Source organism: [Limnothrix rosea] IAM M-220, from assembly GCF_001904615.1.
GTDB lineage: Bacteria > Cyanobacteriota > Cyanobacteriia > Cyanobacteriales > MRBY01 > MRBY01.
In genome coordinates this window covers 1-57,671 of the sequence record NZ_MRBY01000019.1, presented here as the reverse complement: position 1 = coordinate 57,671, position 57,671 = coordinate 1, and the positions used below count along the sequence as shown (strand labels likewise).

Genomic DNA, 57,671 nt, shown 5'->3' with positions numbered 1-57,671 from the left:
ACGCAGCAAGATATTCTTCGACTTGCCGTAATTTGTAGTCGAGCTGATTATTGACCTGACGCAAACGCATCACATCTTCATCCCGCAGCACACTGCGTAAATTATTGATTTGGGTGGCTTCGTCCTCGGCGACAATATTGAAGTTGCGTTCTAGTCTGGGACTTTGCGGCGTAGGATTTGGGCTGGGCGGATTGTAGGCGGGTTGCGGAACGTTATAGGTTGATGGGGGTTGTGATGATGCTGTTGAAGGCGGAGCAATCGGCTGTTTAACTGTTGATTGCGGTGGAACCGAAGCATTTTGACCGTAGGTTGGTTGCGGGATAATTGGTGGTGTGGCGGGAGGATCTGGAACAGGTGAAGCGGTTGTTTCAATGGAATCCTCAAGCGTGACGTTGCTACCTAAAATTGAACTAATTTGTTCCGAAAAAAAATCTAGGTCTGCTTCAGGGGAGATGGATGGGCTTGGTATGGATGGTTCTGGCGAGCTTGTTTGTTTGGGTCTTGCGGTTGGAGCCGGAGTCGCAGGGCTTGGGGGTTGAGGCGGTTGTGGGGGAGCGGATGTGTAATTCGCCGGAGGTTGTTTTTGTGGTGTCGGGGCAGGAGCCGATGGGGTCTGTGTTTCTGAATGAAAGTGGCTTACCTGAATGGCTTGCAGGACTTCGTTAATCTTTTGATCAAGGGTATTTTGCACTTCATTGCCTTGGGTGCGCATCTCCTCTCGTATCCAGTTAATTTGATTTTCGAGGTCGCTGATTTTCTCGTCGTAATTATTGGCTTGCTCTCCCATCAGGGCACTTCTCAGGATATCCATATTGTCGAGGCGATCGCCATTATCCTGCTGCTGATTTTGGTCAGGCATAAATGTTTAACCCCGCAAATTCCCAAGTTATACACCAGTTATCTTAATTTAGCCCATTCTTGTCAAACCCCTTTATTTCAAAGGAGGTGGTGAGAGAGAGAGGGAGAATGGAAGAAGAGAAGGAGAGAAGGGGAGAAGGGGAGAAGAGAAGGGGAGAAGGGGAGAAGGGGAGAAGAGAAGGGGAGAAGGGGAGAAGGGGAGAAGGGGAGAATGGGAGAAGAGAAGGGGAGAAGGGGAGAATGGGAGAAGGGGAGAAGGGGAGAATGGGAGAAGCAAAATTACAGATGACAAACTTTCGATTTACTCCCTATCACCGCGTCCCTCTGTCTCCGCGTCTTTTCCTGAGGGGACATTGTTAGAATTTGCGGCAATCCAGTTTAGATAAGGTTCATAACCATGGGTGAGGGCGATGCCATAGATTTCGGGGAGTTCGTAGGAATGGTTTGCCACAATGGCGGCTTCGATTGCCTGATAATTGGACGCGATGGTTTTGCAGACAATCTGAAATTCTGAGGAGTTTTGGACTTCTCCTTGCCAGCGATAAATACTGTCGATGGGTTTGATTTGGGCGCAGGCGATTAATTTCTCAGCGACTAGCGCCTCGGCAATACGTTGGGCTTCTGCTAATGTCTCGGTTGTTGTCACTACGGCGATCGCCTGATTTTCAACCATTACTGCACCTCCTAAGAATGGAAATCTTTGTCCCAAAAGCCTAAATATAAACGTCCGCTATCATTGCGTTGGATTTGCCCACGATAATTTTTAGTGCGAAACGAACGTAAATCGCTATTGCCTGAATGGACATCGGCGATCGCCTCTAGGATTTCTGGCGGCACTTGCTCTGGAATTAAGGCGGTGGCTGTCGTCTGAATGAGGCTCACATCTGTACCAACAGGAAAAGTCACCTCAGTTTGGCGCACCTCAAAGGTTTGGTCATCGACGACATACCCAAGGGACACATTTTGCGGCCCATAGTTTTGATAGAGAATGGCAATGCTATTGGGCCAAAAACCAGTGCGTCGCTCCGTTGGCGTTGTGCCCACAGCAGCACGGACATCATCTTCACTTGCGCCCACTTGGATGAGAGGAAAGGCGGGTTGTTGGGGTTGCGGTTCAGGTTCAGGCTCAGGCTCAGGCTCAGGCTCAGGTTCAGGTTGGGGTTCCGGTTCGGGTTCGGGTTCCGGTTGTGGCTCTGGTTGTGGCTCTACCGGATTGTCGGTGATGGGTTGTTCTATTTCTTCGCTGTCTGTGGGAAACTCCTGTACCTGCGATCGCCCTAAAATTGCGAAGGCAAACCATAACCCTAAGCTAAGGCCAAATAAACTAAAAAATAACAGTGCACAACCGACTTTCCAGCCACCGGATTGTTTTTTCGAAGGTAAGGGGCTAGACGTTGGGGCGATCGATGTAGCTGTCGCTGATGTTGGGAAGGTGGGATGTTGTGTCGGTGAGCCCAGGACTTTTGTGGCTGTTGTTTGATGAATATTTGCTGTCTGCTGGGTCGGTGGATTTGACACAATTGGTAGCGGTGGAGCCGTTGCGGCTTGGCTTTGGGCGGCCTGCTTGAGGAGTTCATGCAACATCGCATTTGCCGTGGGAAAGCGATCGCGGGGATGGAATTTCAGGGTTTTGGCGATCGCCTGACCGAGGGGTATATCTAAATAAGGAAAATCTTGCTGCCAAATAAGCTCACCTGTTTGAGGATCCGTCGCAAAATGTTGCGGCGACTTGCCTGTGAGGAGATAAACCGCAGTAAAACCCAAACCATAAAGATCACTGGAATACACCGGGCGACCCGTACCCTGCTCCGGAGCCATATAGCCCGGCGTTCCGATCGCCACCGAAACCGGACTACTACCATCAGGGTAAATCGATGTCGTCAAAGCCTCTTTTACAGCACCAAAGTCAATCAGGACAGGTTTTTGGTCGCTTTCCCGGAGAATAATATTTTCCGGTTTAATGTCACGGTGAATGATGTATTTATCATGGATCGACTGCAAAACAGGCAATAAATCCACCAACAGCATTTTGACCTGCTCCGGTGATAGACAACCCCGCTGACGCACAATATCCTGAAGCGTCAACCCGTCGATCCATTCTTGAACAAGATAAAACTTTCCCTGATCTTCAAAGTAGGCATACAAACGCGGAATTTGAGTATTATGCTCTCCCAAACCTTCAAGAATTGCGGCCTCCCGTTGAAATCGCCGCTGAATTTCTTGCACCATCTGGGGGCTAGTGGCCTGTACTTTCAGAGCCTTCAGCACGCACTGTCGCCGGGATGGCAATTGGGTATCTTTTACGAGAAATGTATCCCCAAACCCTCCTTGACCAAGGGTTTCAATAATCTGGTAACGACCGTTAATCAGGGATGACTGCATAAAGACAGGACACAATAAAGCACTTCAAACATTCTACATCTCCACTTTTGTCTATTACGTAGAATCTCTAAAGGCGACATGAAGGGCGATCGCCTTTACTCGGTGTCTTACTGAAAAGGATTAATAATCTGTATTTGATTGTCAACAATTAGTTCATGTTGCATATCTTCGGAATAAAGAATTTCTGCTTTCGCTTCTAATGCACTCGCGACGATTAAGCTGTCCCAATAGGAGAAGCTATAGTTTTGCCGAAGATGACTTGCCCTAAGGAAAGTCGCAGAATCAAGTTGGGCAATTTGATAACGTCGGTACAAAGCATTAATAAATTGTCTAACTGCTTCTTCTTTAAATTTGCCTTTCTTGATTAAATTTGCTGATGTTTCATTGATGACTTGGGTACTGATGGTCAGATTCTGGGAGTTGGTAATCTCTGTGGCGATCGCCTGCTTCCTCGCAAGTTCTATGGGGTCATCTTTGGGATTTTGTAGGACTCGATAGAGAAAGATATTTGTATCGATAAAAGCTTTAGTGGTCATAGGGAAAGCAACTTATGCAGAACGAGTATGGATTTCTTCTCGGTTTAAGAATCCATCGACTTCAATGGGATTTTTGGTGAGAGTATCTAAGATGTCTTCTTTTTCTTGTTGTATTGTGATTTGCTCTAGCTGATTTTTAGCTTTAAAAGCTTCAATAATTGCCTGGAGCTGGGAAATTTGTTCTTGGGTAAGTCCGGTCAGGTCAAGTTCTAAAATCATTTTGGATTTCTCCAGATCGAATAGTTTCAGTTGAAAATTCAAGCTATTTTTTACATTTTGATGATGTGGTCTACTTATTCTTCATGTGATTGAGCTTCACACAAGTCTTTCAACTTCATTAAATGTAAGGCGATCGCCACCACTTCTTGAGCAGATTTGTATTTTCCTGTTTGGAGTTTGGCTTGAATAAAGTTTTCTTGTTCGGGAGTCAGCTTAATATTTATGATGCTTTAATGTCTCTTGCCGAAGTTTTCATTGCTTGTTCCAGCCAGTCGATTAGCAAAAACTTTAGATAGTCTAACCTTTGAAGATATTGCTTGGTTTTAGGAAACAAAGATAGGTTAGAAAAGTAGAGTTTAAAGAGTGATGGCGTCTCTAATATGGGTAGATTTTTTAGCGTTGTTAACGTCTTATGTAAGTCTTGGATAGCTCCTGAATATTTAATTTGGTTGCCATAACCTCGCAAGTCTGTCGTTAATAATTCAATTTCCTCTACTACAGAAAAACTCTCCTCATCTGCTGGGAACTCTTGATTAATGATAGGAATTTCTTCTTGGAAAGATGAATAATCTGCCACGAGTTGTTCTAATACAACCATGATTTTTCTTTGGGCTTGTTCTGGGTTAACAACGTTTATTGTGTTAGACATTGCGGTTTACTCCATAGGTGACTATTTTTTCATTGCCAAATTGATCAACACGAATAATTAGATATTCATTATTTTTTCGGTAGACTGCGGAATCATCGTCTCTAAAACCTCGTCGGGGTATTCTAGTAGCTCCTTTTTTGTTAAAGTTATGGGCTTTTCGGAGTAGTTTAAGGGGATCAATCTGTTTTCTCTCTGCATGGTCAAGAATATTGTGAGAGACACTAAGATAGGTTGCGGCTGCCCATTCGGTTAAATAAGTTCTGATTTCTTCTACTTCTGCCGGAGAATAATTTTTTGTGAGTTCTATGAAAAATGGATCTTCTGTCATTTGAAAGAATTAACGATTGGTATTCCCAAATAATTGAGTGATTTTTTCTGGTCAAGGTTCATTAAAGTCATCTGGGACAATAAATTCGCCTTCGCATAGCCCAAAGGGACGTAATTTTTTTGATGGCTCAGTATCAAGAATTTCCTGCTTTTCTGCCAATAATATCTTCAGCATTTTATGGACTAGGTGATCGGGGATTTGTTCGATTTCTTGGATGGGTTGTTCGCGTTCTGTCATGGTTATTTCTCCGGTTTGGTTTGTTTGGGTGGGTTGTCTATCGCCCACGGCCCGATAATCTTTTCGCCTTGTTTTTCTTTCTCGGCGAGTTCGAGGTTTAGGTGTAAAAGTTTTTCGAGGATGTCGTCACCTTTCTTGAATTTATAGGCTTTCAAGACAAGGGCATCCAGCTTTTTATGGAGTTTATAAAGTTGGCTGGCAGGTTCGTCAAAAAAGGCGTTGTAGAGTTTGGTGATGCCCCATTGTTTTTGCTCCATTTGTTCACTGCGGTATTCATGCAACTCAATCATGGCTTGGCGGATCTGTTCGGTTAGTTTTTTGCTCGCCGCCTGCGGAAACGGAAAGGTTTCAAAACAAGTTTTGTGAGTGTAAGCAATATCAGCTTTTAATGTTGCTTTTTGGGCGTGCATCCATTGTCGATGAACGTCTGATGTTAAAACTCCCAGCATGTAAAAATCATCAGAAGCTACAACAACTGATTTATCTCCAGCCAACCAATTCGATGGAAACGGAATAAATACAGCCCATTTTGAAACTCTTGGTACAGCAAAACATAGAGAAAGTTCCTTTAATGCTGTTCGCATGGCTTCATTCGTTCGTTTATATCGCCACCACTTTTCACGCATTACTGCTTCACGATTTTTTTCTCGTTCTGGCTTAACGTTGATTTTGATATGTTCAAAAGGAAGTTTGTATAAACTGACATCCTCTATAGGCATATTACTAAAGTCAATAATCCAGCGGGTTGGCTTACCATTAACTTCTTTAGCAAGATTACTCCCCATAGAAAAAAGTTTAAGAACGTCTTTGTTTCTTTTATCTTGTTTGTTCCACCGAATAACTTGCTCTTCTGTGACGATAAAGCCTTTTCCTACTGGAATTACTCCTTGAAAACAATGGTTAGAATTAACCTTTAATTTTTCTGCTGAAGTTACATCAATAATCGATTTTAGAGAGCTGTTGATTCTTTTTACGATTTGATTGTCTAAAAGATATGTGCTTGGTTCTTCTTTTGTCCAATTAACTAAACTGACGTGAACATTTGCTTCACCTGACCAAGGTTGTGTCGAGATTGCCTCATGTATATAACCGCCACTTTGTAAAATATATTCCAAAGAAGCGGCACGACTTTTTCCTTGGCTAATGGAATTTGTCCCGACCAAACCAGCCCGACCATTTTGATGGATGTGATCATGAGCTTTCCGAAACCAATAGGCACAAAAATCAACGGAATCTTTGACATCAGAAAATTTTGCAAAGACTCGCTCCATATATCTATCGCCAAGTGATATCCGCGCATTTTTTCCACCGAGAAAAGGAGGATTACCGATAATGGCATCAGCTTTTTCCCAGTCATTAAAGAGCGCATCCTTACAGACAATATTTTTGTCTAAAGAATCCAAGGGCAAAGCAGGCTCATTGAGTTCAAACTTATCGATCGCAATCTTCCGAGCAATCATCATCGTCACCCGCGCCAACTGCACCGCAAACGGATTTGTATCCATCCCAAAAAACTGCAGCGGCGTAACAAACCCCATTTCAATCTGGCTAGGCGGTTGCTTTCTGCGCTCCGCAATTTTCTGAATTAAAAGCTGCTCAATGCGTTTTAGTTCCTGATACGCCACATAGAGAAAATTCCCCGACCCACAAGCCGGATCAAGCACCCGATAGGACTGCAACTCCAACTGAAGCTGATTCAATGCCCCGATAGACTTCGCGCTATTAATTTTCTCCTCCCAATAATCCGAAATCGTGGGGCGCACAATCTGCCGAATATCCGTTTCCGACGTGTAATGAATCCCCCTTGCGTGGCGCTCATCCGGGTCAATGGCACTTTCAAAAATATTCCCAAAAATCGACGGACGAATATTTGCCCAGTCATCCCGCGCACAAGCATCCAGAATTTCTAGCTCCGCCTTTTCTAATGGAATCGGGTGAATCTCCGCAAACAAACCCCCATTAAAATAATCCACATCTTTGTAGCGACCCTGTGGCACAATGCCCGTCTGGTTCATCGCCCGAAACAAGCCACTAAACGCATCATAGGGATTATCCTTGCCCGCCAAACAATCCTGCACCAACCCCACAAATAGATCCCGTGGCAACAAATTACGATCTTCCGCAAACATCGCCAACACACATTGCAGCGTAAAGCGTTGAAGCTGTTCTTCCGTGAAATATTTGAATTTTTCCTTTACACCGCGATCGCGCACTAGCCGATAGAAAGTACCCATGCGTTTGGCAGTGCGTTCTGTCACCTCGACCTGATTATTCCGAAAGATCGGCGATCGCCCCCCGATCTCCATAAACGAGAATGTCCCCGCCCGCTTTGGCAGCTCTTCTAGCTTGACCCGATCAACAGGCTCATCCACCTGATTAATAAAGTCATAGATCCAGAACTCATCAAAATTACAGAGGATCGAATATTTCGGTTTCGGCGTGAGGCGCATCCAATATTTTTCAAGCTGGGAGTAATGCAACGCGAGATTTTCGCCGCGCTTTTTCATCTCGATCACAACGCCTTTGATACCCACATCCGGCTGCCACACCAGAGCCGCGAAACCCGTTTTATTTTTCTTGCTGGCTTTTTTTACCCGTTCCTCAAACTCCGCCCCGACTTCCTTGATGCCCTCATGCCCAAACGCCTGAAAAAACTTAGTGAGGAATGTTTGCGCTTCCGATTTTTCATCACCCTTGATGTACTCTTCGCAATATTCAACGAAACCTTGGAGAGATTCAGGAGTAGCAGCCATCAGGACTTTACGCTCAGAGTAATACGGACATATTCAATTTTACTCAGGATTTCTCAGATCCCCGACCTCTCTGAGAAATCAGGGATCTAAAAGATTTAAGGGAAGAGAATGGGCGATCGCCCCTTGAGCTTTCATATTCCGCCACCGATTGTTACAGGCACTACAATTGCTGATAGTCTAAAATCTTTCTCCCCTATGACGACTTTGCCCAGACCTCAAGCCGAAAAACTCAATCTCACCACAAAAATTGCCTTTGGCGCGGGAGATATTGGACCAGCCCTGACGGCGAATGTTTTAGTCTTTTTCTTGCTGTACTTTTTTACGCAGGTGGCCGGCTTACCGCCGGGGTTAGCAGGTAGCATTTTGATGATTGGCAAGATCGCCGATGCAGTGAATGATCCCATTGTCGGCATGATGAGCGATCGCACCCGCACGAAATGGGGCAGGCGAATCCCTTGGATGCTCTGGGGAACTTTACCCTTTGTGATCGTCTTTTTTGGGCAGTGGCTTGTGCCCCACTTTAGTGATGTTGACCAGATTAATGATTGGTTTTTGTTTGGCTACTACGTCCTGATGGGGGTTTTATTTAACCTCGCTTACACTGCCGTTAATTTGCCCTATGCCGCCCTCACGCCGGAATTGACCCAAGACTATAACGAACGCACGAGCCTCAACAGTTTTCGGTTTAGTTTTTCCATTGGCTCTAGTATTTTTTCGTTGATTGTGGCGCGCATTGTGTTTCAGGCCTACCCCGATAATCCCGCAAAACAATATTGGATTTTGGGATTAGTGTGCTCAATCTTTGCGTTACTCACTTTGCTGTGGTGTACGTTGCGATTACAGGAAAAGGGTCGCGCAGCCATCCTGAATAATCAACAGCGCATTACCTTTGGCTATATTCTGGCGGCGTTATCCGGGCTAACGGTCTTGGGGATCGGTGCGTTGCAATGGTTGCAAGTGGGCTTTGTGTGGACTTTTGTGGCGATCGCCCTAGCGATTTTATTAGGAGTGAGTGCCTTTACCTTTATTCAGTCCCCGACGGAAGTCCATTTACTAGTCGCCCACCCCAGCCAAGACGATGGTGAAGCCCCTGTCCCCTTTAAAGAACAACTCAAAATCGCTTTTAGCAACAAACCATTTCTCTATGTGATTGGGATTTACCTCGCGTCATGGCTGGCCATTCAATTAACGGCCTCAATCCTGCCCTACTTCGTGATTAGTTGGATGGGGTTGCCCGATGCGATGTTCCCCAATACAGCGTTGGCGGTGCAAGGAACGGCGCTAATTTTATTGTTTGTGGCAAGTTTTCTCAGCCGTAAATTTGGTAAGAAAAAAGTTTATTTTGTTGGCGTGAGCCTTTGGATTTTTGCCCAGGTTGGTTTATTTTTCCTCCAGCCCGGACAGGTGGGTTTAATGTTCTTTTTTGCGGTGATGGCCGGGTGTGGCGTGGCGGTAAGCTACTTAATTCCGTGGTCTATGGTTCCCGATGTCATCGAACTGGATGAACTCAATACAGGCAAAAGGCGGGAAGGGGTTTTCTATGGCTTTATGGTTTTACTCCAAAAAATGGGTTTAGCCATTAGTCTCTTCCTCGTGGGGCAGGCTTTATCTTGGGCGGGTTTTATCGAATCCGTTGCCGGGGAAACGCCTCCGGTTCAACCCGACTCTGCTCTCTTTGCAATTCGTGTGGCGATCGCCCCCTTGCCGACCATTGCCCTGATTATTGGTTTAGTCTTGGCGTACTTTTATCCCATCACCAAGGAATATCATGAGGAAATTCGCCTCAAACTGGCAGAACGAAAAAATCAGGAAATTACAGATTTATAGACTGTGGCGATCGCCTCAGAGTTTTGGAGACGTTTCAGGAAAAGAAATATTCTCGTAAATCTCCTCTAATGGTGCACCAAGGTCTAGTGATTCTATCTCGGCGATCGCCGCTAGAGAGTCATAAAATTGCACCGTCCAAATATCCTGAGTTTGCCGCCGGAAACACTCCACTCCATATTTTTGGGCATCAATGAGTAGATAAGTTTGCAGACTAGAAATTGTCCGATAAAACTTAAACTTGCCATTGCGATCAAAACTTTCAGTCGATGGTGAAAGTACTTCGATAATGAGCTTGGGAAAATCCGTATAGCTCGAAGTTGGCTGATCTCGTTGGTCGCAAGTCACGACGATATCAGGATAAAAAAAACGCTTACTCTCTGCCACATTCACTTTCATATCAGACATGTAAACCCGACAATCAGAATTTTTTAGTCGATTTCTGAGTAAGATTGCGCAATTAAGACTAATTAAATTGTGGTTTCCTGTCCCTCCCGACATTGCATAAATTTCGCCATCAATATACTCGTGCCGAACTTCGCTTGTCTTTTCAAATTCCAGATATTCTTCTGGGGTCATGGGTGAGTTGGAACTAAGTGCAATCATTAGAGTATTACGAAGAAATTCGCCTCAAACTAGCAGAACGAAAAAATCAGGAAATTACAGATTTGTAGAGGGCGGCGATCGCCTCACTATTTATCTGCATCATCCGCAAAATTTACTCTTTTATAGAGGTCTTGAAAACTAATTTCAAAGTCAATTGATTCAAGCTTTAAAACACAATCTTTGCCAAAATGATCGGCTAAAATCCACCGTCCATCTTCTAATTTTGTCCATTGAGTAGCTTTGTAACTTTTTTGGTCGATGAGAATATACTCTTCAAAGTCTGACAGATGTCTATATGTGTAAAAATTACTGGGCTTATCGTAACTTTTCGTCGAGGCAGAGGTGACTTCAATAATTAGGCAGGGGTTAGTCAGCAGCATTTGCTTGTCATCAACGTAGCTCGGCTCACCTCGAACGACTGTCACATCTGGGTAGGTGTAATGTTTTTCCGATGGAATCCACAGCCGCATATCACTCGAAAAAATTTCGTAAGCTTGTTCGTTAACTTCTAAAAGAAGAGCACGGCAGAGATTCAACACAATTTTGTTGTGGTTTGCTGTTGCCCCTGCCATCGGTAAAATTTCTCCATCAAAAAATTCACTTTTAAACTCAGCTTTTTCTTCGAGTTCCAAATACTCAGCTGCTGTGTATTTTTTTCGTTTAACTGGGGTTACAACCATTGTCTATGTCCCGTAAAGATTTACTCAATGCGTTGTGTCTATATTTTAATGGGCTTTTTCAATATGAGTGGTGGGTTAAAGATGAGGCGATCGCCCCGACTTTTCCAAAGAAAAACCCCTAACTTTTTAGAGAAATTAAGGGTTAAAAATTTATTGATTGAGTAATCCTTTATTCGAGGACAAAACCCTTGCGAGCGAGCTGTTCCCGGAGAGATTGAATCATTGCATATTCGAGGGTATCGGTGACATCTTCATCGACAGGTAAATTACGTAGATAGGCTTCCCGCTGCTCGGTTAGCGCACGAATTTGAGCTTGGGTTTCTTGCCGTTCTGCTTCCACGCCTTGAATATAGCTTTCCTTTTCTTCGAGCGTTAAACCCTGAAGTGAAAGAGGTAATGCTTCCTCAGGTAAGGTTGCTAAATCAACAGCCTCTTCTTCTAAAGCATCAACGAGATCCCAAGAAGCATTGCGGTAGTACGCGGAACTCTTAGAGCTGCCACGGGTGACGATCGCCGCCCCGGCATTTACGTCTTGCTGAATCTGACGGTTAAGACCCCGAACGCCATCATCGCCGTAGGGAATATAGGTCGAATTGAGCTTGTCGTTAAGTGCTCGAATATCATCATCGTAGGGAGATGGACGGACGATCACCGCACGGTCTTGGTTGATATTAAAGTTTGCACCGCTGGCGATTTCGGCTCCCTCTGCCCACAAAGCTCGTTCGCGATTTTCGGCGCTGCCACAGTAAATCGTATTGACGATAATATCTTCGGCTCTAGCGAGGGCGATCGCCTCTTGCCAGCCCACTTTCCCTTGATCGAAGGGTTCGTTCCCTGCAATAAAAATCGCCCGAAAATCGTCGCTATCGTCTTCCCAAGTGAGTTGGTTGACTGCGGATTTAATCACCCAGCCGCTGTACTCTTGACCGCCATTGGTCTGAATTTCAAAGAGCTTTTCTGAGACGTTGTCTAGCTCTGGAGTAAAGTCTGTCAGTTGGCGGTTAAAGCCTTCGTAGGAAGGGAGGGAGTCATTACCGTAGTGATACAGTGCCACCTCAAAATTGGGAACTTGCCCATCTTTACGCACATCTGTGAGGGCATTGACTACAGTCCAGATTTGGCTACGGGTCTGGTCAATTAAACCATCCATACTATTGCTGGAATCGAGCAAAATAGCGAGCTGAATGGTGGGCTTCTCCTCGGCGATCGCCACCCAGGGCATGAGGACAAAGGAGAGAGAAAGAGCAGCAGTCCGAAATAAACGAGACAAAGACATGATTTCGATCCTGATAGAATCTGGCGTAATTTCTATTGACGCAGATGACCCTGATTTTGTGTCTCAAAAATCAAAAACGGTAACAAAGTCGTAACGCTGCGTCACTCTCCATTACCGTCTCGGCGATCGCCCTTCCGGAAGAGCAATCTTTTGTCAGCCAATTGGCCTAGGGCACTTGAAGCGTCACAAATTGATTTTCGGGCACAAAGCTATGATACTCGCCATCATCGGCAAGGATTGCCACCAGGTTGAGACGCACATCGGGCTTGACCCCTAGAATATCCCACGGCACAGAGATTTCGAGACATTCCTTATAGGCCATTTTTGCGTGGGCAGCTCGCGGACACCATTGACCATAATCCAGAGCTTCCTCAAACCACGTTGAACCCGTCACAAGGTTAATGCCGATGTGGTGACGGAACAGATAATTTAAAGGTTCTTGGTCGGGCATACTGGCGATCGGCGCAGGGCTGATGGGACAGTTGATCCCGGGATAGAAACAGAGTAAATGTAGTTCTGATGGTAGTTCCTCACCCCACTTCACACCCCGACGCAAATCAAGGCGGAGATAGAAATTCAGGTGATCCCAACCATAGAAAAGCCGCTGTAGAGCGCTACTTTGGTGCATGGTTCCGCGCGCACCGCCAATCTGAATACAACCCGCTTTTTCCCAATCTTGCTCGTCGCCAATGCCATCAATGACGGGATGAATAAAGCTTTGGGGCATATGTTCTTCTTGCTGGTCATGCTTTTCAATGGGCTGCATCACTTCCGGTGGTACAGGCTCATTGAGGGCTTTGTAAATTCCGGCGACATGCTCCCGGAAAAGCTGGTCAAACATTGCATCTTGGTTGGAGGAGTGACCATAGCCAAACCACCAAAACCAGTCGGAACCTTCGGCGGCGAAGAGGGATTCCCACGCTTCAGGGTTCGTGATTTCGGTCGCTTCGGGGTGGGCTTCAAGGGTTTTACGGGCTTTGTACAGCAGATCCCAAGCACGGTTTTTCGCGGGGTCACCGATCCAAGTGGTAAAGCTGCCATCTACCCATGAGCCACTGTGGAGATCCTGACGAGGAATGGTGGTGGTTGGTGGAAATTGCTCAATAAATTCGGAGACTGTGACTAGCTCTAAATTTTTGTCGGCGCTGAGTTTTTCGTATAACGCCGTTAGGAAAGGAATGCCGTCCCGCTCATAGAATTCCCAACAGTTTTCGCCGTCTAGGGCAATGGTCACGAGATGGGGTTCTTCGAGGGTTGTGGTTTTGGGGTCTTTTTGTTTTTTGCGGAGACTACGGGCGATCGCCTCTAGGTGACCGACTAAATCACTAGCTGCATCGTCAGGCTCCATGCCGCTATAGGTAAAGCCGACGAGGTCAGAGAGACGGTGATCCCGGAACACAATGGACAAATCACCGGAAGGGGTTTCAAGACGATAGGGACGGTACATCATCTCCGGTTCGTAGACATTACCCACTTCATCGCGGTGGAAGAAATGCTTAAGGCTCCAGCCCAAAACTGCCTCGTCGGAACAAATCCACTTAAAGCCTGCGGCGGCGATCGGGTCAATCACTTCCGGACTGACCGATTGCTCCGACGGCCACAAACCGCGTACTTCCCGATCAAAGCGATCGCGGTACATTTCCTTCGCACGATTGAGGTGACGGGGAATATCCTCTGACCACATAAACCGATTTTCCGGCAGCTCCATTTCGGGCACAGCCACCTGACCCGCATCGGTATCAGCCAAGAGCGGCAAAATGGGGTGAGTGTAGGGCGTGGTAGTCACTTCGAGCTGACCGTTATCCTGCATCTCTTTATGCTTGGGGATAATGCGCTTAATGATTTCCCGTTGTTTGGAATAAATACGCTGGCGATCGCCTAAAGTAAAGCCGCGATCCTGTTCGAGCCAAGCCGCAATCTCTGGATCATCCCAGAAGAGCGGGTCAATCCAAGCCAAATTATGCCAAGCAAGGAGATCCGAAAAATCTTGGTCACTCCAATTTTCTAGACACCAAGCCCGACCCTTCTCTTGCCGCTGGGTATAGAGTTCGGAATAGCGGGGGTGGGGGTCAATGAGCGTGCGGTGGTTGCCGTCAAAAAAGTGCTCAAGAATGTACCATTTCTGGTCAGAATCAAGATCTTCCACTGGTGTTAATGCCAGTTTTAGGTAAGGATCCAGCGCCGTCCCTTCCGCATAATCCTCCAACTGCATAATCAGTGAAGGAACTAAATTCACCGTTTGGTGGAGACGGGGATATTTTTCGAGGAGCAAAATGAGATCTAAATAATCTTTTGTGCCGTGGAGCCGCACCCAAGGCAAGTGGTACTGTCCATCCGGAGCTTTGTAGAGAGGCTGATGCTGGTGCCAGATGAAAGCGATGTAGAGGGGGTGGGACATATAGGAAATTTGCCTGTAGATTCTCTGAAGGTCTACGCACGGTAAATACGTAGAAACGTACCTCTAAATCATAACGATCGCCCTTCGGGTTCCTGTGGGAACCGTAACGTTTTGCAAGGATAAAATGAATTCCTCACATTCGGAGCTTTGGCAGCGCTGGCGTAATTTGATGGCAAGCTTAGGCTGCGCTAAACACGATCAAACTGATGCAAAGCTTAACGATTGCTCAAACAGTTTTTTTTGCATAACGATTTGAAAAACAGGCCAGAAAGAATATCCAAGGGGCGATCGCCCTTTTGACTCATGGGCTAAGATTGTAGTCACCATGCGCCTTACAAAATTCTTATGAGCGTTCTTTCTGAACAAATTAAGGAATTGAGTCTTGCTGAGAAGATTCAACTCGTTCAAGATCTATGGGATGATATCGCGACATCAACAGAAGAATTACCCCTGACTCCCAGTCAAGTAGAAGAACTTGATCATCGACTCATTCAACACAAAGATAATCCAGATGATGTTTCTGCTTGGGCGGATGTGCGACAGCGGATTTTAGACAAATGAAGTTGCCAATCTTCATAACTTCTCAGACTGAGCAAGACCTAGAAAATATATACGATTGGTACGAAAAACGTAGCAAAGGATTGGGTTCAGAATTTATCCGCATAATTGATAGTAATTTGGCACAGATTCAACGCTATCCTGAAGCCTATCTTGTCGTTTTGAAAAATCTTCGCCGCAAAATAATTCGTCGCTTTCCCTACGCTCTTTTTTATCTAATCACAGAGAAGCAAGTTACTGTACTTGCTTGCCTTCACTTAAAACAAGCTCCTCAACAACAATCTCGCTTCCAATAATTTCGATAGCTTTTGATGGTCAATACTGAGTCGCAATAAAAGGCGATCGCCGCTCTATCTTTCGATTCAGGATGAGAGTGTTAAATTGAGGTGAGCGAAGTAACAGCAGGTGTTCTAGGTATGGTGCTAGCAGATTCATCTCGGACAATTCCGTTTCTCGAAAATGGCGATCGCCTCAATCAAGCTGAGTTTGAGCGGCGATATGCGGCTAGTCCAGATGTAAAAAAAGCGGAATTAATTGAAGGAGTCGTCTACGTGGCATCACCTCTCAGGTTCACCCCCCATGCAGAACCCCACAGTAATTTAGTGACTTGGCTGGGATTATACAAAGCCAATCACCCAAATTTGAGAATTGGTATTGAACCGACTGTACGACTCGATAATGACAATGAACCTCAGCCTGACATTGTGATGTTTCGGGCTGATAGTGGGCGGACTTCGGTTAGTGAGGATGGCTATCTTGTTGGCTCACCAGAGCTAGTTGTGGAAATTTCTGCAAGCACGACTTCCTATGATTTGCATGGCAAAAAGGATGCTTTTGAACGAAATGGCGTAAAGGAATATTTGGTGTGGCGAACATTTGACCAAGAGATTGACTGGTTTGTTTTAGGGGATGGTAGATATCAAAAATTATCGCCCGATACGAATGGTTTGTTACGCAGTCGAGAGTTTCAAGGATTAGTTTTAGATGTGCCAGCTTTATTAAATGGTGATACTGGCAAGGTTGTACAAGCTTTACAAAATGCTCTGTGATGAATGGGGCGATCGCCCTTTAAATATTCACGGGAATAAACCTAATTCAAATGGAGAATTAAACACAATTTCTGGAGCATGGCAGTATTCGCAACGATGTTGCGCCTGCTCAGCAATAACTGGATAAAAAGGATTTACGAAACTTCTTGACCCGCGAAAGTACTGGCGGCACGAACTATACTTGCTTCGAGTTCTATTTCAACGAGTTCGTCTAATTCTTGTTGTAACGATGGCTTTAATTGTTCATTTTGCTAGCGTTTCGCCATAAGTTCATTAATTTCGCTAGTCGTTTTTGTTGGGCTTCAGAAAAAAAGATATCCGGCTGAAAATTTTGACTGACCAGCAATGCAGGAAATTTTACCTCTTCGAGTTCTTGCATCAGCGCATCGAGAGCTTGTCCCATTGTTTCGCCAATAGAAGATTTTTTCCCAGAGGTTGCTCGATAAAAAAGTTTTACCGTTTGTATCGGACACAGATTGAATTTCGACAGTATTCATCACGCTCTTAGAACCCGACTAATCCTAATTATAGGTGCTCAAAAAGAGTGGCGATCGCCCCATCAGACAGAATCTAAATTGAGATATAAAAAAAGTTCAGTTGTTCAATACATAAATGCAGGGGGAACTGAACTAGAAATTTTAGTTTTTACCGCGATTCATAATTTAAGGCACTCGCACATTACCTCCGAAAATCCAGTTACCGCTGCTGAGTTGATACCAGCCACCTTGCTGTCCAATAAGGGCTTTTAATTCTGTACTGTTAGGAAGACAATCGGAAGCAAGATCTCCGGCCGTAGAAGGCGCTTTGCGGGCATAGGAGCAACCTGCGGGAGATTGGACAGTTGCGCCATAGATAGGAAATCCTGCTGTTGAAGCTGGGGTTCGGTTTGGGGGAGGCGTTGATACTGTAACCGCTTTCAGGCTAGTGCTATTTTTCCATGTCCAATTGCCGCTGTTGAGTTGTATCCAACCGTTTCGCTCCCCAACCACAGGCTTAAGTGTCGATCCATTAGAAACACAAGCAACCATAAATGCATTGGGATTAGGCTCTGAACGCACCGGTAAACAGTTCCCGCCCTCATGTTGTGCCGTCACACCGTATTGTGGGTAGGATATTTGGGCGATCGCCACTTTTTCCATCATGAGCGGGCTGACGGCAATGCCCCCTAACATCATCAATAAATTCGTGATGGTAGATAGTTTGCTTTGATTTTTAGACCTTCTGGACGTTGTCGCAATATTTGTTCGGGTGGAGAAAGATAACATTGAAATATCAACCAAAATTGATAGTGTTACTTCTTGATATTGAAAGAAATTTTACGGAGTAACACAATAAGTTAATGTTTCTTCGCCATGGTTATTCATTTCATCGGAATTTAAGCGGTATTTATGTCTTCAGGCGATATTTCCACATTTTTTGAGCAACTTCATTCCTTGGTTGCAATTCCCACCCAAAATCATTGGTTGTATTACGTGAGTGGAAATGTCTCAGAAAACAATTACGAAGCTTTTCAACTAGAGCGATCGCAGCCTATTACTGGGAATGAGAATGGTTATTTAGTGTTTCCAAAGGGCGAACAACTTGCATGGTTTTATCAAAAATTCACTGTTCCCCACAACATCAAAAATTATGAACTGGAAGAACTGCATTGTCGGCTAAATCTGACTTGGTGGGCTGCTGAGGCAAAGGTTTTTGTAAATGGCGAATTGGCTTGTGAGGGGGATTTGTTTGATTCTTCGACGCGGTTATCCCTTTCGTCCCATGTGAACATCGGCGAAACGTTTGAGGTGGCGATCGCCCTGATTAGTCCGGGTCATGATATCGGCGCATTAATGAAATCGGAGCTAATTTTTGAGTCCGATGATTTGGCGAAGCCGGATGCGGGATTTGTGGCGACAGAGTTGCAGATTTTGAGTCGTTATCTCGAAAAATATGAACCGGAAAAGTTACCTGAGCTTGAAGCTGCATTGCAGAGTTTACCGCTGGAGACGTTTCAAAGTCGAGCCGAATTAGATCAGGCTTTGGAAATAGTACGGGAAAAATTAATTCCCTTGGCAGCAACCATAAAAGAACGGCAATTTCATGTGATGGGTCATGCCCACCTTGATATGGCATGGCTCTGGACAACGGATGAAACTTGGGAGGTCGGACAACGTACTTTTTCTTCTGTTTTAAACCTGCAAAAAGAGTTCTCTGAATTAACCTTTGGGCATAGTACTCCTGCCCTCTATGAATGGATAGAAAATAATCGTCCAGATCTGTGGCAGAAAATAACTGAAGCTGTGGCAAAAGACAAGTGGGAATTGTTAGGAGGAATGTGGGTGGAGCCGGATGTAAATTTGGTGTCGGGAGAATCGATTATTCGACAATTTCTCTATGGGCAAGAGTATTTTCTGGAGAAATTTAGTAAGACTGCACCCATCGCTTGGCTCCCTGATACCTTTGGTTTTCCGCAGCAACTCCCGCAAATTTGTAAGCTCTGCGGCATCGAAGCTTTTGGTACGGGCAAACTCCACTGGAATGACACCAAACCCTTTCCCCACGGGCTTTTTAACTGGCGATCGCCGGATGGTACGAAGCTTTTAACCTTGATGACTCCGCCCAATGTGACGGGCATTATGGATACGAATCCGATCACGATGACGAACTATGCCTTGAAGTGGGAGGAGCAGACGGGACTGAAAGATATTTTTTGGATTCCCGGTGTGGGTGACCATGGCGGTGGCCCGACCAAAGATATGATTCAAGTGGCAGAAAAATGGCGGCGATCGCCGTTTTTTCCAGAGCTAAAATTCTCGACAGCTCAACAGTTTTTAAATCAAGTTAAAGATACCCCAAATTTACCCATTTGGGATGACGAACTTTACCTCGAATTGCACCGCGGCTACTACACCGTTCATCTTGACCAAAAACAATTTAATCGCCGTTGCGAAACCCTATTGCGACAAGTGGAACTTTGGTCGGCGATCGCCAATGCTTTGGGCGAAGATCTTGCTCATCAAGACATCATTAAAAATCTCTGGAAAAAGGTTTTATTTAATCAGTTCCACGATATTTTGCCCGGTACATCTATCCCCGAAGTTTTCACCGAAGCCAACCGCGATTGGCAATATGTGATCGATACTGGCGAACAATTATTAGCAGAAATCCTTGGGGCGATCGCCAACTATATCGACTTCTCAAATCCACCTCACCCAGAAGCCAAACCCATTCTTTTGTTTAATGATCTGAATTGGGAACGGACTGAAACTATTAGTTTGAATATTAAAGAATTTGCTGTTGTTTACGATCACACTGGCACAAAAATTCCTAGTCAAATTAATGAATCAAACACTACTCAAAACACTCTATCTTTTACCGCAACTATTCCCTCAATTGGCTATTCATTATATTGGCTAGTCTCTGATAAAAATACGCCGACACAAAGATCTGAAGATTTAGTTGGCGAACCAGACTTCACTTTAGACAATGATTATTTACGCGTCAAAATCAACCAGAAGACAGGCAATATTGAAAAACTCTTTGATAAGCAAAATCAACGACAAGTTCTATCCGGTGCTGGTAATCAATTACAAGCTTTTGAAGACAAAGGTCAATATTGGGATGCGTGGGATATTGCACCAGACTATGAAGAAAAGCCTTTACCATCTACTGAATTAATCTCAATTCAATGGCAAGAAAAAACTAAAATTCGTTCCATAATTCGAGTCAAACGCAAACTAAATCAATCAACTTTTACGCAAGATTATATTCTTGAATCCCATAGCCCAATCCTCAAAATTGAGACCGTCGCAGATTGGCAAGAAGAGCAAGTTGTTCTTAAAGCTACCTTTCCTCTTACTATTGAAAGTAACTACTGTGACTATGAAGTTCCCTGCGGGACTATCCGGCGATCGCCCTCTGAAGATGCAGCAAAATGGGAAGTCCCAGCATTACGTTGGGCTGATTTAAACGATGGCAAATATGGAGTAAGCATCATCAATAATAGTCACCATGGCTACGATGCAAAACCCAATCAAATTCGGTTAACGCTCCTTAAAAGTCCGATTTGGCCTGACCCCCAAGCAGATCGTGGTGAACATCATTTTTCCTATGCTATTTATCCCCATAAAAATACTTGGCAAGAAGCCGATACTATTCGTCACGCCAAAAATTTCAATACACCCCTAAAAATTTATAAACCTGACAATATTGCTGTTAAAACTGTTGATTTACAGTCACCACAAAAATCTTTTTTTAGCCTAGGTAATAACTCATTAGTTCTTCTAGCATTCAAGCAATCAGATGGCAAATCAAGCTGGATTTTACGTTTCTATGAATCAACAGGAAAAACAGTAGATTTTAATTTTCAAAACAGTTTTAATTGGCGAATAACTGAAGAAATAGATGCCCTAGAAAATCCATTAGAAACAGAGATTTCACTACAGATTCAACCGTGGCAAATTAAGACATTTAGATTATTGTCCTAAATATCAAGTTTGCTGTTGATGCCATGACGTAGCTTACTGACAAGGCGATCGCCGTGAATTTTGATAACTTTATCATCGGGGTCAATTTTTTGGAGTTCTGCGAAAAGTTGAAAGGCAATCTGGCGTTTGTCTTCATTTAAAGCTGTAATTGCTTCGGTAAAGAGCGGTAACGTTTCACGTTTTGTGCGGTCAGAGCGAAGCAGCACTTCATACAAAGTCGTTGGCCGCGATCGCCCCCGAACAGTGACTCGATCAATTTCGCGCACCATTAAATCTGGGCAATGCAGGTAAGTTTCCTCGGAGATTAACAGGCGTGCCCCATAAAATTTTGTCAGGGATTCGATCCGAGCAGCCAGATTTACCGAGTCGCCGATCACCGTCGTTTCCATGCGATTTTCACCGCCCACAGTGCCTAACAGTAAATCCCCCGTATGGATGCCGATGCCGATTTGTAACGCGGGATAAGACTCACTCGTATGTCGTTCTAACGCTTCTAACATGGCGATCGCCGCCCGCAGTGCATCATTGGGGTCATGGGGAAATAAAGCCATAATCCCATCGCCAATATATTTATCAATAAAACCACCATGTTTTTCGATGAGTGGCTCCATACGCCCTAAATAATCATTGAGTAGCGCAAACACTTCCTCCGGCGGTAACCCCTCAGAAATCGATGTGAAATTCCGGATATCTGCAAACAAAATCGTCATTTGCCGCTGACTCTGTTCCCCAAGGGTGACCTCTTCAATGCTATTGCGATTAAGGAGCTGCAAAAATTCCTGTGGCACAAACCGCCGCAGACTTTCATTGACATCCGAAAGTTTATGGATATAGCTTTCCCGTTCAATTTCCATCTCCCGCCGCTGCCGAATATCCTGAAAGGCGACGATCGCAAACTCCACTTCACCGTCTTTATTTTTAATCGGTGTTCCCCAACTTTCGATGGGAATCACGACCCCATCTTCCCGCCGAATTTCAATATCATCGGTGCCTGTACTATTCCCCAAAAGCGCTTGGATCAGGGACAAATTCATCGAGGTGTAATATTCATCCGTGCCTGCTTTATAAAGGTTGTAGGTTGCCGCAACATTGGTAATGGTGACATCTTTTACTACGCCTTTTTGGAGCATTTCGGTGGCGAGGCGATTGAGGTAATAGGGACGACCTCCGGGACGAACGATCACCACACCGACAGGCATCGCTTCGAGGAAATGGCGCAAACGTGTTTCGCTTTCGCTGAGCTGGAAGTAGAGCTGGGTATTCTTGACCGAAATACTGGATAGTTGCAAATGGGTTTTAATGCGGGCCAGTAACTCTGTCTTGGACACGGGTTTTGTTAAATAGTCATTAGCGCCACAGTTAAAGCCGGCCACGAGATCATTGACTTGATTTTTCGCGGTGAGCATCACCACGGGCAGCTCGTCGAGGGAATATTTTTCCCGTAACTTTTGACAGACTTCGTAGCCTGTCATTTTGGGCATCATAATATCGAGCAAAATGATATCTGGTTTAATGCCGGATTCGATTAGTTCTAGGGCTTCTATGCCATTGTTTGCTTGGGCGATCGCATAATCTTGGAGTGAGAGATGATTGACCAAAACCTGCATATTGACGGGTTCATCGTCCACGATCAAAATCGAATAGTCTTCGGCGTGGCTTGCTAGTAATGTTTCGGGTTGACTCAGATCTGGTTTACTGGAAAAACTAGGGTCTGTATCGCCCACCAAACGTCGCATCACAAAAGATTGCTGGATATCGGCGAGGGCTTGGGCTGGTGCGCTCTGGTCTGTTGGGGTGACGGATTCGGTGCTGACAGGCAAGGTAAAGGTAAAGGTCGCTCCTTGGTTTTGTTCTGAGGTGACGGCGATCGCCCCGCCATGGAGTTCTACTAATTTTTTTGTGATCGCCAAACCTAAACCTGTACCACCATATTCCCGCGCTGAAGAACCATCGGCCTGCTCAAAGGACTCAAAAATGCGCTCCTGCTGTTGGGGGGCAATCCCGATACCAGAATCACTAACTGCGATTTCGATCATGTCGCCCTGTTGTGCGGCGGTCACTTTGATATAGCCTTGGTTTGTAAATTTGATGGCGTTGCCGATGAGGTTATGGAAAATTTGCTGGAGACGGTTTTCGTCGGCATGGACGGGTGGCAAATCCCTCGGAATTTGATTATCGAAATGAATCAGTGACTGTTTGACGAGGGGACGACATAGCGTTAGCACAACTTCTACTAATTCCCGTAGGGCGATCGCCTTACATTGCAGCTCCAATTCGGTGTGTTTAAGCTTAAAAAAATCGAGGAGATCATCCACCAAACTCCCCAAGCGTCTACCACTAGACACAATCATGGCAAGGTTTTGCTGGGTTTCTAGAGGCAATGGCCCCGTCACACCGTCTAGGAGCGACTCCGCCAGACCAATAATGCCGTTGAGGGGGGTACGCAGTTCGTGGGAAGTATTCGACAAAAATTCGTCTTTTAATTTGTCGAGGCGTTGTAATTCTTCGTTCTGTTTTTCTAGGGCAGAAAAGGAGACTTCTAGCTGGTCTGCCATCGACTCTACCGAACCCGCTAATTCCCCAATCTCATCACTGCGTTCCTTTTCCGGTAAACTTTGCTGCCAGTTACCTCCGGTGATTAGCCGTACTGATTTTGTGAACTTCCGCAGCGGCAAAATTACCCAGTTCGCGGTCGCTAAACCGAGGCCAATGGTGACGGCGATCGCCCCGATCGATAGCCAGATATTTTGACGCATATTGGCATGGATTTCTGCCATATATTCCGCTTCGGGGAGCACAATAAAAATAAACCAATCTAGACCGTACTCATCCTGAAAGGGCACAATTTTTAGCCATTGGGAGCGACCCTCGTAGTCAAAATCAATGAAGTGCGATCGCCCTTGGGTTGCCCAGTCAGGATGCTTCTGTTCAAGGTGCTCGCCGACAGCCCGGACTAAAGGATCACCAAATTCTTGGAGCGTTGCCCGTTTACTCTCTGGATTCGTTGTTGTCGTTGCTTGCGTAAAGGTGGAAATACCGGTGGAAGTGCTCACCAAGCGGGCATTTTGCTCGGCAATAAAAACCGTTTTTTCCTTCCCCACCAGAAGATTATCCGCTAAAAATTCATCTAAATCATTAAGCGTAATATCAACGCTGCACACCCCTTGTAATGTTTGGGTGGCGGTGTCATATACCGGAGAGCTGGCCGTTAAATATAAATATTGATTGGTAATATCTGCATGGATCGGTGTCCATTGTCGACCCCCTGTGGCGATCGCCGCACGATACCAATCCCGCTGGGTAGCATCATAAAACTCGCTTTTCGTTTCATCGGGCTCAGAGCTGACCCGATTTCCAGATCCATCAAGGGTGTAAAAAGCCGTTTTAAAGTCCGTTTGACCATTGGCAATACCCACAAAAGGCCTTTCATTTTCAGTCTTCACCCCTAAAAATTCACCTTGCTTAGCAGAGCCACAATAGATCCAAGAAACTTCAGGGAACGCCTGCAATTGGTTCGCTAAAAAACGTGTTTGCGCCTCAACATTACCCGTAAAATCAAGATCAAAAAAACCCTGTTCAACGGCATTCACCGTCAGCTGATTAATGCGGTGGGGTAACTCTAGGTAAGTGTGGAGTTTTTCCTCGACCCGACCCGATAGTTCATTTTGTAACTGCTCTTTAATGTGGTGAATCGAGGCTTGACCCGTCCGATAGGACCAATAACTCGTCAGACCCACAACGGCGCAAATCTGCACTACAAAGGGCACGGTCATGGTGCTGCGCAGAGGAACCCTATTAAAACAACGGGCGATCGCCGTCTTGATGCCCGAAAACGGGTCAGATAATGCCATGGCGATGGGAATGCAAGGGGTAAGATGCAACCTCTAAAAACGAGGTAAACCAAAGGATTCGCCGTGGCGAAGTTGGTTCTTAGATTCTATAACATCCCTATCCATGGGATAACTCGTGGGGGGCGATGAAACCTACCGCCGCTAGACCTGATTTTTGGGTACACCAAAATACTGGTCATCAAAGAAAAGCACTTGGCCTTCTTCCTTAAGCTGATTGAGTAGGCGGCTAATGGTGACCCTCGTTGTCCCTAAGACCGAAGCGAGATTATCATGGGTGAGGCCAAAGGGAATTTTGAGGCCAGTCTCCTTCGGCTCGCCATACAACAGGGCTAAAAATTCAAAATAAAGGCGTAATTGATCAACCGTACGTTTTTGCCCCAAAATAGTGCGCAACATAATTTGCTTGTGGGACTGGGCTTGTAAATGTTCTAAAACTTGTGATTTGAGATCTTGCCAGCGTTCAAGGTCTGCCCAATAAACCCAAAAAATGGTTGTGCGATCCGTTTGGGCGATCGCCTCAAAACTGAGATGATCACTATCGAAAACATCGATCGCCTGATTTGCGCCAACAAAATCAATCACAGTATTGACAAGTTCGATGGTTGCTCCTGCGGGAGCCTGCTTAAGGGTGCTCTCTAAGCGTACATATCCCTCACTGACAAAATAAAGGAGGCCGGGACGAGTCGGAATCGTTTCCTCACGGAAAAAGGTACGCGCCCGATAATGCTCTGTTGCCCAAGTCCGTAATTCTTCGGTAATTAGAGGTTGTTCGTCTGGTGAAGAGTTAGCGGCGGAGGGGTACGTCATATCTTTTAAGCTACAAAGGTTCAGACAGTTCGCTGAATGACGTTGACAATAGTCGGGGAAATCTGAAGGGATTTTCTGAAGCCAACGCTATCCGGCGACAAATTCTGGGGAAAAGTCATATTAGGTGACCATGACTCAAAGAATGAATATTGAGTCTGACTGTAATATCCTAGGAGGGTTTTCTACGCTTGGCAACCGTTTGACTGTGCGTATTTACACGGATATTCGTAACCTTGATTTGAGATCTGGTCTAAAGTTGGCGATCGCCCAGCAATTTCCCGAATTTCCAGGCGATTCTATTCCCCTTAGCCTCGGTTTTCAGCGTCAGGGTCTCCTTTGGCGATCGGCGATTTTGTTGCAATGGAGCGCCTGTCAGGCCATGGATCTTGAAAAATTACGAGATCACGCTATCAAAAGCCTTGTACCCCATCGGAGCGCTGGCGATAATTTTCAAAAAAATACATGGCAATTTCAGGTCACCGTTACGGCGGCGGGTTGGTTGGAGTTGCAGCTCCTTCCCCATAGCCTAGAAATATGGCTTGATCGCTGTGGTGAGTCTTTGCTCCTGCCGCATAGTCAGGCGATCGCCCGCTGGAGTCAAGGGGAGCCACCGGCTTTTTCGTGGCAATACCTACAGCAACGCTGTGACGGCTTGGGTAAACTAGCCCAAGACTTTGCGGCTCAGGGTTCCCCCCAATGGCACTTTGAGGGGTACACAATTCCAGAGTGGGAGCAAACATTACTCGACGCAACCGTTCGCCTATGTTTGGCACTACTCAATGACCAACGGGGCGATCGCCATGGGCAGACCGTCGCAAAAGCATTTTGGGAATTTCACCGCCATTGCCCTTTATTTGCTTTTTATCCAGCCCAACCAGAACGGTTTTGGCATTATTGCGCTTGGATAAAACTCGTAGCGGCGATCGCCACAGCCTACCTTAGTACCGCACCGACAGAAAAATTCGTAAACTAACCCGAGTTCGAGTTCCGTAAAACCGGCAATCGTAACAGCCTGAAGGACGCACAAGAGATGGAGATAGAGATTCCTTCACCGAACCAATTTTGGTGAAAACTGGATGAAAACAAAGCCAATACCTCCGTAACGTGAGTTGTGCTTAAGCATGCTCGGAAGTACGACGCGGTGAATAGGAGAGCGAGAGATCGGGAGATGTTTCTATGCAAACAATCCTACTAGCTTTCAAAAAATGCAAATTTTCGTTGCTTCCCCGCGTCTTTCCCTCTCCGTGTCTTTCCCTCTCCGCGTCTTTACCTCTCCGTGTCTTTACCTCTCCGTGTCTCTTTTTCTCTAGAGAATTTTGGCTACATGCCCATCCATAACTGACATTCCGTAGCTCCCTTTTCCTGAAAATTTCAGAGACAGTCCTGAACCCCAACTGACATTAAATTAAAACGTTAAACATTAAAACGTTAAACATTAAAACTTTAACCAGAGCTATCCACAACAGATACAAATTTTTAAAATAAATTGAGTATAAGCACTTATTCGGCAAACACCTTACACTGACTGTGATACAGATAGTGATCTTGATGACAAAAAAGCCAAATTTCAACTAAAAGTTCATATAAGTGTGGCATTTTCTTAAAAGATGCTCTACCATTACAGGTGTGTGAGGAGCGAACCAAGAGAAAGGCTGAGACGAAACACGGAAAGTCGCCAGCCTTTTTCTTGTGTCTATTTTTCCTGTGCCTATTTAAAAAAATTCGCTGATCATCAGTATTGGATAGGTGAACGTGGACTAGAGCACCTCAATGAGTCCATCATCCTTGAGATATACCGAGTAATGCCCAAAGCCATTGCCCCAAAGCAATTCAATTTGTAAATTGTTCTGGGATAGTTCCCAAACCCTTGCTTCGACGCTGAGTCCCTGTACATCCCAAAAGAGAAATGATGCATTTTGCTTTGTGGTGCCGCCGAGGGTAATGCGTTGTCCCGGACTGAGGGCGATCGCCTCAACGGCACTAGGTTGCTCAATACTAATAATGTTGCCAGTGCGATTAATAATTTCAAAATTGACCCATTTCCCCGGTGTCACTCGGATGGGGGCGGTGGGACAGCTGCTTTGGGCGACACAGGTTTGGGCGATCGCCGCAGGTTGCATCGGCATGAGTGCAAAAAGACCCAGAAGACTGCCACCACCAATTCCTAGCAAAGATTGTTGAACTAAGCCCATCGTGAAATTACACTCCCATATCGTCAAAGTACAGCATTATGATTCCCAGTCTAGCCTTATCGTTTGCTGATGTTGCAGCCTACACAGTAAATCTTTCGATGACTGGCAGCGTATTATCGCCCATAAAATCTTGAGAGTTTTATTCATCTGTCGATAGCCAGCCAAATACTTTACTTTCCCGACACTTGACCTGGGTAACAGGATTACCGGGGAGTAGTGGAACCGGGTTGGCGATCGGCTGAAAATCACAAATTTTTTCTACCAAATAATCTTGATCTTCCCTTGCCCGCGAGCCATTCCAACGATATTGCAAAATTAATTCCTGTCCCGTCTCCGCCGTCTCAATGGCGTAGGGCTCAGCCAAACTCCAATCCTCATCTTCCTTCAGCTTGGCCGTTTTTCCCTTGACCTCATCTAACAATTGGCGAATGGTGGGAATTAAAACCTCAGGCTCCTTAAGTTCTGCCTCTACCTCTGTCCACAGGCGATTTTCGTAATGCTCTTGTATTTCTAAATCAAGCAACTCCAAAATAAAAACACCACGCGGATCAGCAGCCTTGCGATTAGGAGAGCGTACAACAAAGAGGCTTTCACTCAGATCGTCGCTGTAATAGGAAGGGTACTCTTCAATAAAATCGGACAAAACAAAGAAAAACTGAATCCAAAAACTCAGCAATAGCTGGGAACCAAGGATCAACAAAATACTAATGCGCTCATTGGTATTTGGTAATTTTTTTTTGAAACTATCATCCCAAAAATAGGGCAGAGCATAGATAATTGCAGCGATAACAGGCCAAACCATGACAGCAATTTCCCAATTTCCCAGCTCCCAGCTCCCAAAGATAAACAGACAGATCACCGCCGAGGTAATCCAAGGGGCTAGGGTTGAGCGCTCTTCTTTAACGACCCAGCTAATGCCGATAATGAAAAATATCCAACCGAACCATGCTAAAAAACTGGAGACGATACTATCTGGTTTGCCTAGGAGTCTGGCAAGGATGGACATGCCGCCAGAAATAACGCTGAGCCAAATACTGGTTTGCCATGAGTACCAGCGTTTGGGTTGATATTTTTTGAATAGTTCCTTGAGCTTTTTACCCATTAGCCTGGTGAGCTGTGCGTTTGGCTGACAAAAAAAGGATGATGAAATTCAGTGAGGGGCTCTACTATTGCGTCAGTTATGGATAAGCATGTAGCCAAAATTCTTTAGAGCAAAGGAGACATGGAGAGGGAGAGACACGGAGAGGGAAAGACATGGAGAGGGAGAGACATGGAGAGGGAGAGACATGGAGAGGGAGAGACATGGAGAGGGAGAGACACGGAGAGGGAGAGACACGGAGAGGGAAAGACACGGGGAAGCAACGAAAATTTGCATTTTTTGAAAGCTAGTAGGATTGTTTGCATAGAAACATCTCCCGATCTCTCGCTCTCCCATTCACCGCGTCNAACGAAAATTTGCATTTTTTGAAAGCTAGTAGGATTGTTTGCATAGAAACATCTTCCTAGCTCTTGCTTTCTCATTCTCCGCGTCGTACTTCCGAGCATGCTTAAGCACAACTCACGTTACTATTTTTTGTTTTTGTTAATCCATAGGGGGCGCAAAATTTTCTTTTCAAACTGACTTTAGCTTCATTTTAAAATTTAGCAATGCCATGGATGGGCTATGGGGTTTAGCGCGATCGCCCGAGGTTTTTGGGATCTAGGGCATCCCGGAGACCATCGCCGAGGAGGTTAAAGGCGAGGACGGTAATGATAATCAAAATGGCAGGAGACCAAACGAGCCATGGTTGCAAGACGAGAATGGAGGCGTTTGTGCCGAGGGAAAGGAGGTTACCCCAGCTCGGATCGGGCTGTTGGATACCTAGACCGATGAGACTGAGTACTGATTCGGCAATGATAAATCCTGGTATGGCGAGGGTGGCAGAAATCACGGCGTAGGTGGAAGTCTGGGGCAAAATATGCTGGGTAATGATGTAGAGCGATCGCCCCCCTGTGGCTTGGGCGGCTTGGACAAATTCTTGATTTTTGATGGACAATACTTGGCCGCGAATCACGCGGGCTAAGCCTGACCAACTGATAAAAGAGGTGATCATCACGATGAGTAAAAAGCGCTGGGCACTGGTGATATTCGCGGGTAAGACTGCGGCAAGGGATACGAGCAGGTAAATCCCCGGAATCGTCATTAATACTTCGACAAAGCGCATGAGGACGGAGTCCACCCAGCCGCCAAAGTATCCGGAAATCCCGCCGATCAGCATGCCGAGGGGAAAGGAAATGGTAATGCCGACTAGGCCAATAAATAGGCTAATACGGCCGCCATGGACTAGGCGACTAAAGTGATCTCGCCCTTGTTCGTCTGTGCCGAGAAGATTAAAGCGAGCGTCATTGCCTACGACACCAAAGAGGTGGCGATCGCCGGGAATACCTAGAAATCTATAGGGATCTCCTTTGACAAATAATCCTAAGGGTTGGGGATTATCGGCATCAATAATTAGCTGGCGATCGCCCGTTTCGAGATCCGTTGCCCCTTGGCTGGTGGGATAGATTACAGGTTTGCCGTTTTGCCAATGGATCGCGGTCGGGGGCATGAGTGAGCCATCAAGCTGGGAGGAATAGGGATCGTAGGGAGCAAAGAAATTAGCACCAATCACCAAAATGTAAAAGGTGATTAGAATAATTGCGCCAAGTCGGGCAAGGGGATTATTTTTAAGTTTGCGCCACCAATCCATATTTATCGCTCGTATCGCCTAGGGTGAATGGTACGAAATTTTCGTCCCATCATTCTAAGGCCATTAGATAATCCATTGCGGCATCTAGTCGAGATTCGTAAGTTTCGGCAAATTCGTAAAACCACATCCCTTCATTGGAAATGGGGTCAAGGTTTTGCAACCATTGCTCGGCTTTTTGGCGAATGCGTTTTTGCTGTGCTTGTTTTTGTTTTTCGGCGGCGGCGATCGCCTTTGCATTGTGGGTGGTATTAATGCGGGTTTGACGCTTTTTTTCGATCACATCGGCGATCGCATGGCAAATTTTTTGATTATTCTGGGATTGCTTTAGCTGTTGTGTCACACTGTCCTGCTCCAGAGCCTCCAACATTTCCGCAATGGGATCTTGCTCTGGAATAGTGGGCGTTTTTTCTTGTTGGGACTTTTCCTGAAACTGCGCGGCGATCGCCGCTAAATGGTCATCAAGATCCGGCGTAGACGGCGACGAAGATGAAGTCGGTTGACGATGTTGCTGCTCTAAAGCCTGAAGTTGTTCATCAAGGGACGACATTTTTTTACCCAAATATCTATTTAAAAATATCTACTCAATACAGCCATGAAGCACTAATATCTGCCATTATCTCAAAAATTCTAGAGATCCACGAGCCTAATGACCTAGGCCTCCCCATAGACAGTACCATCAGGCATAGTGGCACCCGTCAAGATCACGCCAGCCATATTAGTACTACTAATTTCTGCCCGAGCCAGATTTGCCCGAGTCAGGTTTGCACCCGTGAGATTGGCCCGTGCCAGATAAACATCGATCAACTCAGCTTCAACCAAATGGCTTTGAACCAATGTGCAACGACTGAGGTCTGCTTTATTTAATCGAGCATGGTTCAAAATTGCTTTACTTAAGTTGGCGCGATTGAGACGAGCTTGACTCAGGTTTGCCCAGTCTAACCGCACTTCCCGAAGATTGACATCTTCCATTAAGGCTCGCTCGAATTGGGCATTTCTAAGATTTGCACCTGTGAGGTTTGCACCAATGAGATTCGCTTCAGTTAATACTGCATTTTCAAGGTTTACACCCTGTAAATTGGCTTCTTGGAGGTCTGCCGCCCGTAAATTTACGCCCCTTAGGTTAGCATGGCTTAACTCCACCCGTGCGAGGTCTGCCCCCTTTAAATTTGCGCTTTGGAGATCTGCTTTTCGTAAAATCGCGCCCCGCAAACTGGAGTTGTAAACCCGTTTTTCCTCTCGCAAATTAGCTTCTCGTAAACAAACTCCTGAGAGATTTGCCCCCGAAAGATCAGCGCCCCTTAGGTCAGCCCCCATTAAGTTGGCATCGAGGAGGTTGGCGAGGGTGAGATTGGCATTGCTCAGGTTGGCGTTTTTGAGGATAGTGCCATGGAGATCGGCGTTGTGGAGTTCGGCAAATTTTAAATTCGCTTGGTTGAGGTTCGTGCCGCTGAGGTTGGAACCAATGAGGTTGGCATGACTGAGATTGGCGCGGCTGAGATAGGCAAAAATTAAAATGGCGCTGTGGAGATCGGCATTTTCAAGGTTAATGCCAATGAGATCCGCCCCCCAAAGGTTTGAGCCACTGAGTTTTGCACTCGGAAAATTCGTTTCGCCGGCGGCATATTTTTCGAGTAGCTCTTTTGCGTTCATGGGGTTTTGGTCGGTTGGGAAAGGAGTTTGATGGCTTGGATGAGGGCTGAGGTCGCCTGGAGATGTTCTTTGGGTTCGAATAGGGATTGGGCGATCGCCGATAGACGAATTTCAAGGGCAACGACCGAGGGCGATCCTTGTAGAGTTTTGTGGAGGAGATCATCAAAATCGCAAGTCCGCAACAGCGACCAATCTTCACCACTGAGATCGAACGGATGGTGCACAGCCGAAAACAATAAAATTTTGGCACGCAAAGGATTGGCGTACTTCATAATTTCAAGCTTTAGCTCAAAAATATTAAGAGCCTTGGCAAAGTGAGCCGATTGTGGGTTTCGCGGGTCTTTCAGGGAGGCTGCCGTAATATCACTAGTTTGTTGGGCGGCTCCAGTGGATGGCTCGTCGAGGGAGGCTGTGACCTGTAGCCGTGGATCGGTAATCTCCGACGACATATAGCTTTCCGAGATTTCACCGAAGGAGATGTCTGGTAATGGTATGGATGGCTGCGACCCTTGGGCACTAAAGGACATGGAGCCTTGGTAGGTTGAGTTTGCCGCATCCGCTGCTTCCGGGCGGGCTATGGTAATGGGCGGAAAAGTGGGTCTGGTCAGTCCTGTGGGTTCGTCGGTTCTGCGATAAATCGGGCCGGTGACTTCAAGGATAAAGTTTGAAAGGGATGCGTAAATGGTTTGGCGATTTAGGGAAGAAACAAGGCTTTGGAGGGCTGCTGCTAACTCATAGGTATGGGGGTAAAGATCTTTAATTTGGCGAATAAGTTGTAAAAATGAGGCCTGTCCCAAAATCTGAAAGTCGTTTTCCCAACGCTGGTGACATAGGGCAAAGAGGAGCTTTTTAATGCGAATTCCCTCCGGATGGCGTTCCATTTGTTTGGCTACTAGGACGACGGCTCTTTTTGGGGGTGAGGTGTCCTTGGGGGGTGAGGTGGGGGTTGCCATAATGATGCGGGTGGTGCCTTCTGGGGCATCATCTTGGGCCATGGGCTGTTCGTAGAGGGGGGCGATCGCCTTAATGATTACGGTCGCTAAACGTCCGTAGGCCATGGGTCGACTCAGGGTATTAACGGCAGCATTGAGGGCTTCTCGAAAATGGACTAATGACGGAAACTTTTGAGGGATGGCCGTAATAATCGGCATGAGATCAATACGATGAAGTCGTAGCGTGTCGCTTTCCCAAATATTTTCTACTGCATAAATCAACAACTTTTTGAGCCTGAGGGCATCTTGGTGTTGCTCAAACTCCCGAATTATTGTGGGTAGCGCTGGGTGGGAGGTCATAGGGGCGAAACGAAACAGCTTAAGTGTCGCTAAAAAACCATATTGGAACCTAGTGACAAATAAATAATTTAGCCACAGTTTGTACAGTAAACAACATTACAGAACAAAGTACTGTGATTCGGGGTGCTGTCGAGGGAGATTTGGTCTGGGATACTTGCCTGTAAAGGCTATGGTGCTTACGCTTAACGATAGCTGTCTCCTAGGGATAAATCAATGGATTTGTATCTATGATCACGCCCCTAAAAGGTGTTAAAAGGCCAGATTTAGAGGGCAATAATTTGATTGGTTTGTTGGCGATCGCCAATGAGTTCCATCACTTGGGGCATCAGGTCTGGCGAAAAGCCATTGGTGCAGTGCAAGAGGCAATAGGGCAACTGGGTTTCTTGGAGTGGTTCTTGGAGCGTGGTGTGGTCGCTAAGTACCAACAAACGAGGAAAAGCTTGGCCGCCGTAAACTGCAATGGCGGCGATCGCCAAATTAAACGAGCCAGCTTGGAACGAAGGGTTGAGCTGACCATCATATTCAAATTTGCTGAGCATCAACTGCAAAGACCGGAGACGTTCCTGCTTAAACAGACCCCGCTCTGGCACCGATTTCGCACGAAAAACAGGAATGAGACTAGCAAAGGGAATATCCACAGTGAGCCATTCCCCCGCCACCGTGTCAAAGGAAAAACTATAGCCCACACCATCCCAACTTTCTTCACAACGGGCGAGAAACTTATAGCGTTGTCCATCGCCCTTGACCCGGAGACGAAAACCCTCATACTGACTCACATCCCACGAACTACCAAAATTTTTGGTGCGTACCGACGCAAAGCCACCATTATTATCGGTCGAGACAATGCCCGTAAAATTCGCCACATCACCAGCAAATTGCAAACGGCTACGACTCACCCCGCCCATCACCACATCATCAACGGCTCCCCAAAGTTGTGCCAAGGCAGGACTAGGACGACGGAAATCAAATAATGTCCAACTCGGCGATCGCCACGACGCGACCTGCTGTGCCAAATCTAAAAACGTCCGCTTATCAGCCTCCGGCAACTCAAAACAAAGAATCGCCATATCCGCTGCCTCGACGCTTTCCCTCGTCACAGAGGCGATCGCCACCGGCTTGACCCCATAACCCCGTTGCTCCAAAAGAGATGCCACCACCATATTTTCCGGGCGATCGCCCCCAACCACTAATATTTGACCCATTTTTTCCAGCTCCCCCACCGACGATAAAAAAACATTCGACATTGACTGACCGAAAAACGATTTGACATAACCACTAAAAGGCAAAACATCAAAGTCATATAACATTTGCGCAAAACGACCAATATCCCAAGTTGCCATGACACCACTCCGCCCATCACTAGACCCATTATCGCAATTTCAGTCCCCTCCGAGATGACCGAGTCCTATTCCCACCGTAAAACCTTCCCCCTAAACCAACACAAAAAAGCAATAGCAATCACAAGGTAAATATCCCGCAATACTACTGCTTACTTTATTATCCGTTGACTTTATCTGTTGATGCACTAGACGTGGCCTTTACGAAAAAACTTAGACTCGCCAAAACCTACGGCCTAACAAATATCATCTTTGCCACTGAGTCCAAAACATTCGCTCCCCCTAAATCCCGAAAAAGAGGACTGACATTTTCCAGCGATCTCGTCATCCTTGGGAAATGACGATGAAACTAAACAGCAACAGCAGACTCCTGTTCCTTCTGAGCCATGACACGCATCAGATCAACCATACGATTCGCATAGCCCCACTCATTGTCATACCAAGCGAGAATCTTAAAGAACCGATCATTAAGAGCAATACCAGCACCAGCATCGAAAATACTAGAGTGAGCATCACTCGTGAAATCAGTAGAAACCACTGCATCCTCTGTATAGTCAAGAATGCCCTTTAGCTCACCAAATGCTGCCGAACGCATAGCCGCGCAAATTTCAGTATAGGAAGTCGGCTTCACGGTACGGAACGTGAGATCCACCACAGAAACATCCGGCGTAGGAACGCGTAATGCCATGCCAGTTAGTTTGCCAGCTAGTTGAGGGAGCACGAGAGTAACAGCCTTCGCCGCCCCAGTAGACGCAGGAATAATATTTTGCCCCGCGCTACGTCCAGCACGATTATCTTTTTTGCTAGCACCATCAATAGTCGGTTGAGTGGCGGTAGTAGCATGGACAGTGGTCATTAGACCCTCTGCAAGACCAAAATGCTCATCAATTACTTTGGCAATGGGAGCGAGGCAATTGGTAGTACAGCTAGCATTGGAGACAATGCGGTCAAACTCAGGGTTGTACTGTTCGTGGTTAACGCCCATAACAAGGGTCGGAATGCGCTGAGGTTCAGTCGTCGGTGCCGAGATAACGACGCGCTTCGCACCGGCTTCGAGGTGTTGAGATGTGCCCACAAAATCCCGGAAACAGCCCGTCGCCTCCACAACATAGTCCACATTAAGCTCTGCCCAAGGGAGCTCAGTCGGTTTGCGGATCGACGTACAACGGATAAATTCACCATTGACGATGATGCCGTCTTCGTTATGTTCTACTGTGCCCGGAAAACGACCATGGGTAGAGTCATATTTGAGGAGATAGGCAATTTTTTCGGGGGAGATTAAGTCATTAATGCAGACGAATTTAAATTCTGGGTTATGGACTGCTGCACGGAATACGAGGCGACCAATGCGTCCAAAACCATTAATAGCAACTTGGAGAGATGACATATGTATTTTTGCTCCGAACAATCTTGTCTGGTCAAAATGTTTGATTGACTTTACAGGCTCATTCTAGAGAGCTTTTTTTTATTGGGTGACCTTTATCGAAGAAGTATAAAGTTACGAAAAATATTGCTGTTTAGCGAAATGTTCCAGAGTGTTACTTTTATCAAAAAAAAGAGCTGTTTTTGCCAGTTTTTAAGACTTCTTCATCTCTTTCTGTGGCGATTGTCCATTTTTCTATTTACATCTCAGGACATTCCTGTGGTGGGGAGATGATCTGTTCATAACATTGGCTGTGGTTTGAGATGAAGAATTGTCAAGGGTTAGGCTACATAAGAAGAATCGTTACTTATTTCTAATTTAAAAGCGAGTACAAATGCTTAAGTCGTCTGGGATTTTTTAAGGTGATAAATTCTTGATTGATTTTAGTTTTGAGAATATTGCTTGTCTTTATGGGTAGGGTACAAAAGTTTTCCGGGAGTTTTACGGCATTAATGTCATATTTTTTCTTTTATTTTGCAAAGTATTTGGAGGCTAATTTAAGTATTTTTTGAGTTTTACTTCAAGGTCATTTACTTGTATTGGTTTGCTGAGGTAGTCATCGGCTCCTGCGGCTAAGCATCGCTCACGATCGCCGGCCATTGCCAAGGCGGTAATGGTAATGATGGGGATATCTTGCCACTTTGGTAATTGTTTGAGGGTTTTGGTCAAGGTTAAACCATCGACATGGGGGAGCTGAATATCCATCAAGATTAAATCGGGGAGGCGATCGCCGTTATCTTCCCGTAGACGTTCCAACATCTGCTGGCCATCAGCGATGATTTCCACACCATAATCATGCATCGATAAAATTTCGGTGATCAGGGTTTGGTTAAAGGGTTTGTCTTCAACCACCAAAATCAATTTTTGTTCCGTATTGCTTAGGGCTGTGATCTCCCCGGCGGCGATCGCCTCAGGTGCTTCCGGAGAAGCAACAATCTCGGCCTCTACCTTCATCTCCAAGGTGAGGGGCAACCAAACCCGAAATCGACTCCCCGCACCAACATCAGACTCCACCGACGCAACCCCACCATGCAACTCCGCTAACCGTCTGGTCAGCACCAGCCCAAGACCCGTCCCCTCATATTGCCTTGTGAGCCTACCGTCCACCTGAAAAAAAGGCTGAAATAGGCGACTTTGATCCGTCGGACTAATGCCAATACCAGTATCCGCAACCTCAAGACGTAAATAGGGGGTGCTCGCTTCAATCACACTAGAATCCGTACGCTGTTCCTGTAGTAGCTCTGCTCCATAAGCCAGACGGGCAGAGAGAGCAATTTGGCCTCGCTTTGGCGTGAACTTCACCGCATTAGATAATAAATTAATCAGAATTTGTTGAACCTTACGACGATCTAAGGCCGCCTGGTTCACCTGAGGCGACAAATCCAAAGTCATTTGTAATTTCTTGGCCTTGGCTCGCGGCTGTACCATCGCTAAACATTCTTGGCAGAGTTCAGTCACATCTACGGCGCTAATATCTAACTCCGTTTTGCCAGCTTCAATTTTGGATAAATCTAAAATGTCATTAATCAGTGCCAATAGATGTTGGCCACTTTTTTCAATGGTGTCAATGTAGTTACGCTGACGGTTATTCAGCTGTTGATCCGTTTGGCGACGTAACAAATCAGCAAAGCCAATCACACTATTTAAAGGAGTCCGCAGTTCGTGGGACATGGAAGCCAAAAATTCTGATTTGAGCCGAGAAATTCTCTCGAGCTCTTTGTTGGTCTGTTTGAGTTTTTCTTGGGATTGTGCCCGCTCAATGGCTGCGCCTAAAATCTGGCAGGCCGCAACGAGGATATTTTGCTGGGGGGCTTCTTCGAGGGGCGCTTCAATGCGTGACTCTAGGGTAAGGACGGCAAGAATTAAACCCTTTTGATCTTTAATGGGAAAAATTCCGAGCTGTCCAATGCCGGGGTGACGAAAGGCGGTTACTGCGTTGGGGTGTTCGGCATAGTTTTCGACAAATATTGGTTCGCCTGTTTCTACGACATCCCACAATAAACCTTGTCCATAGGGTATGCCGTCATTGAGGCAGTTTTCCATTGCTGTAATCGCCTCGCCATAGGTGGCGACAAACTCGGATGAAATACCGTTGGTGAGCATATTTGCCCGGCGGCGATCGCCCTGACCCGCGATAAGCTTGATATCCCCAAAGGCCGCCCCCATATTTTCCACAAGGTAGCGCAGCGCATATTTGCCGATCGCCTCAACGCTAGTGACACTCTGTAAACGTTCTGCTAATCCCAACAGAAAACTAAGGCGGCGAATTTCTTGATCTTGGGAAGACATATTTAGTAAAAGTGCCTGACGGTAAGGCGAGTGTCGGTGCTGTTAACAAATCTATATATTTCTCTATTGTAGGCTACTTTTTTTTGAGAGTAGAGAGATGGTCATGGCCTGAGCCGTGCAGCATCCCACCATAAAAAAATTATCCCCACGAAATTTACAAGAGAATGGGTGAACTCCCTATAGGATAAAAAGGCAACCTTCTATTTTCTCGATGCCATGGGCAATATCGCCACCCTCCGCGATCAATGGCGAAATCACTGCCAGCAAACTGATAGTTCTTCATTGCCACAGGTGGACTGCACGTTAATTGTGGATTGGCTCCTGGGGGCCGATGCGGCACAAAAGGAAGCGCTCCCCCCTGAACAATGGTTATTGTTTGAAAAAGGGATTGCCTACCGCTATCGGGTCCTGACGAAGTATTTAGCGATGCAGCCGAGCCAGCGTTTTGGGCGGTTATTACGTCGTTTGAGCCATGTTGTAACCCTACGACAACAGATTCAGACTTGGATTTCCCTCAGCCGCGATCGCCGGCGTACAGTTTACGATGTCCTCGAAGAAGTGATCCAAGAGATGTTGCAGCGCGACCGTTATCTGCAACAGGAGTTAGGCTGGTTGCGCAGTTGTAAACCGCCCCGTTCCCTCCGGGAGGCCTTTCTTTGTACTGTGCTCGAAGAATATTGTTTACGTCCGATTCAAAATCAGCCATTAATTAGCTATCGGTTTGTAAATTTGATGCGTCGTTATCAACGCTCTGGCATGACCAATGTGCCAGCGAGCCAATCTGTGAAATTACTCTCGACTGAGCTGGAAATTAAAAATAGCGAGCAAACCCTCAATCTTTTAGATAATGAGGCGATCGCCCGCCACCAGACCAAAGAAGAACTATGGCAACAGGATTTTTTGCGTCAGGCCGTAATGGACGATTTCTTCGCTTACCTCCAAGAAAATATTAAAGATCCCCTCGCAGTACCTTGGCTAAAACTTTATTTACAGGGAAAAACCCAAGAGGCGATCGCCCAAGCCCTCGATATTCCCATTAAAAAAAGTTATCGTCTTAGGGACAAAGTCAAATACCATGCAATTCACAACTTTGCCATCAAAACCAAACCCGCTTTAGTCGCCGCTTGGCTACAAACCAGCCTCGCCGAACATCAACTCGGACTCACATCCCAACAATGGGAAACCCTCCAAACTCAGCTGACCCCAGAACAGCAACAACTCCTCAGCGATCTCCAGACAACAGCCCCCTCCCAAAAATCATTAACAAAGCTCGACGACGAATCTCCGTCCCTACTTCAGCAATGGAGTAAAATTTACTTAGCTGCCCAGAAACTAAGGGGCTAAGATATTCTCCCTGAATAAGACATATCTGAACGATGGCAGAAACACTTCAAATTTCCATAGAGCCTTTTAATTGGTCTGGCATTAATCTAGAGCAATCTTTCAGACTCGTTGAAAAATACATTCCCCTACAAGTTTGTCGCGCCCATTCAATTCTGCCTCTAAAATTTCATAACCATTGTTTGACCCTAGGGATCGTTGATCAAAATAACCCGAACGTTCACCTAATCATTAAAAAGCTCCTGAGCCGAAAAAAACTCAACCTTGTGGCTCAAAAGCTAGATCAAAAAACATTTCAACTACTGCTTTCTTCCTTTCTTAACTATCAACAAACGAACAATAGTACCGTCGTTCGACGGAGTCAAAACGAGCCATCTTCCAAACATCAGTCGGTTGCACCTGCGGCTTCGGGTGACAAAGCGACTTTTGTAATTGACGAAAAATCTACGGCTGGCGCAACGATTGATCCCCTTGCCATACCGCCAATTGATCAAGGCTCAATCTCGAAAATTGTCTCTAACGACGATAAGTCAACGGCTATTTTTGAGGGAGATATCGCAGAGCTGCAAGCCCAAGCTAATGGCGGCGATCGCCCATCACTAAAACCAGATCAAAGCCTGAATATTCCCGCTGTCCATGTACCCAATGCACCAGTACAACTACGGGAAAACATCAATAAACATCAAAATGCACCCCAAGTTTATAACCGCCTTAACCTTGCACCCAAACATTTAAATAGACCATTAGATACCCTTACTAACCTACCCGCCAAACAACTTTGGCAAGAACTACTGGGTCGCGTCCTGTCCCAAGGCATTGGGCGACTCTACTTTGAAAATCATGCCAATGAAGGACGCATTCTCCTGAGCGAAAGCGGTGTAATGAAAGAAGCCCTTTACGGCTTGCCAGTTAAAACGTTTTATGGAGTCCTCAACGAATTTAAGCGCTTAGCCCACATTCCGCCAGTACCAGTACTTAAGGCCAAAAAAGCCGAAATGGAGCAGTATTATCTCGATGAAAGGATTTTACTACGGTTAACAATTATCCCGGGCAAACATGGTGAAGAAGGCACAGTACAAGTTTTACGTGGCCAAGCCTTGGTTTTCCACCAACAAAAACAAATGGATGACCAAGGGCGCGAAGCACTCCAGCTTGCCCAACAACTAGAACGGAAGTTAAGACATATTTATCTCCGTAGTCAAATTAATCCCTCGCCCCTCACCGCATTACCCGAATTAATGGCGGCCTGCGATCGCCTCAAAGCACAACTAGAAAATATTCATCACCGTTAGAAAAGGATTTTTCTTAAAACCCTAAAACTTCCGTTGGACAGAATAATGTCAAATGGATTTGAAATAGAACTGATTGTCTTCCTGCGGAAAGATACCCAAAGAGCGCCCAGAATTTCCATCAGCTAAGCTGAGTTCAGGCTGAATAAAGCTTTACAATAATCATCTACCAAAGGATAGAGAGAAATGGGGAGACTTCTTCAGCCCACAAGTTTGGTGAGAACAATGGGCATATCCCCACGTCCCCTTGTCTCCGAGTCCCCCTTTCCCTCAGAAATTTTTACAGCCAATCCTTTCCCCCAACTGACCTTAGGCGGCATCGTTTAAGCTGTATCCACCTCAACTCCCTCTGGGAAGAAAACACTCAAAGCCTATGCGCAAGATCTATCGGCTTTTAAGATAACGTCAGTTATGGATAAGAATTTAGCTGATATTTCTTGAAAGAAAGGAAGACACGGAGAGGTAGAGACACGGAGAACCAACGAAAACCTGCGTTTTTTGACCCCTAGGATTATTTGGATAAAACATCTCCCGATCTCTCGCTCTCTTATTCGCCGCGTCCTATTACCAAGCATTCTTAAGCAAAACTCAGGTTAAGATAAATTGCGGCGGACAGGCACTGGCGCTGGTGGAGTGGTCATAAATTCCGTCAGATCCACCTTCTCCACAAGGGGAGTGTAACCCAGCCAACGGTGGGATAGTTCTGCAAATTGGTCTGGGCAACCGCTGACGGCGAACCGAGTCGGCATAGGGAGTGTTGCATTTTTTAAACCCATTAAATCCAGTTCCTGTTCAGTCGCTTTAACGACATATTCTGCTGGGTCGACACAAACCACATGGTCAGGCAAAATGCTTTTAAAAACGCCGGCAAGGTGACGGTAGTGGGTACAACCAAACACTAGTGTGTCAATGTTTTGTTCGATTAGCGGCTGCAAATATTTCCGGGCAACCCGTTTTGTGTGGGGGTCATTAATGCGGTTGGCCTCAATGAGGGGCACAAATTCTGGACAGGCCATTTGCCATACGTCTGTGGCTGGTTCCACTTCCTGAATCGCATCTTTGTAAGCATTGCTGTTAACTGTGGCTTGGGTGGCAATAATGCCGATGCGTTTACCGTGTTGTACGGCTCCTTTTGCACCGGGTAAAATTAAGCCTAGTACAGGTGTTTTGAATTCTGAGCGAATAATGTCAAGGGCAACGGCGGAGCTGGTATTGCAGGCCATCACTACCATTTTGACTTCTTGGGCTTCCATCCAGGTGAGAATTTCTCTGACGTATTGGATTAATTCTTCTGGGGAACGATTTCCATAGGGTAATCGAGCTGTATCAGCAAAGTAGATGATTGATTCTTTGGGGAGCTGATGATACAACGCTCGCAGCACGGTAATACCACCGAGACCGCTGTCGAAGATCCCGATTGGAAAGGTTTTTGAATTGCCCATAGATAAAAGTACTCACACCAGTTGAATTAAACAAAGATTAGCGTAGTTTTTTACACTGCGCGCCGATACTTTGTCGGAAAATAGTGAATTGTACTTGAACTTTTCGGGGTTAACGGACATTGGTCTGGATATATTCTAAAATTCCGTCGGCGATCGCCTTGGCCATGCGGCTACGAAAGGCGGGATTAGAAAGGTTGGCAGCATCTTCACGACCGGTGACAAAACCGACTTCAACGAGGGCGGAAGGCATGGCTGTATGGCGCAGGACATAGAAACGGGCTGTTTTAACGCCGCGATCGCGCATCCGTATTTGACTCATTACATTACGGTGGATGCTCTGGGCTAGTTGTCTGCCGCTTTGAAAATAGTAAACTTCAAAGCCATTAACATCGGGACGACTCAGGCTAATGGCGTTGGCATGGATACTGACAAATAAGTCGGCATTGGCATTATTAGCAAGCTGGGTGCGGCCAGCAAGGCTAACAAAATAATCTGTATCTCGTGTCATACGCACACCGATGCCGTTTTGCTGCAAAATTTGGGCAACTTCTTGGGAGATGGGGAGAATAACATTTTTTTCCTGTAAGCCACCAATGCCCACAGCACCGGAGTCTCTACCGCCATGGCCGGGATCAATCATCACGACTATATTGCTCTGGGGGGGATTGAAGGTGCGTGGTGGATCTGTATTTTGTGCTGGTGGGACAAAGACGGAATTATTGCCTTGGGAATTGTTGAAATCCCGTAGACGGTTTAACTCTAAAGCAATGAGGCGATCGCTGGGCTGGGTGAGGTCTCCGACCTGAACGCCGAGGGCAGGCTCAATTTGGATCAGGACACTGGTGTTGGTTTCCTGTCGCATGGAAATGCGTGAAACTGGGCTATTGGTCTCTAGCTGGGGGCCCCGGACGGGTTGGGCAAGCTCGGCATTTTCGATGCGGATTTGATAGACACCGTCGTTACGATTCCAGCCGCCGGATGCTTTGATACTTTCATTGCCTCGCACAATGAGCAGACCACCATTGTTGGCTAGGTCTACGGATTCAATGGTTGTGAGTTCTTCTGAGGAGGAGGTTTGAACGACACGGTCGGGCACTGTTGTGGGACTAACATCTCTTGCTTCGAGATTATCGGTTCCCCCGGCGGGAATAAAAACTAAGCCGCCGCCGCCGTAGGAATTGTAGAGGGCTCGCCATTCGGGACTATTGTCTGCAAGTTGTAGGGAAATTTTTGCTTCGTTATTCCGAACTTGTTCAAAGGCAATTTGGTTAACCCTGTAGCGATTAACGTTTAGGGTTTTGCCGCGTAATTCTTGGGGAAGTTGTAAATCTTTTAGGGTGAATTCAAGGCGATCGCCATCCCGTTCTGATGCAATTTTACCGTCACTGACTTGGTCGAGGTTGAGGTAAAAGCCCCCCCGCGTCACTTGGAAGCGATCATCTAAAAAACTATCTTCTGCCTGTCCTGTGGCGGCACCAATTTGCTCCTCTGTAAGGCGCTGGGATGTTTGGTTATCGGTGGTAATGGGTTGGGGTTCTGGTAAGGTTACGGACCAGTCATTCGGCGATCGCCCCTCAAACTTAATGCCATTCGGATCAAGGGTATAGCCCGGCTCTAGCTCGATTACGAGGCGAGCGGTGTTGGGCGTAAACTGACCCAAACGAACTGTGCGAATTTTGCCGCCATAGCTACGGTTCAGGAGAGGACGAGCTAGCGTTGTGCCCGGTAAATCAATCACTAAGCGGCTGGGATCGGGGATAAGCTGAGCCTCAGGCTGTACGCTGCTATTGGTGCGAAATTGTAGTTCGCGACGCTGCTCATTAAACTCCCAAAAGATCAATTGACCCGCCCAAGCTGGCAATTGCCAAGTGGAAACGGTGAGTAGAGTTAAGCAGAACCAAAAGAATTTCACAGTCAAAAAATCCTCTGATGAAAACAGGGAATGAACGATAAAACAGTTGCAGCCGAAGCGTAACCTCGGTTTGTCAAAGGGACGCAGCGATCGCCGGATATGTTTCAGGGGCTAATTGCGACATCCCATTGTATCTTCCTTAAACCTGTTCTGACTCAGCCACTGCGTCTGACTCTTTAAAAACAATACGCAAGAAAGGCGGTGCAACAAATGTGGTTAAGATCACCATCATAATAATGGCCGCTTCAGTAGACTCAGACAGCGCACCACTGGCAGAACCGACCCCTGCAAAAACAAGACCCACTTCGCCACGGGGAATCATCCCCACACCAATGGCTAGCTTGTTGAGTTGCTCTTGACCAAAAACCGTAAAGCCCGTGATCACCTTCCCAACGATCGCCACCACAATCAGAAATGCCGCAATGACTAGACCTTCGCGATTAGAGGGAACCGCCGGATTTAAAACACTTAAATCTGTTTTTGCACCGACACACACAAAGAAAATCGGTACAAATAAATCGGCGATCGGCAGCACCTGCTCTTCCAATTCCCCACGTTTACTCGTTTCCGCAAGAATAAGACCCGCAGCAAAAGCCCCTAAAATTGCCTCCAGCTGGATGACAGTAGCGATATAGGACAACACAAACGCAAACACAATGGAAACCGTGAGCAGTTGTCCCCGCGTCTGCATACCATCCACAAGACTGACAAACAAAGGACTCAGCAAACGTCCCACAATGATGGCACCAACGAGGAAAGTACCCGCGCTAATAATCAGCCAGATCGTACTAACAATTTCTACTTCACCGGTTTTCGCCAAACTCGCCACAACGGCCAAAACAATAATCCCGAGGACATCATCTAGTACCGCCGCGCCAATAATAATTTGACCTTCTTTTGTGGTCAGCTGACCCAACTCAGCCAAAACCTTTGCCGTAATACCAATACTGGTTGCCGTGAGAGCCGCCCCTGCAAAAATCGCTGGAATTGTATCAATGCCAAAGAAAAAGACTAAGCCCGCTGTCCCCGCGGCAAAGGGCGCAACAACACCCACAACCGCCACAACCGCAGCCTGGGGTCCTACTTTAATCAGCTCCTGTAAATCGGATTCAAGACCAATTTCAAACAAGAGAATGACAACTCCCAGCTCGGCTAAAACTGAAATCACCTCACTTTGGGTGGCAAATAGAGCTGGCGCTGCTTCTGGACTTAAACCGGCCGTGGCCTCTAGAAATTTGATAATTAATGAATCTGATGCTTGCAGTCCACTCTCTGGAAAAATGAGTAGACCGAAGGCTGAAACCCCGACAAGTACACCACCGACAAGTTCCCCCAGGACTGGCGGTAAATTAATGCGGGCACATAATTCGCCGCCCATTTTACTGGCGAAATAAATCACGACTAAACTCAGTAAGACGGATGCCAAAACCATTGAAGGCTCGACTGCTTCCCCTGCTGGGGCATTGAGGAGGAACGGTTGAAAATACGGCATAAATTTATGGGATGTAACAACGGGCAATAATGGGCAAATGGAAAATTTTTAGCTTGAGCTTGGGTTTACTGTATCGGCGATTTTAACGGTATCACCTCGGTTCTGGACGTTTCTGCCAAAGCCATCACAACAATTTAGCAAACTGCTGGAACATTCTCAGGTTTAAATCTAACGGATTTGTCCTGAAACGACGGCGATCGCCCTGTCTATGGAAGTAGTTCCTCTGTTATTTCCGGTGCTGTTATGTCTGAACCTTTGCTTTTGGCGGCAAGTCTATTAAGTGGCGAGACGGCGGTTGGTGTGACGCCCCAACCCAAGCCGGAAATGGATCCCTGGCAAATGGTAGACCAAATGGGTTTAATCGATCAGCAACGGGTCGAGGCCTATCAACGGCGATCGCAGCCCCTTGCCCAGAAAGCCTCCGTGACCAAGCCGGAAACAAGTAGTAAATTTGCGTCTCGTAATACAACGGCTGCGGGCACTCAGACTTTTGCGAAGATTAATCAACCCACAACACCAACGAGAAACCCCATTGCCTATCATCGGTATTCCAGTAACCCTGAAGAAACCTTGACGATTAAGCAATCAAGCTACCGACCAAGTCAGCCCCAGACACCGAGCCGTCAAACATGGCCATCAGAAAGTACTTCAACCCGCCAACCAAGCTCAAACCCCCAGCTTTTTAGCCAGCGAATCAATGCCCTAAAAGCAGGTCAGCTCTACACCAGACTCAAAGGAAATAGCTTTGAAACCGCCTGGGCAGGTGCAAGGCAACAACCCACCCACCAAGATTGGCAAAACTTACTGCGCCAGGAAGCAAAGTCCGTCGCAGCTGGCCAAGGTAATAATCGCCTCGGTGTTTTAGTGGGTGATTCTTTAAGTATGTGGTTTCCTAGCGACCTGCTACCCGAAGGCAAGCTGTGGTTAAACCAAGGCATTTCTGGTGAAAATACGAGCCAAGTTTTACAGCGCCTTGATGCCCTTGATCGCGTTCGCCCGGAAACGATCTATGTCATGGCTGGGGTTAATGACTTGAAGCAGGGAGCCTCGGACACAACGGTATTAAATAATTCCCGCGCTATTATCCGTCGTTTGCGCTATCAGCATCCCTACGCCACGATTGTTGTTCAGTCTTTATTGCCCACTCGTACTGATTATTTATCGCCTGCACGAGCGATGCGTTTAAATCAAAAGCTACAGGCGATCGCCGCCGAGGAAAATGCGGGTTATCTGAATCTTCACGCTTTGTTTGTCGATCAAGAAGGCAAAATGCGTCAGGATTTAAGTACCGATGGCGTTCACCTAAATCGTCAAGGTTATAAAGTTTGGCAACAGGCGATGCAACAGGCAGAAAAATGGGTGGCCGCAGCTAGCTAAACCTGTTTATCTATTGATTTTTGCTTGAGGCAGGCCGACTAACGAAGTTCAGCCCAATAAATTTAACCGAATCAAAAAGGACACAAATATTTGTGCCCTGCTTCATTATTTCATCTGCATCATCTGCAAATTACATGAGATGACGAGACGCTAGTTTCTCAAGATTAATTTGGGTGTCATGGAGGAGCTTGTGTAAACTGTCGTTGGCTGGCTCTAGGGTTGGTGTTAAATCCTTCGCCTGGAGGGACATATGCAACTGAAGCTCAGCGACGTAGCTGCTCATATCTTCTGAAAATGTTGACTCAACTTGAGGTGTGGAGGAAGAAGAAATAGCCATTACTTTTTTTTGCTGTTACATCAAAAACTCGTTGGCAAAGAGAATATCATGCCCATTAAGTAAATCTACTAAGTAGAAAAAAAACGCAATATTTCTCAATGGCCGCTCATAAAACTTATATTTCAACGTTTCTGCCCGAAAAACGGTTTAAGATGCTGCCGCAATGTCAGTTTCTAGGAGTTCCCGAAAGCGAATTTCGTCTTTGTGGGGATCCGCTTGGCTCACTTTCACTTCAAGGCGATCGCCCAAAGTAACCGCCCGTTCAAAGCGGTGGGGCAACTCTAGTCCCAACTCTTCCAGTAACAACACGCCCAACTTTTCATCTTCCCGTAGCCAACGTAAAACCATCCCCTGCCACACTTCATCGGCATTGCGGCGCAGATATTCCAAACTCCAATAGCGATTGGTTTGGCGCTCTACTAAAACAGCCTCTTTACTGGAGGTGACAACGCTAAACAAAATCTCCTGTAACTCCTCCGACGAGAAGGGCAACTCATCCCCCCGCAAATGAGCTTTGATCTGGAAATGAGCCAGCAAATCTGTGTAACGACGGATGGGCGAGGTGACTTGAATATAAGAATCTAAGCCAAGACTGGCGTGACGCACCGGATTAATACCCATTTCACTGCGGGGCATACAACGGCGCACCGCACAGGCACGCACGGGGCCAGCGGGCAAAAGGAGTAATTCTTGATCTGAAGGTAGTTCCGGCTGGGGTTGACCGCGAAATGGCAAAGGTAAATTGTGCTCGACACCGTAATGTCCGGCAATTTCTCCGGCTAAAATCATCATCTCCGCCACAAGCTCACGGGAAATGGAGCCTTCTAGTACTTCGATGGTGACATCTTCGTCTTTTACCTTAATTAATGCTTCGGGCATCTTAATTTTGATCGAACCTTGGGAGTTGCGCCAGGCGGCTCGCTTACGGGCAAAATCAGCTAATAAAGGAATCTCCGGCTCGGCTTGAATATCTAGATGCAGCATTTCGTCTACATCATCGTAGGTGAGGCGATAGGTGGGCTTTACCCAGCTCGGATGGATCTCATAGTCGGCGATCGCCCCCTCTTCCGAGAGCAACACCCCAAAACTTAAAGCCGCACAAACTTGCCCTTGAATCAAACTCATCGGCCCCGTGGCCAGCTCCACCGGGAACATCGAGATCATCCCCGTCGGGAGATATAAACTGGTACTGCGGCGGCGAGCTTCTAAATCTAGCTCATCATTAGGCACTAAAAGGCGAGTTGGGTCTGCAATGTGAATCCAGATCTTGTGGCCGCCATCTGCGAGATTTTCGATGCTGAGGCCATCGTCAATTTCAGAAGTACTCTCATCGTCAATGGTGTAGGTTTTCAGGTGGGACAAATCAAGGCGATGCGCTTCGTCGGCATCATCGGGTGGAGACGAGAAACGGAAATGAGCCACATCGAGTACCTTTTGTGAAAATCTTGGGGAATAGCCGCTGCGGTGGAGATGAAGATTTTCGTGACGACTCCACCATCCTAAACTGACAAGAAGTTCAAATGCCTTTTCGGTTGTGGCGGATTGTCCAAGCAATTCTAGGAGTTCCTGCGCCGCTTTACTAGATTGTTCTGGATACAGAATAAATCGCTCTATTGCCTCTAGTCTTTGGCGATCGCCCTCTTCCCACTCTATTATTTCACCATCGCCCGCCCGCCGCACCTTATCAATAAAAGCACTTTTTTCAGCTTCCTTTTGGGCTTCAACTTCGAGCTGATGTTGGATTTCCCTAACCTGCGATTCCGGACGAGGTTCGTAGCGATCGCCCTTGCGCTTAAAAAATATCTTGTCCTCCGCCAACATGACATGGGAGGCATAACATTGATGAGGCGTTTGCTCAGAAAAAAGTAACTGAGCCATGGACTCAGGCGTTGCACTTTCCGCCATTTCCGTGAGCAGCTCCCAGGCAATTTCGAGACCCGACGGATCAAGAAACGGCTCACAATCCTCTAAAAACGATGGAATATCAGAAGGATCGTAGGGGGAACCTGCCACCGTGTACTCAACCCTTTGGGGGCGGAGCTTGTGGGACTGTCCCCTCGTATCTACAACGATCCAATCTTTTTTTCCTTCTGGACGTTCAGCGACGGCCAGTAGCCGTTCACCTTGTAACCTGAATTCAATCAGTTGTCCTTGTTCCACCAGTTTTATTGCCTTAATCTAAACTGTGACGAAAATAATGCGCTTGTAAACTAATTAGCATGCTTACTTCTACCAATAGGTGGGTAAGCAAAACCTAGCTCGGCATTACTTTAGCCTTCTTTGTTGATGAAGGGCAATAGTGCAACCATGCGAGCACGTTTAATGGCTCTGTTCATGTCGCGCTGTTGACGTGCCGTTAAACCTGTAATGCGGCGGGGAAGGATCTTGCCACGCTCGGTGATAAATTTGCGGAGTAGCTCAACATCTTTATAGTCGATGGGCTGACTGGGGGGAATCGGAGATAAACGCTTGCGGTAATAAGCCATGTTTCAGATATATCTTTACAAAATAAAGGGGACTAAATATAACAAACCTGTCTACTGCTGCAGACAGTGGTTTGGTCACATTGTTCGCTGAAATCAAAATATAGCTTCAATATCTAAATTGAATTATTTGATTTCTTTGTGAACAGTGTGGGTGTTGCAGTGGGGACAGAACTTCTTGATTTCAAGTCGTCCGGTGGTGTTACGGCGGTTTTTGCTAGTGGTGTAGCGGTTAACGCCGTTGGAACGTTTGTTGGTATTGGTGCGACATTCTGTGCATTCCACAGTGATGGTAATGCGTACGCCTTTCTTACTTGCCATGTTGGTACTTTTAGGTTAGTGGTGCGAATCGCTAGAGTTTACACACAAATTTCTATCTTTGCATATTATCCCGCAGCTCTGCAACAATTTCTTTGATCCTGAGATCGAGGGAAAAGCCCCGTTGGGTTTGGATGACGTAGGTCTCGGCAATGCGGTCATGGAAGGCTTGGTTAAATTCTTCGTCGGCGATCGCCACAAGGCAGCAGGCAAGGAGAGGCGACACAAGAATCAGCATGGAAATGGGATTAGCAAAATTAATCTGCAGACCATACATGGCCAGCATCCCTAGCCCCCCGAGAATGCCTTCACGTTTACTGAGGCTCACCAGTTCAGGAATACGATAACGAATGTCGATGACTTTAATATCAAAGGCCCAACTGCCCAAACTTTGTCCTTGATTGCGCTCCACCAAGCCGACGCGCAAGGTAAACCATGCCACCAGAAAAAAGAGCCACTGTAGTGCTGCTCCAGCTAAGGCGCTTAAAATCCAAGCACAGAGGAAATCAATAAAAAATGCCCAAAAGCGTCTATCTAAAGGAACCTTTGGGAAACGGCGGACTGGTCGGTAATCTGGAGAATCATCTTCGTCGTACATTTTTTGTGCTGTCTTAGGGCGGCGATCGCAGGGTTATTATCCTAATTGTATGCGGTTCGGTAAAGTCATTATTCTCGAATGGCGTAGGATTGCCAGCCTGACGGGATTTTTTTGAGAGATCGCCATGTTTTGCCTTCCGTTTGCCGCTGGAGATAGAGATCAAAAGGATTATGTTTACGATTTTCAACTTGGTGCCGAAAACCTAGTTCAAGATCATAGGTTCCTTGCATGTGGTAGACCGGCAAACGTTTGAGAAAAAAAGAATCAATTTGATTAACTTGAATATTGTTTAGCTTTAATGTGGGCGGTTGTGCCGTAATCGTTCGACTCAGGTCACGATAATATTGCTGGAGCTCCATGTGCATCGCCTGCTCAATCACCGTACCGTCAGGCGCAAATTCTCTGGGGGCATTACCCCTTTGGCAGCCGGAGATAGAGACACTCGTAAAGGTAAGGAATAAGCAAATAAAAACGCCAGGCAAAACCTGTTTATACGTAGGGAAATTGCGATAAATACTTATCCAAAAATTCATCTTGTTTGTGTCAAGAAAATGATTTAACCAAAGGTCTATAAATTAGGCGCTTGGAGTTACTTTATCGAAGTTTCAAAAAAAATACTGATTATTCGATATTCTCTAGATAATATAGGGAGAGGGTTGTAAAACTCTAGGACGTTTCAATCGGCGATCGCCTGCAAGAATTGCATCACACACTGTGAATATTGACCAGCCCACCAAAACCAATACAGCATTCACCGCAAAATTTTGGGGGGTGCGCGGACAAGTGCCAACACCAGGTCGAGATACCTATCGCTTTGGCGGTAATACCCCCTGCCTAGAAATTAACGCAGGAGATCAGCGTCTGATTTTTGACGGTGGCACCGGCCTACGCATGTTAGGCAATGCCCTATTAAGACAAATGCCCGTTGAAGCCCATCTTTTTTTTACCCACGCTAATTGGGATCGCATTCAAGGATTTCCTTTTTTCGTCCCAGCATTTATTCCCGGTAATCACTTTCATATCCATGGCACAGAGACCCACGAAGGCAAAACCTTCGAAGACAAGCTCTCCAAACAGATGCACGGGCCAAACTTTCCCGTCCCGATTCAAGTGATGGGAGCCAAGCTAGAATTCCACCCCCTTGAAGCTGGCGATGAACTCATGATTGATGCGGCAACAGTGAAAAGCGCCTTGGTTCACGCAAAACACCAAGCCCTAGGATTTCGGATTAGCTATGGAGATGCGGTTTTAGTATATGCCACCGATAGTGACCTCCAAGAAAAAGATAATCGCAATGCCTTACGTGAGCTAGCCTATGGCGCTGATTTTTTGGTTCTGAACACTCCCGTTTCCCGTCACCATCATCACGATATGCAACAGTGGCAACCTCTACTAGAGTTTTCGAAGGAAATTTTAGTCAAGCACCTACTGTTTTCTACCCATGACCCCAACTGTCGTGACCCAGATTTAGAGACATTGGAGGCTACGCTACAAGAACATCATCACCATCTCCATTTTGCGAAAGAAGGCGAACTCCTCACGATCTCAGCCTAAAGACTTTTAATTTTTCCAGCGGAAGTGTCACAATAGCAATTGTTGAGTTTGAGCATAATCTCTCCACAGGCCTATGTTACTGAAGTCCACCACTCGCCATGTACGCATTTACACTGCAGAAATCCAAAAAAACGAACTAATTCCCAGTGAAAAGGTCTTGAGCCTTGATATTGACCCTGATAACGAATTTATTTGGTCAGAAGAGGCCCTTCAAAAGGTGTACCGCAAGTTTGATGAACTTGTGGAAAGCTACGATGGCGAAGATCTGACGGAATACAATTTACGACATATCGGCTCTGATTTGGAAGGTTTTATTCGCGATATGCTCCAAGCTGGCGAAATTTCCTACAATCTTGATTCGCGTGTGATGAACTTCAGTATGGGTTTACCACAGCAAGATCATCCTGATAGTAAGGGTCAGTACCTAATGTATTAGGGTCTAAATTTCTGCTGAATCCCTATGGCAGCTGGAATTGTAAGGGCCATAAGAACATTCAAAACAATTAACCCCCTATGCTTTATGGCAAATGGGGGCTTTTTTTGTGAAAATCAAACAAATTTCTTAGCCGAAGGTGCGACCGTTCCAACCCCACATGGAGCCTTTGGCATCGGCAAATTCGATATAAATGCGATTTTTGTCTATGCCAAGGGTTTGACTAATCTCATTGCAAAAGTCTTCGCTCATCGTTTGGGTGCGATCGCCCATTGTGCCCACGCTTTTGATTTCAACGTAGCACACGGGTTCTGTTGTGCCAGCAAAGGTCATGGCAACTTCTGGCTCGAAAGCTGTCATTACGTAGGATTCTGGTTTGCTGAGGTGAGAGGCGAGCTTGCTGGATAGAGACAACAACATTGATTCAACTTCATCTTTGGCGGGGGCAGCGAGGGAGGTTTGAACTTTAATTAATGGCATGGGTATCAGGTATCAGTGAACAGTTATCAGTGAACAGTTACCAGTGAACAGTTATCAGGTATCAGTGAACAGTTATCAGACATCAGATATCAGATATCAAGTCGTAGGGTGGGTGGAATGGTTGGTCGGTTTGTGAGACTAAGTTTGGAGGGGACGATTCGGTGTCACCCACCGTTTTTTATGATTAAACTCGTGTGGATAGATAGTAGGGTTAGCCGCCGTAACTCCAGCCTGTGCTTTCAAGGTCAAGGATTTTACCGTCACGGTGTACGCCTGCGCCGATGACTTCTCCGACAAAAACGGTGTGATCGCCTTTTTCTACTGTGCCGACTACTTTGCATTCGACGTAGCCGAGGGAGTCTTTGATAATGGGGCAGCCGGTTTCTTCGCCTTCGTAAAACTCGACATCTTCAAATTTGTTGCCGACACGACGCTTGGGCTTAAAGAAGTTGGCTGCCATGTCTTTTTGAGTGTTCTCAAGGAAACTGAGGGTAAAAACGCCTGTTTTTTTGAGCATGGCGTGGGAGCCAGAATCTGAGCGGACACAGTTAATAATGAGGGGCGGCTTGAAGGAGCCTTGCATCACCCAACTGGCGGTAAAGCCATTCATTTCATCGCCGTCCCGCACGCCGCAAATATATAATGCGTGGGGAATCTTGAGTAGTATTTCTTTTTTTGCTTTTTCGTCTAACATCTGGGGACTCCCAATGGTCTTCAGTACAATTGCTCATTATCTTTACACACCATGTCCCTTCCTTTCCCCCACCCTGATGTAGATTCTCGTATGATTTGTTGTGGTGTGATCACTGTCAGTGATACGCGATCGCCGGCTACGGACAAGAGTGGCAAGGTTATGCAGGATCTTTTGCTGGCTGAGGGTCATGAGATTACGGTTTATCGGGTGGTTAAAGATGACCCGGCGGCGATCGCCGCGCTTTTAGAAAGGTTTGGCGTTGGCGATGGGCTAGATGCAGTGTTGTTCAATGGGGGCACGGGCATTGCGCCACGGGATAATACCTATGATGTGGTAGTGCGGTATTTGGAAAAAACGCTGCCGGGATTTGGGGAGATTTTTCGGATGCTCAGTTACGACGAAATCGGATCACGGGCGATCACCTCGCGTGCCGTGGCTGGAACCTATCGAGGTAAGGTGATTTTTTCGGTGCCGGGGTCTAGTGGGGCAGTACGTTTGGCGATGACAAAATTGATTTTGCCGGAACTTCGTCATCTGGTAAAACAGCTCACGACAATCAACAAGTAAATTATGCAGAATGTTGGATGGGTTCGGATTTTGCCATTTTGGACTGAATACCAGCGGCTTTGCTAAACCAACGCACCAGTAACCCGGCTAATTTTTCGTGGTTGTGGCGCACATAACCTGTTTCAAAGTCTTCGTCCATAATGTTTGCAATGACAATGCGGCGACGGAGTTTAGTGATTTCTTCGCGGTCGAGAAATACAGGATGGGAATGTTCGAGGGCATACCTACGCAAGGCGCTTTCGGACGGCGATCGCTGTTGGACAAGGACAGCGTCAAATAACTTTTCGCCACAGACTTTATCAATGGCTTTAATGTGATCCGCCACAGTATAGCCGTCGGTTTCTCCGGGCTGGGTCATGATATTGCACACATAGATGCGCGGGGCAGAACTGTTGGCGATCGCCTGACGAATTTCTGGCACAAGTAAATTAGGGATAATGCTCGTGTAAAGACTGCCCGGCCCCATGATAATAAAATCGGCTTTTTCAATAGCTTTGACTGCTGCGGGTAACGCCCTCGGATGACGGGGATAACAGCCAAAATCAACAATTCTACCGCCCGCTTGGGGAATGCGTGATTCTCCTTCGATAACGCGACCGTCAGCCATTTTTGCCCAGAGCTTTACATCGCTGAGGGTTGCCGGCAGTACGCAGCCGCGAATCGCCAAAACCTTGGAGCTGGCAATCACTGCTTGTTCTAGATCCCCTGTAATTTCGCTCATGGCTGTGAGAAACAGATTACCGAAACTGTGACCTTGTAAGCCGTCTCCCGCTTCAAAACGGTATTGAAAGAGTTCGGTTAATAATCTCTCTTCGTCGGCAAAGGCGGCTAAACAGTTGCGAATATCGCCGGGGGGCAACACGCCAATTTCTCGCCGTAACCTGCCGGAGGAGCCACCATCATCAGCCACTGTGACAACTGCAGTGATATTACCGCTATATTTTTTCAAACCTCGCAATAGGGTCGAAAGACCTGTACCACCCCCGATCGCCACAATTTTTGGGCCTTTATTGAGACGACGATGGTTGTGGAGCATATCCACCAATTCTTCTTCACCATGGGGATTTAAGACATCGGTGATCGCGCCAAAGGTACGATTTTGTCCCCAGAAAATCAGCGCTAAACCCAAGGCGATCGCCACAGGACCAGAAATATGGCTCGGCACAACAGTGGTAATCCAGCGCAAAAAATCTCGCGTTAAAGTCATCAGGCGGGAAACCGGCGTAAGGTCAAGCCAAATCGCCAATCCCAAAGAAGTGAACAGCACCCCCAAGGCACTCATGAGCATCCAACGCTTTACCGATAGCCCCGGTATCATCCACTTAAACAAATGGTTTAGTCCCGCAGGTGTGCGATTTTGAACGGCTTTTACCGTTTTTGGGTAAGCGCGAGCACTTCTGCGTAAAGCACGGCGAAAAGGATTGTTCAACATTCACTCTCCAGAACAAAGCAGCGGTAGAGGCGATCGCCCAGCGTTTTTGAGGATTTAATAAAGCAAGATCAAAGGTCAAAAATCGTTGGTAGGTCGTCTATCCACCATCAGTGTAGCGGAGAAGAATTCTTGGCTTGCTCACTTCCGAAAAAATGACCAAAGACCCGACCCTAGGCAAATTAAGCTTATAGCACCATTGACATAACCTAAAACTTCGACAGAACCACGGAGGAGAGATGCCAATACGGCAAAGGGGTCTAGATCATGGTGGAGATTGCAAGGGAGCCACAACACAGAAAACCAAAGAAGCCACAGCCCAACAGTAGTAATATGCCTAGACTTTTTCTGTCCATGAACTTGATGCCCTCCTATCTAAAACAGCTGGGGCGATGAGCAATCATTAAGCAATAATGATCAAGAGTGAAGGCGATCGCCCCTAAACACTGTTGCCCAACGACAAAGTCCACTAATCAGGGGAAATGCGTCGATAGCGTGATTGAACCAACAAATGAATACCATAGGCAATCAAACCAAAAGCCACCCCACCCATAAGAGCCGCCCCAAAAGGTTGTCGCTGCAATGTTTGGAGAACGCCCTCCGTTGTCTTTACTTTGCTCGCATCCGCAAACCGCACCGCTTGACCCACAAAATAACTAACAATAATGGCCACAAATCCTTTGGAAATTAAGCCGAAACGACCAATACTTAGCAGCCATTTTTCTTGAGTTTTCCCCATTTCTATCAGCTTTAATTTTTTGCGAAACTTACTGCTCACACCACGATAAACATAATAAAAACCGTAGGATGCCGCACCGACAGCCACACAACTCAATAGGAATCGACCGAAAGGTTGGGCTAGCACAGTGGCGGCTTTTGCGTTCGAAGAGGAAGATGAGCCACTGCCAGAGCTACTAACGCTGAAAACAATATCGAATGCAGCATAGGCTAAACCACTATACAAACAGCCACTGAGACCATAAATGATGCGACGAGTAATATTTTTTAAGCCATTTTTATCATGTTCTGGATCAAAAATAGCAGCGATAAAACGCCAAGCCACATAGCACAACAAGCCAAGAGCAATACCAAATAGAGCCACCTTGCCAAAGGGTTTTTCCGCAACGGCTTTTAATACGCCTGTCGTGTCTGTGACCTCTCCACCCCAATTTAGGGATGCTTGCACAGCCAGCCAGCCCAGTAATGAATAAACCATGCCTTTCGCTGCATAGCCGATACGCGCTGATGTTTCAATCCATTTTGCTGTTTGACTTTGATTGGCAGAGCTCGTAACCGGATTTTCCATGGCATGCGCCTAAAACTTTAGGCATATTTAGTTGAGATATTAATTAAAAACAATACTTTGTTATTGAAGCACTGCAATACTCCACAAGCCCTCAAGCTTGGTGCTTGTTCTATCTGATTTTCTGTTCACACTTTCGGATGATATTTGTCAATTTATTGATCTAAGTTTTTCGCAGGGTAATCGCATCAAAATAAAAGACAGGAAAGGGGTAAAGTAAAGGAGCTTAT

Annotated in this window: 53 protein-coding genes (1 of these 53 running past the window's edge); 12 read left to right on the top strand and 41 right to left on the bottom strand. The window is 46.3% G+C overall.

Features of this window, described 5'->3' with window-relative positions; all coding sequences use genetic code 11:
• The 10 genes from NIES208_RS09455 to NIES208_RS09405 form a co-directional block, all read right to left on the bottom strand.
• Positions 1-859, bottom strand: the start of a protein-coding gene (locus NIES208_RS09455) for an OmpA family protein (protein ID WP_075892067.1). 956 nt of this gene lie to the left of the window's left edge; only the first 859 of its 1,815 coding nucleotides appear in the window; the start codon lies at positions 857-859; the stop codon falls past the left edge of the window.
• Positions 860-1,159: 300 nt separating this feature from the next.
• On the bottom strand, positions 1,160-1,531 hold the full coding sequence (cutA, locus tag NIES208_RS09445; RefSeq protein ID WP_075892063.1) for a divalent-cation tolerance protein CutA: 372 nt from the start codon (positions 1,529-1,531) through the stop codon (positions 1,160-1,162).
• Positions 1,532-1,542: 11 nt separating this feature from the next.
• Entirely contained in the window at positions 1,543-3,240 is a 1,698-nt protein-coding gene (locus NIES208_RS09440; RefSeq protein WP_075892061.1) for a serine/threonine protein kinase, read from the bottom strand.
• 107 nt (positions 3,241-3,347) lie between these two features.
• Complete coding sequence (locus tag NIES208_RS09435; RefSeq protein ID WP_075892059.1) at positions 3,348-3,776, bottom strand: PIN domain-containing protein; 429 nt, start codon at positions 3,774-3,776, stop codon at positions 3,348-3,350.
• A 12-nt stretch (positions 3,777-3,788) separates the two neighbouring features.
• Positions 3,789-3,995, bottom strand: coding sequence for a hypothetical protein (locus tag NIES208_RS09430; RefSeq protein WP_075892057.1), 207 nt, complete (start codon positions 3,993-3,995; stop codon positions 3,789-3,791).
• A gap of 74 nt (positions 3,996-4,069) precedes the next feature.
• On the bottom strand, positions 4,070-4,207 hold the full coding sequence (locus tag NIES208_RS19920; RefSeq protein WP_225875283.1) for a ribbon-helix-helix domain-containing protein: 138 nt from the start codon (positions 4,205-4,207) through the stop codon (positions 4,070-4,072).
• Between the two features lie 8 nt (positions 4,208-4,215).
• Positions 4,216-4,644, bottom strand: coding sequence for a hypothetical protein (locus NIES208_RS09420; protein ID WP_075892055.1), 429 nt, complete (start codon positions 4,642-4,644; stop codon positions 4,216-4,218).
• Complete coding sequence (locus NIES208_RS09415) at positions 4,637-4,972, bottom strand: hypothetical protein (protein WP_075892053.1); 336 nt, start codon at positions 4,970-4,972, stop codon at positions 4,637-4,639. The genes NIES208_RS09420 and NIES208_RS09415 overlap by 8 nt, the downstream gene beginning before the upstream one ends.
• A gap of 51 nt (positions 4,973-5,023) precedes the next feature.
• A complete protein-coding gene (locus NIES208_RS09410; RefSeq protein ID WP_075892051.1) occupies positions 5,024-5,209 on the bottom strand; it encodes a DUF2281 domain-containing protein in 186 nt (61 codons plus the stop codon).
• Between the two features lie 2 nt (positions 5,210-5,211).
• Positions 5,212-7,962, bottom strand: a complete 2,751-nt coding sequence (locus tag NIES208_RS09405) for a DNA methyltransferase (RefSeq protein WP_075892049.1) — start codon at positions 7,960-7,962, stop codon at positions 5,212-5,214.
• Positions 7,963-8,157: 195 nt separating this feature from the next.
• Between NIES208_RS09405 and NIES208_RS09400 the strand changes: the two genes are divergently transcribed.
• Positions 8,158-9,789, top strand: a complete 1,632-nt coding sequence (locus tag NIES208_RS09400) for an MFS transporter (protein WP_075892085.1) — start codon at positions 8,158-8,160, stop codon at positions 9,787-9,789.
• Positions 9,790-9,804: 15 nt separating this feature from the next.
• Here the strand turns inward: NIES208_RS09400 and NIES208_RS09395 are convergent, their stop codons facing one another.
• From NIES208_RS09395 to NIES208_RS09380, 4 genes are all read right to left on the bottom strand, one after another.
• Entirely contained in the window at positions 9,805-10,392 is a 588-nt protein-coding gene (locus tag NIES208_RS09395) for a Uma2 family endonuclease (protein ID WP_075892047.1), read from the bottom strand.
• Positions 10,393-10,478: 86 nt separating this feature from the next.
• Positions 10,479-11,072 carry a Uma2 family endonuclease gene (locus NIES208_RS09390; protein WP_075892045.1) on the bottom strand — a complete coding sequence of 198 codons (594 nt, stop codon included), beginning with the start codon at positions 11,070-11,072 and terminating at the stop codon, positions 10,479-10,481.
• Between the two features lie 169 nt (positions 11,073-11,241).
• Positions 11,242-12,348 (bottom strand): VWA domain-containing protein, encoded by a 1,107-nt coding sequence (locus NIES208_RS09385; protein WP_075892043.1) that lies wholly within the window; start codon positions 12,346-12,348, stop codon positions 11,242-11,244.
• A 166-nt stretch (positions 12,349-12,514) separates the two neighbouring features.
• On the bottom strand, positions 12,515-14,746 hold the full coding sequence (locus NIES208_RS09380) for a glycoside hydrolase (RefSeq protein ID WP_075892041.1): 2,232 nt from the start codon (positions 14,744-14,746) through the stop codon (positions 12,515-12,517).
• A gap of 345 nt (positions 14,747-15,091) precedes the next feature.
• On the opposite strand from NIES208_RS09380, the gene NIES208_RS09375 reads away from it, so the two are divergent.
• The 3 genes from NIES208_RS09375 to NIES208_RS09365 all read left to right on the top strand — a co-directional run bounded on the left by NIES208_RS09375 (position 15,092) and on the right by NIES208_RS09365 (position 16,353).
• On the top strand, positions 15,092-15,307 hold the full coding sequence (locus NIES208_RS09375; protein ID WP_075892039.1) for an addiction module protein: 216 nt from the start codon (positions 15,092-15,094) through the stop codon (positions 15,305-15,307).
• Positions 15,304-15,600 carry a type II toxin-antitoxin system RelE/ParE family toxin gene (locus NIES208_RS09370; RefSeq protein WP_075892037.1) on the top strand — a complete coding sequence of 99 codons (297 nt, stop codon included), beginning with the start codon at positions 15,304-15,306 and terminating at the stop codon, positions 15,598-15,600. The genes NIES208_RS09375 and NIES208_RS09370 overlap by 4 nt, the downstream gene beginning before the upstream one ends.
• Positions 15,601-15,690: 90 nt before the next feature.
• Positions 15,691-16,353 (top strand): Uma2 family endonuclease, encoded by a 663-nt coding sequence (locus NIES208_RS09365; RefSeq protein ID WP_235641363.1) that lies wholly within the window; start codon positions 15,691-15,693, stop codon positions 16,351-16,353.
• 235 nt (positions 16,354-16,588) lie between these two features.
• Here NIES208_RS09365 and NIES208_RS19225 read toward each other — a convergent pair whose 3' ends face one another.
• Together NIES208_RS19225 and NIES208_RS09355 are read right to left on the bottom strand one after the other, a co-directional pair.
• Complete coding sequence (locus NIES208_RS19225; RefSeq protein ID WP_216349391.1) at positions 16,589-16,756, bottom strand: hypothetical protein; 168 nt, start codon at positions 16,754-16,756, stop codon at positions 16,589-16,591.
• 259 nt (positions 16,757-17,015) lie between these two features.
• The gene (locus NIES208_RS09355; protein ID WP_139325026.1) at positions 17,016-17,528 is read right to left on the bottom strand and encodes an SH3 domain-containing protein; all 513 of its coding nucleotides are present in this window, start codon (positions 17,526-17,528) and stop codon (positions 17,016-17,018) included.
• A gap of 213 nt (positions 17,529-17,741) precedes the next feature.
• Between NIES208_RS09355 and NIES208_RS09350 the strand changes: the two genes are divergently transcribed.
• Positions 17,742-20,822, top strand: coding sequence for an alpha-mannosidase (locus NIES208_RS09350; protein WP_075892032.1), 3,081 nt, complete (start codon positions 17,742-17,744; stop codon positions 20,820-20,822).
• Here the strand turns inward: NIES208_RS09350 and NIES208_RS09345 are convergent.
• Both NIES208_RS09345 and NIES208_RS09340 read right to left on the bottom strand, forming a co-directional pair.
• Complete coding sequence (locus tag NIES208_RS09345; protein WP_075892030.1) at positions 20,819-24,673, bottom strand: ATP-binding protein; 3,855 nt, start codon at positions 24,671-24,673, stop codon at positions 20,819-20,821. The genes NIES208_RS09350 and NIES208_RS09345 overlap by 4 nt on opposite strands.
• Before the next feature lie 141 nt (positions 24,674-24,814).
• On the bottom strand, positions 24,815-25,480 hold the full coding sequence (locus tag NIES208_RS09340; RefSeq protein ID WP_075892028.1) for a Crp/Fnr family transcriptional regulator: 666 nt from the start codon (positions 25,478-25,480) through the stop codon (positions 24,815-24,817).
• 130 nt (positions 25,481-25,610) lie between these two features.
• On the opposite strand from NIES208_RS09340, the gene NIES208_RS09335 reads away from it, so the two are divergent.
• A complete protein-coding gene (locus NIES208_RS09335) occupies positions 25,611-26,453 on the top strand; it encodes a hypothetical protein (RefSeq protein ID WP_139325025.1) in 843 nt (280 codons plus the stop codon).
• A 784-nt stretch (positions 26,454-27,237) separates the two neighbouring features.
• Here NIES208_RS09335 and NIES208_RS09330 read toward each other — a convergent pair.
• The 9 genes from NIES208_RS09330 to NIES208_RS09290 form a co-directional block, all read right to left on the bottom strand.
• Positions 27,238-27,672: a cupredoxin domain-containing protein gene (locus tag NIES208_RS09330; protein ID WP_075892024.1), complete on the bottom strand. Its 435-nt coding sequence runs from the start codon at positions 27,670-27,672 to the stop codon at positions 27,238-27,240.
• Positions 27,673-27,811: 139 nt separating this feature from the next.
• Positions 27,812-28,774 (bottom strand): DUF5357 family protein, encoded by a 963-nt coding sequence (locus tag NIES208_RS09325; protein ID WP_075892022.1) that lies wholly within the window; start codon positions 28,772-28,774, stop codon positions 27,812-27,814.
• A gap of 568 nt (positions 28,775-29,342) precedes the next feature.
• The gene (locus NIES208_RS09320) at positions 29,343-30,401 is read right to left on the bottom strand and encodes an ABC transporter permease (RefSeq protein ID WP_075892020.1); all 1,059 of its coding nucleotides are present in this window, start codon (positions 30,399-30,401) and stop codon (positions 29,343-29,345) included.
• Between the two features lie 49 nt (positions 30,402-30,450).
• Positions 30,451-30,948, bottom strand: a complete 498-nt coding sequence (locus NIES208_RS09315) for a salt stress protein, Slr1339 family (protein WP_075892017.1) — start codon at positions 30,946-30,948, stop codon at positions 30,451-30,453.
• A gap of 104 nt (positions 30,949-31,052) precedes the next feature.
• Complete coding sequence (locus NIES208_RS09310) at positions 31,053-32,051, bottom strand: pentapeptide repeat-containing protein (protein WP_075892015.1); 999 nt, start codon at positions 32,049-32,051, stop codon at positions 31,053-31,055.
• Positions 32,048-33,343 carry a hypothetical protein gene (locus tag NIES208_RS09305; RefSeq protein WP_075892013.1) on the bottom strand — a complete coding sequence of 432 codons (1,296 nt, stop codon included), beginning with the start codon at positions 33,341-33,343 and terminating at the stop codon, positions 32,048-32,050. Before NIES208_RS09305 ends, NIES208_RS09310 begins: the two co-directional genes overlap by 4 nt.
• Positions 33,344-33,606: 263 nt before the next feature.
• Complete coding sequence (locus tag NIES208_RS09300; protein ID WP_075892011.1) at positions 33,607-34,683, bottom strand: CIA30 family protein; 1,077 nt, start codon at positions 34,681-34,683, stop codon at positions 33,607-33,609.
• A 346-nt stretch (positions 34,684-35,029) separates the two neighbouring features.
• The gene (gap, locus tag NIES208_RS09295; protein WP_075892009.1) at positions 35,030-36,067 is read right to left on the bottom strand and encodes a type I glyceraldehyde-3-phosphate dehydrogenase; all 1,038 of its coding nucleotides are present in this window, start codon (positions 36,065-36,067) and stop codon (positions 35,030-35,032) included.
• A gap of 528 nt (positions 36,068-36,595) precedes the next feature.
• Positions 36,596-38,392, bottom strand: a complete 1,797-nt coding sequence (locus NIES208_RS09290) for a response regulator (protein ID WP_075892007.1) — start codon at positions 38,390-38,392, stop codon at positions 36,596-36,598.
• A gap of 216 nt (positions 38,393-38,608) precedes the next feature.
• Here NIES208_RS09290 and NIES208_RS09285 point away from each other — a divergent pair, with 216 nt between their 5' ends.
• Positions 38,609-39,736: a HetZ-related protein 2 gene (locus NIES208_RS09285; protein WP_075892005.1), complete on the top strand. Its 1,128-nt coding sequence runs from the start codon at positions 38,609-38,611 to the stop codon at positions 39,734-39,736.
• 32 nt (positions 39,737-39,768) lie between these two features.
• Positions 39,769-41,025 (top strand): hypothetical protein, encoded by a 1,257-nt coding sequence (locus NIES208_RS09280; protein ID WP_075892003.1) that lies wholly within the window; start codon positions 39,769-39,771, stop codon positions 41,023-41,025.
• 590 nt (positions 41,026-41,615) lie between these two features.
• On the opposite strand, the gene murI is transcribed toward NIES208_RS09280, so the two are convergent.
• The 3 genes from murI to NIES208_RS09265 form a co-directional block, all read right to left on the bottom strand.
• Positions 41,616-42,464, bottom strand: a complete 849-nt coding sequence (gene murI / locus NIES208_RS09275) for a glutamate racemase (protein ID WP_075892001.1) — start codon at positions 42,462-42,464, stop codon at positions 41,616-41,618.
• Positions 42,465-42,573: 109 nt separating this feature from the next.
• Entirely contained in the window at positions 42,574-44,376 is a 1,803-nt protein-coding gene (locus NIES208_RS09270; RefSeq protein WP_075891999.1) for an N-acetylmuramoyl-L-alanine amidase, read from the bottom strand.
• A gap of 139 nt (positions 44,377-44,515) precedes the next feature.
• Entirely contained in the window at positions 44,516-45,868 is a 1,353-nt protein-coding gene (locus tag NIES208_RS09265; RefSeq protein WP_075891997.1) for a cation:proton antiporter, read from the bottom strand.
• A 243-nt stretch (positions 45,869-46,111) separates the two neighbouring features.
• On the opposite strand from NIES208_RS09265, the gene NIES208_RS09260 reads away from it, so the two are divergent.
• Positions 46,112-47,245 (top strand): GDSL-type esterase/lipase family protein, encoded by a 1,134-nt coding sequence (locus NIES208_RS09260; RefSeq protein ID WP_075891995.1) that lies wholly within the window; start codon positions 46,112-46,114, stop codon positions 47,243-47,245.
• A gap of 130 nt (positions 47,246-47,375) precedes the next feature.
• On the opposite strand, the gene NIES208_RS09255 is transcribed toward NIES208_RS09260, so the two are convergent.
• The 6 genes from NIES208_RS09255 to NIES208_RS09230 all read right to left on the bottom strand — a co-directional run bounded on the left by NIES208_RS09255 (position 47,376) and on the right by NIES208_RS09230 (position 51,463).
• Positions 47,376-47,582, bottom strand: coding sequence for a hypothetical protein (locus tag NIES208_RS09255; protein WP_075891993.1), 207 nt, complete (start codon positions 47,580-47,582; stop codon positions 47,376-47,378).
• A 147-nt stretch (positions 47,583-47,729) separates the two neighbouring features.
• A complete protein-coding gene (locus NIES208_RS09250) occupies positions 47,730-49,742 on the bottom strand; it encodes a ribonuclease catalytic domain-containing protein (RefSeq protein ID WP_075891991.1) in 2,013 nt (670 codons plus the stop codon).
• A 110-nt stretch (positions 49,743-49,852) separates the two neighbouring features.
• On the bottom strand, positions 49,853-50,068 hold the full coding sequence (rpsR, locus tag NIES208_RS09245; RefSeq protein ID WP_015133763.1) for a 30S ribosomal protein S18: 216 nt from the start codon (positions 50,066-50,068) through the stop codon (positions 49,853-49,855).
• Positions 50,069-50,191: 123 nt separating this feature from the next.
• Positions 50,192-50,386 (bottom strand): 50S ribosomal protein L33, encoded by a 195-nt coding sequence (gene rpmG / locus NIES208_RS09240; protein ID WP_015133764.1) that lies wholly within the window; start codon positions 50,384-50,386, stop codon positions 50,192-50,194.
• Positions 50,387-50,438: 52 nt separating this feature from the next.
• Positions 50,439-50,981, bottom strand: coding sequence for an RDD family protein (locus tag NIES208_RS09235; RefSeq protein ID WP_075891989.1), 543 nt, complete (start codon positions 50,979-50,981; stop codon positions 50,439-50,441).
• Positions 50,982-51,049: 68 nt separating this feature from the next.
• A complete protein-coding gene (locus NIES208_RS09230; protein WP_084176586.1) occupies positions 51,050-51,463 on the bottom strand; it encodes a hypothetical protein in 414 nt (137 codons plus the stop codon).
• A gap of 232 nt (positions 51,464-51,695) precedes the next feature.
• Between NIES208_RS09230 and NIES208_RS09225 the strand changes: the two genes are divergently transcribed.
• Positions 51,696-52,535 (top strand): MBL fold metallo-hydrolase, encoded by an 840-nt coding sequence (locus tag NIES208_RS09225; RefSeq protein ID WP_084176584.1) that lies wholly within the window; start codon positions 51,696-51,698, stop codon positions 52,533-52,535.
• Positions 52,536-52,608: 73 nt separating this feature from the next.
• Positions 52,609-52,971: an NAD(P)H-quinone oxidoreductase subunit M gene (ndhM, locus tag NIES208_RS09220; RefSeq protein WP_075891987.1), complete on the top strand. Its 363-nt coding sequence runs from the start codon at positions 52,609-52,611 to the stop codon at positions 52,969-52,971.
• Positions 52,972-53,097: 126 nt separating this feature from the next.
• Here ndhM and NIES208_RS09215 read toward each other — a convergent pair whose 3' ends face one another.
• Positions 53,098-53,448, bottom strand: coding sequence for a phenylpyruvate tautomerase MIF-related protein (locus tag NIES208_RS09215; RefSeq protein ID WP_075891985.1), 351 nt, complete (start codon positions 53,446-53,448; stop codon positions 53,098-53,100).
• A 211-nt stretch (positions 53,449-53,659) separates the two neighbouring features.
• Positions 53,660-54,142, bottom strand: a complete 483-nt coding sequence (locus NIES208_RS09210) for a flavin reductase family protein (protein WP_075891983.1) — start codon at positions 54,140-54,142, stop codon at positions 53,660-53,662.
• Between the two features lie 51 nt (positions 54,143-54,193).
• Here NIES208_RS09210 and NIES208_RS09205 point away from each other — a divergent pair, with 51 nt between their 5' ends.
• Positions 54,194-54,709 carry a MogA/MoaB family molybdenum cofactor biosynthesis protein gene (locus NIES208_RS09205; RefSeq protein WP_075891981.1) on the top strand — a complete coding sequence of 172 codons (516 nt, stop codon included), beginning with the start codon at positions 54,194-54,196 and terminating at the stop codon, positions 54,707-54,709.
• A gap of 1 nt (position 54,710) precedes the next feature.
• Here NIES208_RS09205 and NIES208_RS09200 read toward each other — a convergent pair whose 3' ends face one another.
• From NIES208_RS09200 to NIES208_RS09195, 3 genes are all read right to left on the bottom strand, one after another.
• Positions 54,711-56,141: a gluconeogenesis factor YvcK family protein gene (locus NIES208_RS09200; RefSeq protein ID WP_075891979.1), complete on the bottom strand. Its 1,431-nt coding sequence runs from the start codon at positions 56,139-56,141 to the stop codon at positions 54,711-54,713.
• A gap of 138 nt (positions 56,142-56,279) precedes the next feature.
• The gene (locus NIES208_RS18940) at positions 56,280-56,435 is read right to left on the bottom strand and encodes a hypothetical protein (protein WP_171971745.1); all 156 of its coding nucleotides are present in this window, start codon (positions 56,433-56,435) and stop codon (positions 56,280-56,282) included.
• A gap of 172 nt (positions 56,436-56,607) precedes the next feature.
• Complete coding sequence (locus NIES208_RS09195) at positions 56,608-57,444, bottom strand: DUF1206 domain-containing protein (protein ID WP_075891977.1); 837 nt, start codon at positions 57,442-57,444, stop codon at positions 56,608-56,610.
• Between the last annotated feature and the right edge of the window lie 227 nt (positions 57,445-57,671).

Excerpts from the sequence above, each read along its gene's own strand:
- NIES208_RS09290 (WP_075892007.1), bottom strand. The coding sequence starts at position 38,392 with ATGTCTTCCCAAGATCAAGAAATTCGCCGCCTTAGTTTTCTGTTGGGA.
- NIES208_RS09310 (WP_075892015.1), bottom strand. The coding sequence starts at position 32,051 with ATGAACGCAAAAGAGCTACTCGAAAAATATGCCGCCGGCGAAACGAAT.
- NIES208_RS09375 (WP_075892039.1), top strand. The coding sequence starts at position 15,092 with ATGAGCGTTCTTTCTGAACAAATTAAGGAATTGAGTCTTGCTGAGAAG.
- NIES208_RS09265 (WP_075891997.1), bottom strand. The coding sequence starts at position 45,868 with ATGCCGTATTTTCAACCGTTCCTCCTCAATGCCCCAGCAGGGGAAGCA.
- NIES208_RS09430 (WP_075892057.1), bottom strand. The coding sequence starts at position 3,995 with ATGATTTTAGAACTTGACCTGACCGGACTTACCCAAGAACAAATTTCC.
- NIES208_RS09320 (WP_075892020.1), bottom strand. The coding sequence starts at position 30,401 with ATGGATTGGTGGCGCAAACTTAAAAATAATCCCCTTGCCCGACTTGGC.
- NIES208_RS09305 (WP_075892013.1), bottom strand. The coding sequence starts at position 33,343 with ATGACCTCCCACCCAGCGCTACCCACAATAATTCGGGAGTTTGAGCAA.
- NIES208_RS09205 (WP_075891981.1), top strand. The coding sequence starts at position 54,194 with ATGTCCCTTCCTTTCCCCCACCCTGATGTAGATTCTCGTATGATTTGT.
- NIES208_RS09435 (WP_075892059.1), bottom strand. The coding sequence starts at position 3,776 with ATGACCACTAAAGCTTTTATCGATACAAATATCTTTCTCTATCGAGTC.
- NIES208_RS09355 (WP_139325026.1), bottom strand. The coding sequence starts at position 17,528 with ATGATGTTAGGGGGCATTGCCGTCAGCCCGCTCATGATGGAAAAAGTG.
- NIES208_RS09335 (WP_139325025.1), top strand. The coding sequence starts at position 25,611 with ATGACTCAAAGAATGAATATTGAGTCTGACTGTAATATCCTAGGAGGG.
- NIES208_RS09380 (WP_075892041.1), bottom strand. The coding sequence starts at position 14,746 with ATGTCCCACCCCCTCTACATCGCTTTCATCTGGCACCAGCATCAGCCT.
- NIES208_RS09440 (WP_075892061.1), bottom strand. The coding sequence starts at position 3,240 with ATGCAGTCATCCCTGATTAACGGTCGTTACCAGATTATTGAAACCCTT.
- ndhM (WP_075891987.1), top strand. The coding sequence starts at position 52,609 with ATGTTACTGAAGTCCACCACTCGCCATGTACGCATTTACACTGCAGAA.
- NIES208_RS09200 (WP_075891979.1), bottom strand. The coding sequence starts at position 56,141 with ATGTTGAACAATCCTTTTCGCCGTGCTTTACGCAGAAGTGCTCGCGCT.
- rpmG (WP_015133764.1), bottom strand. The coding sequence starts at position 50,386 with ATGGCAAGTAAGAAAGGCGTACGCATTACCATCACTGTGGAATGCACA.
- NIES208_RS09400 (WP_075892085.1), top strand. The coding sequence starts at position 8,158 with ATGACGACTTTGCCCAGACCTCAAGCCGAAAAACTCAATCTCACCACA.
- murI (WP_075892001.1), bottom strand. The coding sequence starts at position 42,464 with ATGGGCAATTCAAAAACCTTTCCAATCGGGATCTTCGACAGCGGTCTC.
- NIES208_RS09285 (WP_075892005.1), top strand. The coding sequence starts at position 38,609 with ATGGGCAATATCGCCACCCTCCGCGATCAATGGCGAAATCACTGCCAG.
- NIES208_RS09315 (WP_075892017.1), bottom strand. The coding sequence starts at position 30,948 with ATGTCGTCCCTTGATGAACAACTTCAGGCTTTAGAGCAGCAACATCGT.
- NIES208_RS09235 (WP_075891989.1), bottom strand. The coding sequence starts at position 50,981 with ATGTACGACGAAGATGATTCTCCAGATTACCGACCAGTCCGCCGTTTC.
- NIES208_RS09390 (WP_075892045.1), bottom strand. The coding sequence starts at position 11,072 with ATGGTTGTAACCCCAGTTAAACGAAAAAAATACACAGCAGCTGAGTAT.
- NIES208_RS09330 (WP_075892024.1), bottom strand. The coding sequence starts at position 27,672 with ATGGGCTTAGTTCAACAATCTTTGCTAGGAATTGGTGGTGGCAGTCTT.
- NIES208_RS09405 (WP_075892049.1), bottom strand. The coding sequence starts at position 7,962 with ATGGCTGCTACTCCTGAATCTCTCCAAGGTTTCGTTGAATATTGCGAA.
- cutA (WP_075892063.1), bottom strand. The coding sequence starts at position 1,531 with ATGGTTGAAAATCAGGCGATCGCCGTAGTGACAACAACCGAGACATTA.
- NIES208_RS09280 (WP_075892003.1), top strand. The coding sequence starts at position 39,769 with ATGGCAGAAACACTTCAAATTTCCATAGAGCCTTTTAATTGGTCTGGC.
- NIES208_RS09415 (WP_075892053.1), bottom strand. The coding sequence starts at position 4,972 with ATGACAGAAGATCCATTTTTCATAGAACTCACAAAAAATTATTCTCCG.
- NIES208_RS09350 (WP_075892032.1), top strand. The coding sequence starts at position 17,742 with ATGTCTTCAGGCGATATTTCCACATTTTTTGAGCAACTTCATTCCTTG.
- NIES208_RS09410 (WP_075892051.1), bottom strand. The coding sequence starts at position 5,209 with ATGACAGAACGCGAACAACCCATCCAAGAAATCGAACAAATCCCCGAT.
- NIES208_RS09260 (WP_075891995.1), top strand. The coding sequence starts at position 46,112 with ATGTCTGAACCTTTGCTTTTGGCGGCAAGTCTATTAAGTGGCGAGACG.
- NIES208_RS09325 (WP_075892022.1), bottom strand. The coding sequence starts at position 28,774 with ATGGGTAAAAAGCTCAAGGAACTATTCAAAAAATATCAACCCAAACGC.
- NIES208_RS09370 (WP_075892037.1), top strand. The coding sequence starts at position 15,304 with ATGAAGTTGCCAATCTTCATAACTTCTCAGACTGAGCAAGACCTAGAA.
- NIES208_RS09420 (WP_075892055.1), bottom strand. The coding sequence starts at position 4,644 with ATGTCTAACACAATAAACGTTGTTAACCCAGAACAAGCCCAAAGAAAA.
- NIES208_RS09395 (WP_075892047.1), bottom strand. The coding sequence starts at position 10,392 with ATGATTGCACTTAGTTCCAACTCACCCATGACCCCAGAAGAATATCTG.
- NIES208_RS19225 (WP_216349391.1), bottom strand. The coding sequence starts at position 16,756 with ATGGGACAAGCTCTCGATGCGCTGATGCAAGAACTCGAAGAGGTAAAA.
- gap (WP_075892009.1), bottom strand. The coding sequence starts at position 36,067 with ATGTCATCTCTCCAAGTTGCTATTAATGGTTTTGGACGCATTGGTCGC.
- NIES208_RS09345 (WP_075892030.1), bottom strand. The coding sequence starts at position 24,673 with ATGGCATTATCTGACCCGTTTTCGGGCATCAAGACGGCGATCGCCCGT.
- NIES208_RS09210 (WP_075891983.1), bottom strand. The coding sequence starts at position 54,142 with ATGTTAGACGAAAAAGCAAAAAAAGAAATACTACTCAAGATTCCCCAC.
- NIES208_RS09195 (WP_075891977.1), bottom strand. The coding sequence starts at position 57,444 with ATGGAAAATCCGGTTACGAGCTCTGCCAATCAAAGTCAAACAGCAAAA.
- NIES208_RS09215 (WP_075891985.1), bottom strand. The coding sequence starts at position 53,448 with ATGCCATTAATTAAAGTTCAAACCTCCCTCGCTGCCCCCGCCAAAGAT.
- NIES208_RS09255 (WP_075891993.1), bottom strand. The coding sequence starts at position 47,582 with ATGGCTATTTCTTCTTCCTCCACACCTCAAGTTGAGTCAACATTTTCA.
- rpsR (WP_015133763.1), bottom strand. The coding sequence starts at position 50,068 with ATGGCTTATTACCGCAAGCGTTTATCTCCGATTCCCCCCAGTCAGCCC.
- NIES208_RS09340 (WP_075892028.1), bottom strand. The coding sequence starts at position 25,480 with ATGACGTACCCCTCCGCCGCTAACTCTTCACCAGACGAACAACCTCTA.
- NIES208_RS09385 (WP_075892043.1), bottom strand. The coding sequence starts at position 12,348 with ATGTCTTTGTCTCGTTTATTTCGGACTGCTGCTCTTTCTCTCTCCTTT.
- NIES208_RS09300 (WP_075892011.1), bottom strand. The coding sequence starts at position 34,683 with ATGGCAACTTGGGATATTGGTCGTTTTGCGCAAATGTTATATGACTTT.